The organism is Streptomyces sp. NPDC000878 (assembly GCF_053599695.1).
This window is the reverse complement of the sequence record NZ_JBSFMT010000017.1, coordinates 113,872-157,561: the sequence shown is the minus strand read 5'-3', so window position 1 is coordinate 157,561 and position 43,690 is coordinate 113,872. Positions and strand designations below refer to the sequence as shown.

The following is a 43,690-nucleotide window of genomic DNA, read 5'->3' as shown; positions in this document are numbered from 1 at the left end:
CCCGCCCGCACCCCGTCCAGCCCGTCCGGCGTTTGAGGACGAGGCCGTTCAGGCCGACAGCGGGGGTCTGGGGGCGCAGCCCCCAGGGATGGGACGGGTAGGGGCGGCGAGGGCGAGGAACTCACATGCGGGACACATTCCGCTCGTACACCAGCCGCAGCCCGATCAGCGTCAGCCACGGTTCGTGTTCGTCGATCACGGACGCCTCCCCCAGCACCATCGGCGCCAACCCACCCGTCGCGATCACCGTCACATCGTCCGGATCCTCCGCCAGCTCCTTCGCCATCCGGGTCACCACACCGTCCACCTGGCCCGCGAACCCGTAGATGATCCCCGCCTGCATCGCCTCGACCGTGTTCTTGCCGATCACGGCCCGGGGCCGCGCCACCTCGATCTTCCGAAGTTGCGCCCCCTTCACCCCCAGCGCCTCGACCGAGATCTCGATACCCGGCGCGATCACGCCACCCACGTACTCCCCGCGCGCGGACACCGCATCGAACGTGGTCGCCGTACCGAAGTCGACGACGATCGCGGGACCCCCGTACAGCTCGACCGCGGCGACCGAGTTGATGATGCGGTCGGCGCCGACCTCCTTGGGGTTGTCGGTGAGGATCGGTACGCCCGTCTTCACGCCGGGTTCGACCAGCACCGCCGGCACATCGCCGTAGTAGCGCCGCGTCACCTCGCGCAGCTCGTGCAGCACCGACGGCACGGTCGCGCAGATGGCGATGCCGTCGATGCCGTCGCCCAGCTCGTCGCCGAGGAGCGGGTGCATGCCCATGAGGCCCTGGAGGAGGACCGCGAGTTCGTCGGCGGTGCGGCGCGCGTCCGTGGAGATGCGCCAGTGCTCGACGATCTCGTCGCCGTCGAAGAGCCCGAGGACGGTGTGCGTGTTTCCCACGTCGATGGTCAGCAGCATGGCCGTGTACCTACTCCGCCGCTCGCAGGTCGAGACCGATGTCGAGGATCGGCGAGGAGTGGGTGAGGGCGCCGACCGCCAGGTAGTCGACGCCGGTGTCGGCGTATTCCTTGGCGTTCTTGAGGATCAGCCGGCCTGACACCTCCAGGATCGCGCGACCGTCCACGACCGCTACTGCCTCGTCGCACTCGCCGGGGGTGAAGTTGTCCAGGAGGATCAGGTCGGCGCCCGCGTCGACGATCTCGCGCAGTTGGTGCAGGGTGTCGACCTCGACCTCGATCGGTACGTCCGGGAAGGCGTCCCGTACGGCCTTGAAGGCCTGGGCGACGCCGCCGGCGGCGACCACGTGGTTGTCCTTGACGAGGGCCGCGTCCGACAGGGACATGCGGTGGTTGACGCCGCCGCCGCAGCGGACTGCGTACTTCTCCAGGGAGCGCAGGCCGGGAGTCGTCTTGCGGGTGTCGCGGACCTTGGCCTTGGTGCCCTCCAGAACGTCCGCCCACGCGCGCGTGGCGGTCGCGATGCCGGACAGCCGGCACAGAAGGTTCAGCGCGCTGCGCTCGGCGGTGAGCAGGTCGCGCGTGCGCGTGGTGACCGACAGGAGCTTCTGGCCTGCCTCCACGCGGTCGCCGTCCTCGACGTGCCGTTCGACCTCGAACTCGTCGGTGCAGACCACGGAGACGACCGCCTCGGCGATCCGCAGACCGGCTACGACGCCTCCCTCTCGGGCGGTGAAGTCGGCGGTGGCGCGGGCTTCCTCGGGGATGGTCGCGACGGTCGTCACGTCGACGCCGTGGTCCAGGTCCTCCTGGATGGCGACGTTGGCGATGTCCTCGACCTCCAGGGGGTCGAGGCCGGCGTCGGCGAGGAGGGCGGCGAGCGCGGGGTCGAGGCCGCACTCCAGGTAGACGTCGTCTGCCAGGTCGGGGTCGGCGCCGCAGGCGCAGCCGTCGCCGCAGCCGCCGCTCTGGGCGAGGGGAAGGTCGGGGGTGCTCACGTCTGTCACTGCTCCTGGGGACGGTGCTCCGGCTGATGCGGCCGGGTCGGGGGGAAGTCTGCGGTGTCGGTGGTGTGTACGGCCAGCGTCCGGTCCGGATTCAGCCGTACGACGATGTGGCGGTGCCAGGTCGTGTCGTCGCGCTCGGCATGGTCCTCGCGCCAGTGGCAGCCGCGGGTCTCCTCGCGCTGCCTGGCGGCGGTGACCAGGACGCGGGCCACGCACAGGAGGTTGGTGGCCTCCCAGGTGTCGACGCCGGGTTCGGCGGTCTTGCCGTTCTCGTCGAGGGCGTCGCGGGCGTCGGCGTGGAGCCGTTGGAGGGCCGTGGCGGCGGTGTCCAGGGAGGCGGCGGAGCGCAGTACGCCGGCGCCCTCGGTCATGATGCGCTGGATCGCGAAGCGGGCCTCGGGGGCGAGCAGCGGGTGCGCGGGCTTCTCGGGGTGCGGAACGGGGGCGGGCACGCGCGCGTGGAGGCCGTCTCCGCCGTGGGCCGCGGTGATGTCGGCGACGATGCGCTCGGCGTAGACCAGGCCCTCCAGGAGCGAGTTGGAGGCGAGCCGGTTGGCGCCGTGGACGCCGGTGCAGGCGACCTCGCCGCATGCGTACAGCCCGGGGACGGTCGTACGGCCCCGGGAGTCGGTGCGGACGCCGCCGGAGGCGTAGTGGGCAGCCGGGGCGACCGGGACGGGCTCGGTGACGGGGTCGATGCCGTGGGCGCGGCAGGAGGCGAGGATCGTCGGGAAGCGGTGCTCCCACATGTCGGCGCCGAAGTGCCGGGCGTCCAGGAACATGTGTTCGGCACCCTGTTCCAGCATCCGGCGCGTGATGCCCTTGGCGACGATGTCCCGGGGCGCGAGTTCGCCGAGTTCGTGCTGGCCGGTCATGAAGCGCACACCGTCGGCGTCGACGAGATGGGCGCCCTCGCCGCGTACCGCCTCGGAGACGAGCGGCTGCTGGCCCTCGGCGTCGGCGCCCAGGAAGAGCACCGTGGGGTGGAACTGGACGAACTCCAGGTCGCTGACCTCGGCGCCCGCGCGCAGGGCGAGGGCGACTCCGTCGCCCGTCGACACGGACGGGTTGGTGGTCGCCGAGAAGACCTGGCCCATGCCGCCGGTGGCGAGGACCACGGCGGGCGCGTGTACGGCCCCGACGCCGTCGTGCTGGCCCTCTCCCATGACGTGCAGGGTCACGCCCGCCGTACGGCCGTCGGCGTCCGTCAGGAGGTCCAGGACGAGCGCGTTCTCGACCGTACGCATGCCCCGTGCGCGGACGGCCTCGACGAGTGCGCGGGAGATCTCCGCGCCGGTCGCGTCGCCGCCCGCGTGCGCTATCCGGCGGCGGTGGTGGCCGCCCTCGCGGGTCAGCTCCAGTCCTCCTTCGGAGGACTCGTCGAAGTGGGCGCCGGTCTCGATGAGCCGTCGTACGGCGTCCGGTCCCTCCGTGACAAGGATCCGTACGGCCTCCTCGTCGCACAGGCCCACGCCGGCCACCAGGGTGTCGTCGAGGTGCTGTTCGGGGGTGTCGCCCTCTCCCAGGGCCGCCGCGATACCGCCCTGGGCCCAGCGGGTGGAGCCGTCGTCGAGGCGGGCCTTGGTGACGACGACCGTCTTGAGGCCGGCCGCGTCGCAGCGCAGGGCAGCGGTGAGTCCGGCGACGCCGGAGCCGACGACCACGACGTCCGCGGCGAGGGCCCAGCCGGGGGCGGGGGCGTGCAGCCGTATGCCGGTGGCAGTGCCGGCGCGGCTGCCGGCGGTGGGGCCTGTGGTGGTCACGAGGCGGCTCCGGGGGTTCCGAAAGTGAGAGGGATGTTGTCGATCAGCCGGGTCGTCCCGACCTTGGCTGCGACGGCGAGGACGGCTTCGCCCGTGAAGTCGTCCGGGATCTCGGTGAAGTCGGCGGGGTCGACCAGGGCGAGGTAGTCGAGCACCAATGGGGGCCGGAGGCGGGCCGCGTCGTCCAGGAGGAGGCGGGCGGCGGCGCGGACGGCGGCGGGACCGCCGCCGGGGACCTTCGCGACGGCGTGCGCGTCGGCGGCGGCCCGGGACTCGCCGATGGCGCTGAGGGCCTGGGCACGCGCGTGCGTGGCGGGCACTTCACGGGCCCGCGCGCGCAGCGCCTCCTGCGCGGCGTGCCGGTCGCTGCCCGCGAACAGGGCCTGGGAGAGGGCGAGCGCCGTACGCCGTTCCTCGGTGGAGAGGTAGCGGTTGCGGCTGGACAGGGCCAGGCCGTCGGCCTCGCGCGCGGTCGGTACGCCGACGATCCGCACGCCGAAGTTCAGGTCGCGGACCATCCGGCGGATCATCGCGAGCTGCTGGGCGTCCTTCTGCCCGAAGAAGGCCACGTCGGGCCGGGTGAGGTGGAGCAGCTTGCCGACGACGGTGAGCACGCCGTCGAAGTGCCCGGGGCGGGTGGCCCCTTCGAGCCGCTCCCCCATGGGGCCCGCGCTGATCCGCACCTGGGGCTGACCACCCGGGTAGACCTCGTCCACGGAGGGGGCGAACACGGCGTCCGCGCCCGCCTGTTCGGCGAGCCGGACGTCGGCTTCGAGGGTGCGCGGGTAGCGGTCGAGGTCCTCGCCCTGGCCGAACTGGAGGGGGTTCACGAAGACGGTGACGACCACGAAGCCCTTGGGGCCGACGTGTTCGCGGGCGGCCCGGACCAGGGTGGCGTGGCCCTCGTGGAGGGCGCCCATGGTCATGACGACGGCGTTGTGCCCGGGCACGCCGATGTGCGCGTGGGCGTCCGCCAGTTCGTCGGTGTCGGACAGCAGTCCCCAGAAGCGGCTCATCGGTCTCCCCCGTCGCTGTCGGTGCTCTCGGGGTTCGCGGGCGGGGTCGTGCCGCCCGCGAGCACCCCGAGGAGGTCCTCGGCCAGCTCCGGCTTCAGGAGGCCGTGGGCGAGGGCGCGGTCGGCGGTCGCGCGGGCCATCGCCAGATACCCGGGGACGCTCTGCGGGGAGTGCTTGCGCAACTCCGCCACGTGGGCCGCGACCGTACCGGCGTCCCCGCGCGCGACGGGCCCGGTGAGGGCCGCGTCCCCGGAGCGCAGCGCGTTGTCCAGGGCTGCGCCGAGGAGCGGGCCGAGCATCCGGTCGGGGGCGTCGACGCCGGCCGTGCGCAGCAGTTCCATGGACTCGGCGACCAGCGTGACCAGGTGGTTGGCGCCCAGGGCGAGAGCCGCGTGGTAGAGCGGGCGGCTCTCCTCGGCGATCCATTCGGGCTCGCCGCCCATCTCGATGACGAGGGCTTCGGCGGCCAGCCGCAGCTCGGGGCGCGCGGTGACCCCGAAGGAGCACCCGGCGAGCCTCTGGACGTCCACGGGAGTGCCGGTGAACGTCATGGCGGGGTGGATGGCCAGCGGCAGCGCACCGGCCCTCAGGGCGGGGTCCAGGACCTTCGCGCCGTACCGCCCGGAGGTGTGCACGAGCAGCTGTCCGGGCCGTACGGCGCCGGTCTCGGCGAGGCCCTCGACGAGGCCGGGCAGGGCGTCGTCCGGGACGGTCAGCAGGACCAGCTCGGCGCGCTCCATGACCTGGGCGGGCGACACGACGGGAACGTCCGGGAGCAGCTGGGCGGCCCTGCGGACGGAGGCGTCGGAGACCGCGGAGACGGCCACCGGACGGTGCCCGGCGAGTTGCAGGGACGCGGCCAGCGCGGGGCCCACGCGTCCGGCGCCGACCACGCCGACGGTGAGTCGCGCGGGGCGGTCCCTGGGGTCTGGCTGTTGGAATGTACTCACTCGACGACGGCCTTCCCGTTCCAGTCCGCTCGGGGTACCGGACGATGTACCGGACGTATTTCTCGTCATGTTAACGCGATCGGTCCGAGGGGCGTCCGGTTGTCCACAGGCTGTGGGTACGCGGGAGCCGTCCGCGCATGGCACCCGCGGAAATCCGGGTGACCCTTCCGACCCGCGCGCGGGATGATCCGGAGCATGAGCGACACGACGGAAGAGGGCGGGCGACCGGGCGACGAACCCGGCGGTGAGCACGGTGGTGAGCACGGTGGTGAGCACGGTGGGAAGGCCGAGCGGCGGCTGCGGCGCCGGGCCGCGCTCCGGAGCGCCGAACGTGTCCTGGCGCGCCCGGGGTTCCTGGGCACGATCGGGCAGCGGCTGGCGCTGCTCGACGCGGCGCGGGAGTCGTACGACCTGGACGAGCCGTCCGACATCTACGGCGGCGGGATCGTCGAGACCCTGGAGGAGCGGGTCGCCGGACTGCTCGGCAAGGAGGCCGCCGCCTTCTTCCCGACCGGCACGATGGCCCAGCAGGTGGCGCTGCGCTGCTGGGCGGGCCGCACCGGCAGCCCGACGGTGGCCCTGCACGCGCTCGCCCACCCCGAGTTGCACGAGCGGAACGCGTTCAGCACGGTCAGTGGACTGCGCCCGCTGCGGGTGACGGACGAGCCCAGGCTCCCGACGGCCGACGAGGTACGCGACTTCGACGAGCCCTTCGGGACGCTGATGCTGGAACTGCCCCTCAGGGACGCCGGTTTCGTGCTGCCGACCTGGGAGGAGCTGTCCGAGGTCGTGGCGGCGGCGCGGGAACGCGACGCGGTGGTGCACTTCGACGGGGCCCGCCTGTGGGAGTCCACCACCCACTTCGGCCGCCCCCTGGACGAGATCGCGGACCTCGCGGACAGCGTCTACGTGTCGCTCTACAAGTCCCTCGACGGCTACGGCGGCGCCGTCCTCGCCGGTCCCCGAACCCTCGTCGAGGAGGCGAAGGCCTGGCGGCACCGGTACGGCGGCGCGATCTTCCAGCAGTTCCCGACGGTCCTGTCGGCCCTCGTCGGCCTGGACCGCGAGCTGCCGCGGCTGCCGGAGTACGTGGCCCACGCGCGCGTGGTCGCCGCCGCGCTGCGCGAGGGCCTCGCGGCGGCCGGGGTGCCGTGGACGCGCGTACACCCAGAGGTGCCGCACACCAACGAGTTCCAGGTCTGGCTGCCGTACGACCACGAGGTCGCCGCGGAGGCCGCGGTCCGGCAGGGCGAGGAGACGGAGACCCTGCTCTTCGCCAACGAGTGGGGCCGGGGCGGCCCGGGGATCGCGGTCACCGAGGTGTTCGTCCGCGCCACCGGCCTGGAGTGGACGGCGGACGACGTGAAGGCGGCGGTGACGGAGTTCGTGGCACGGCTGTAAGCACATCGCCGGGGGCGTTGTCAGTGGTGGGGTGCACCATGGCTGCATGAGCGTGAGCATCGACGTGTGCGGGCTGGGGCGGGAGCAGATCGCCGTCGTGCCCTCGCCCCTGGCCGAACTCGGCATGGCGCTGCACGCCCTGACCGAGCCGGGGCACCACCCCCGGCTGCAGGGCTGGGCGACAGGGGTGACCGCCGGGCTCGACCCGCATCTGGCCGACCGGATGTGCGAGGCCGACTTCCTGTGGCGCTCCACGTTCTCGGACCTGTTCCTGCCGTTCGCGGGCCTGGGCGCGGGCACCCTCCCCGGCGGCACACTCGCCGCGGAACTCGACCAGCTGGACCGGCTGACGGACGAACAGTTCGTGGACGCCTGCCTGGAGTTCACCTGCGCGCTGCCGTACGACGAGCAGGGCGCCGGCGCGCTCGCCGACCCCCGGGCACGGCAGCGGGCCCTGGATCTGGCCGTCTCGCGCGGCCCCCTCCAGGTCCGGTTCACCAGACGCCTGCTGGACGACCCGCCCCGGATCCGCACCTGGCTGCGTCAGCTGCTGGCCGACTGCGACGAGGCGTTCTTCGCCGAGACCTGGTCCCGGCTGCACCCCCAGCTCACGGCGGACGCCCGCCACAAGACGGACCTCCTGCGCCACAAGGGCCTGCCGGAGGCGCTGGCGTCGGTGTCGTCCGCGGTCACGCTCGACGAGGCCGCGGGCCGGATCACCATCGACAAACTCGGCAACGGCCACACCACGGCGGCGGGCAGTCTCCTGCTCGTCCCGACGAGCCTGGGCTGGCCGCATCTGATGGTCCTGCACCGGTACGGCTGGCAGCCGGTCCTGCACTATCCGGCGGGCTCCCCCGAACTCGCCGCCCCGCCCTCGGTCGAGCAGCTCGGCCTGCGGCTGACCGCACTGTCCCACCCGGTGCGGATCCGGCTCTGCCGTCAGCTGGCCCGCAGCTCGTTCACGACCACCGAGCTGGCCCGGACGCACAACATGACGGCACCCGAGATATCCCGGCACCTCGCCGTCCTGCGCAAGGCGGGCCTGACCACCACCCGCCGCCGCGGCCGGTACGTCCTGCACCAGCTGGACGTGACGATGGTGGCCCGACTGGGCAGCGACTTCCTGGAGGGGATCCTCAGGTAGCCGCCGCACGCGCGGAGGCGATCAGCCGCCCCCACCCGCCCGCACAAGCCCCGTCTCATAAGCGAGGACGACCACCTGCACCCGGTCCCGCAGCCCCAGCTTGGTCAGGATGCGGCCCACGTGGGTCTTCACGGTCGCCTCCGACAGCACCAGCCGGGCCGCGATCTCGCCGTTGGACAGGCCCTGGGCGACCAGGATCATGACCTCGCGTTCGCGTCCGGTGAGCCGTTCCAGTTCCTTGTGCTGGGGCTGTGTGCCGGTGCCCGGCAGCAGGGGCGCGAAGCGGTCGAGGAGCCGCCGGGTCGTCGAGGGCGCCACGACGGCGTCGCCGCTGTGCACGGAGCGGATGGCGGTGAGGAGTTCACCGGGCGGCACGTCCTTGAGCATGAAGCCGGACGCGCCCGCCTTCAGCCCGGAGAAGGCGTACTCGTCGAGGTCGAAGGTGGTCAGGATCAGCACCTTGGGCGGGTTCTCGCCCTGGCAGATGCGCCGGGTCGTCTCCACCCCGTCGAGCTTCGGCATGCGTACGTCCATCAGCACCACGTCGACCTCGGTCTCCCGCAGCACCTGGAGGGCCTCGACACCGTCGCCCGCCTCGGCCACGACCTCCATGTCCGGCTGGGCATCAAGCACCATCCGGAACCCGGTGCGCAGCAGCACCTGGTCGTCGACGAGCATCACGCGGATGAGCATGGCGAGGTCCTCCGATAGATCGAACATGCACACCCATATCGAACGTGCACGTGTCAGTGAGCGGGTTTGAGCGGCAGCAGGGCGCTGATGCGAAATCCGCCGCCCGGGCGCGGGCCCGCGTCCAGGGTGCCGCCCACCATGCCGACGCGCTCGCGCATGCCGATCAGGCCGTGCCCCTGTCCGTCGGCGCCGCCCTCCTCGTACAGCTCGTGCGGGGCGCCCTTGCCGTCGTCCTCGACCAGCAGGCCGAGGCCGTCGTCGAAGTAGACCAGGCGCACGCTCGCTCCGGTGTTCGGACCGCCGTGCTTGCGGGTGTTGGTGAGCGCCTCCTGCACGATGCGGTACGCCGTCAGCTCCACTCCGCTGGGCAGCGGGCGCGGGGTGCCCTCGATCTTGAAGTCGACGGGGAGACCGGCGCCACGGCACTTCTCGACGAGGTCGTCGATCTGCTCGACGTCGGGCTGCGGAACGTACTCCCCGCCCTCCTTGTGCTCGCCGGTGCGCAGCACGCCGAGCAGCCGGCGCATCTCGGCGAGGGCCTGGCGGCCGGTGCCGGAGATGGTCTCCAGGGCCTTGCGCGCCTGGTCGGGGGCGGAGTCGAGGACGTAGGCGGCGCCGTCGGCCTGGACGACCATCACGGAGACGTTGTGCGCGACGACGTCGTGCAGCTCGCGGGCGATCCGGGCGCGCTCGGCGGCGACCGCGACCTTGGCCTGGGCCTCGCGCTCCTTCTCCAGGCGGGCGGCGCGCTCCTCCAGCTGGGCGAAGTAGGCGCGGCGGGTGCGCAACGAGTCGCCGAGCACCCAGGCGAGGGCGAACGGCACGGCCAGGAAGACCACCAGGGCGAGATTGCCCGCGGTGCCCGTCTCCTTCTCCGGCCAGCGCAGCTGGGCCAGCGGGGCCGCGCACAGACCGCCGATCAGCGCGAACCGCGAGGCCCAGCGGGGCCCGCTCGCCGCCACCGTGTAGACGATCACCAGCATGGCGAAGTTCGCGGGCAACGGCTCGACGTCCAGCGCCAGCTGCGCCGCCCCGACCACGGCTGCCAGCACGAGCATCCGCTCGGGCACGCGCCGGCGCAGGGCGATCACCAGGGACAGCGCGAGCGACACCAGGACGATCGCCGCCCGGGACTGAGTGCCCCCGGTCTCGCTCCCGACGGCTCCGCCCAGCGCGGAGATCCCGAACAGGCAGACGGCCCAGAAGCCGTCGACCCATGTCGGGTGTCTGCGAAGGAAGTCATAGACACGTTGCACGTAACCCAGAGTAGGGAAGCGTTCTGTGCGCGGGGGTCAACCGGAGGGTCGATCCGCAACGCCCCGGCGTACTCCCCAAGGTGGAGACCCCGTCCCCTGGGTGGCGGGGGTCCGCGCCCTAGCCTGACCCCGTGGCAGGAGAGACGGTGGACGCGACGGCGGGCGGAACAGCGGGCGAGTGGCACGGCTGGCGTGCGGCGACGCGGGAGGCGCTCTACGGCGAACAGGGTTTCTACCGGCGGCCCGAGGGCCCCGCGGGGCACTTCCGTACGTCCGTCCACGCGTCGCCGCTCTTCGCCGGTGCCGTGGCCCGGCTGCTGTGCCGGGTCGACGAGGCGCTGGGCCGGCCCGCGTCGCTCGGCTTCGTCGACATGGGCGCCGGCCGGGGCGAACTCGTCACCGGCGTCCTCAGGGCCCTGCCCCCGGAGGTGGCCGCCCGCGCGCGTGGGTACGCCGTCGAGCTGGCCGACCGCCCCGTGGACCTCGATCACCGCATCGAGTGGCTGACCGAGCCCCCCGGCGGCATCACCGGACTGCTGTTCGCGAACGAGTGGCTGGACAACGTCCCCGTGGAGGTCGCGGAGGTGGACCCGGCGGGCGTACCGCGCCTGGTTCTCGTACGACGGGACGGCACCGAGCGGCTCGGGGAGCCCCTCTCCGGGGCGGAGGCGGAGTGGCTGGCGCGGTGGTGGCCGCTGCCGCCGGAGCCGGGGGCGCGGGCCGAGATCGGGCTCCCCAGGGACACCGCCTGGGCCGCCGCCAGAGCCACCGTCGAGCGCGGCCTCGCCGTCGCCGTCGACTACGCGCACACATCCGCCACCCGGCCGCCCTTCGGGACGCTCACCGGCTTCCGGGCCGGCCGGGAGACCGCGCCCGTGCCGGACGGCTCGTGCGATCTGACCGCCCATGTGGCGCTGGACGCCTGCGCGGGGCCGGGAGCACGGCTGCTGACCCAGCGGACGGCCCTGCACGCCCTCGGAGTGACCGGCGGGCGCCCTCCCCTGTCCCTGGCGTCCACGGACCCCGCAGCGTACGTACGGGCCCTGGCGGGCGCCGGAGAGGCCGCCGAGCTGACGGCGACGGGCGGGCTCGGGGACTTCGGGTGGCTGCTGGGGCCGGCGGGCATCCCCGACCCGCTCCTCTGAGGACCCGGCACTGAGAAGCGGGCCCTACTTGTCGATGTCCCCGACCACGAAGAACAGCGACCCCAGGATCGCCACCATGTCCGCGACCAGCGTCCCGGGCAGCAGTTCCGTGAGCGCCTGGATGTTGTTGAAGGACGCCGAGCGCAGCTTCAGCCGGTACGGGGTCTTCTCGCCCTTGCTGACGAGGTAGTAGCCGTTGATGCCGAGGGGGTTCTCGGTCCACGCGTACGTGTGCCCCTCGGGCGCCTTCAGGACCTTCGGCAGCCGCTGGTTGATCGGTCCCGGCGGCAGCTCGGCGAGGTGGTCGAGGCAGGCGTCGGCCAGGTCGAGGGCGTTGTGCGTCTGCTCCAGGAGGCACTCGAAGCGGGCGAGACAGTCGCCCTCCTGCCGGGTGACCACCTTCAGGGTGTCCTGCAACTCCCCGTACGCCAGATACGGCTCGTCGCGACGCAGGTCGAAGTCCACGCCCGAGGCGCGCGCGATGGGCCCGCTCACGCCGTACGCGTGCACCGCCTCCGCCGAGAGCGCGCCCACACCGCGCGTGCGCCCCCGGAAGATCTCGTTGCCGAGCACCAGGTCGTCGAACCGGTCCATGCGCGAGCGCAGGGACGCGACGGAGGCACGCGCGCGGGTGGTCCAGCCCGCCGGGAGGTCCTCCTTGAGGCCGCCCACGCGGTTGAACATGTAGTGCATGCGCCCGCCGGAGACCTCCTCCATGACGTGCTGGAGTTCCTCGCGCTCCGTGAAGGCGTAGAAGATAGGGGTGATCCCGCCCAGCTCCAGCGGGTACGAGCCCAGGAACATCAGATGGTTGAGGACCCGGTTCAGCTCGGCGAGCAGTGTGCGCGTCCACACCGCGCGCGTGGGGACCTCCATGCCGAGCATCCGCTCCACGGCGAGGACCACGCCCAGCTCGTTGGAGAACGCCGACAGCCAGTCGTGCCGATTGGCCAGCATGATGATCTGACGGTAGTCACGCGCCTCGAAGAGCTTCTCCGCACCGCGGTGCATATAGCCGATCACCGGCTCCGCGTGCTGGATGCGCTCACCGTCGAGCACCAGCCGCAGCCGCAGCACGCCGTGCGTGGACGGGTGCTGAGGCCCGATGTTGAGCACCATGTCGGTGCTCTCCGCGGCGCCGCCGACACCGACCACGGTCTCCGTGGGACCCGTCGTGAGACTCATGGACACAGTCTGTCGTACGTACGCTTGCGGCATGGAGACCGGGAGCCCGGATACCGCGGGCGAAACGCGAGGCGAGCAGCACGGCGAGCCGGTGTGGACCGGGCTGCCCCGGGACCTGCTGCGGATGCGCCGGCTGCTGCTGGTGGTCTGGCTGGTGCCGCTGACGCTCGGCACGGGACTGCTGCTCGGCCTGCTCTGCGGCCCCGCCTGGGCGGCCTTCGCGCTGCTGCCGCTCGGCGTGCTGCTGTGGGGCTGGCCGATGCTGGGCCGCAACTGGGCCTCCTGGCGGTACGCCGAGCGCGCCGACGACCTGCTGATCAGCAGGGGTGTGCTGTGGCGCGAGGAGACGATCGTGCCGTACGGGCGGATGCAACTCGTCGAGGTGACCTCGGGGCCCGTCGCGCGGCACTTCGGGCTGGCCAGCGTGCAGCTGCACACGGCCGCCGCCGCGACCGACGCGCTCATCCCCGGCCTCGAACCGGCCGAGGCGGAACGCCTGCGGGACCGGCTCACCGAGCTGGGCGAGGCCCGATCGGCGGGGCTGTGACGACCCCCGGCACCGACACCGACGTCCCCATAGAGAACGGCAAACAGCCGGTCGTCGAGCAGCGGCTGCATCCCGTCACGCCACTTCGGCGCGCGTGGGCGCCGGTCGCCGTGCTCATCGGGTGGGCGGTGCACGACCCCGACCAGGCGCAGCGCCAGCTGACCCGGCTGGCGACCACGACCCTGCTGCTGGGCCTCGCCGTGTGTGTGCTCGGTGGCGCCCTGTACGGCTTTCTGACCTGGTGGTTCACCCACTTCGCGGTGACCGACACCGAACTGCGCATCCGTACCGGCCTGTTGTTCCGGCGCACCGCGCACATCCGGCTCGAACGCATCCAGGCCGTCGACATCACCCAGCCGCTGCTGGCCCGGGTCGCGGGCGTCGCCAAGCTCAAGCTGGACGTCGTAGGGACGGACAAGAAAGACGAGCTGGCCTACCTGGGCGAGGGGCACGCGCGTGCCCTGCGGGCCGAACTGCTCGCCCGCGCGGCCGGTTTCGCTCCCGAGCACGCGCACGAGGTCGGCGAGGCACCGGCCCGGCAGTTGCTGCACATCCCCGCGCGCGTGCTCGCCGTCTCCCTGGTGCTGACCGGCGCGACCTGGGGCTCGCTGGCCGCCGCACTGGTCGTACCGCCGTTCCTCTGGTTCGCCACCCACAGCCTGTGGACGGTGCTCGCGACCGGCGTACCCCTGCTCGGGGCGGCGGGCGCGAGCAGCGTGGGACGGTTCGTCGCCGAGTACGACTGGACGGTCGGCGAGTCCCCGGACGGGCTGCGCATCGACCACGGGCTGCTCGACCGTACGCACGAGACGGTGCCGCCGGGGCGGGTACAGACCGTACGGATCGTGGAGCCGCTGCTGTGGCGGCGGCGCGGGTGGGTCCGGGTGGAGCTGGACGTGGCGGGCTCGTCGAACTCGGTGCTGGTGCCGGTGGCGCCGCGCGAGATCGCGGAGGCGGTGATAGGCCGGGTGCTGCCCGGGGTGAAGGTGCCCGCGTCGCTGTCGCGTCCGCCGCACCGGGCGGGCTGGTGCCTGCCGTTCTGGTGGCGCGGCTACGGCATCGCCGTCACCGACAGCGTCTTCGTCTCCCGGCACGGGCTGCTGCGCCGCAGCCTGGCCCTGGTCCCGCACGCCAAGGTCCAGAGCGTACGGCTGGAGCAAGGGCCCTGGGCGCGCTTCAAGGGCCTCGCGGACGTCCATGTGGACACGGGGGCCAACAAGACCGTCACAGCCGGTCTACGGGACACCCAGGAGGCCGCGGAGCTGCTGCGGGGGCAGGCGGAGCGGTCCCGGACCGGACGGCGGGACGCGCGACCGGACCGGTGGATGGCGTAACGGGGCTCCCGCGCGCGTGTGGCGCGGGAGGGCGGCGGCCTGACCGGGCGTCAGCCGAGCGTCAGGAAACCGCGCTGCGCAGCCCCTGAAGGTCGATGTGCTCCGTCTCGTCGTGCGCCGTCAGGTCGATCACCTGACCGATGCCGACCCCGCGCGACTCCTCGTCCGCGGGCTTGAACTGCGCCTCGGACTCCGCCTTGTGCAGCGCGAGCGCCTCCTGCCCGACGACGTCGGCGAGATCCTCGTTCTGCACGGACTCCAGCGAGGCCGACGCCGTCTCCTTCTGCGTACCGAAGAAGTCGAAACCGCCCTCGACGGCGGGCCTGCGCAGGGGGGCGGTCGTCGGTACGACGGCCACCGCGGTCGGCACGGTGTAGTGCCCGGTGCCGCGCACGGGCTTGGCGGGCTTGGCCTCGGCGGGAGTTGCGGCGGCTCTCGTGTGTCCACGGGCCGCCTCGGACTTCCCCTTCGCCTCGTCCTCCTGCACGGCCTCCGCCTTGTCGACGGCGGGGCCGTCGGATGCCTCGGAGGAGGCCACTGCGACGTCAGCGGGTATCTCCGCGTCGGCCGGGGCCGGTTCGGCCTTCGTACGGGTCTCGCCGTCGAACCTGGCCAGCGCCGCCCGCGCCCGCAGGAAGAGCGAGGAACCCTCCGGGGAGAAGACCGCCGGGGTCTCCTCGTCGGCCTCGTCGTCCGTGTCGGCCGCTTCAGCCGCGTCAGCCGTGTCGCCCGAGGTCTGCGCGCCGACCGCGCCCAACGCCGCCGAGACGCCGGCCGCCGCCGCGTCCAGCGCGGCAGCGTCGGAGTCCAGCACCTCGGCCTCGTCAGCCTCGTCGACGTCGTCCGCCGAACCGCCGGACCCGGCCGGCAGCGCCCGCGCCGAACCCGTACCCGCAGCCGCCTTCACGTCCACGTCCACGTCGACATCGACGTCCGTGTCCGCGTCCGAGTCCTGGGCCGGTACCGCGGCCTCAAGCTCCAGCAGTCGCCGGCCCTCCAGCGCGCTGGCCCGCTCGGTCTCCGCCGTGGCGTACCGCCGCAGCAGCGCCGCGTGCTCGTTGCGCAGTCCCTGCAGCTCGGCCCGCTTCGCGCGCAGCTTCTGCTCCAGCTTGACGCGCAGCTCGCGGGACTCCTCCAGGTCGGTCTCCAACTCGGCGGCCCGCTCCTCGTGCCGCCAGTCGTCGCTCGCCCGCGCGCGCGTGAGGTCGGCGACCTGTTTGCCCGCCTCCATGTCCCAGCGGCGCATGACCGCAGCGCCCACGACCGTGATCGCCGCGGCGAACGCGGCGATCACCCGGAGGACGCCGGTATCCGTGAACACCCATGGCCCCAGGGCGCAGACGAGCGAGACGCCCGCGATCGCCGCTGGAGGCAGCAGCCGGTGCAGAGGTGGTGAATGGCGGTGACGTCCACGTGGCATGGCCAGAAACTTACCGCGCGTAGGCGAATCTTGGTGCCCCGCCCGGTAAAAACACAGTCGCCCCAGACCCTTCACAGGGCAGACGGCCCTTGGCATCGGACCTCTGTACGCCCCTTTCGCTCACGTCCGCGGCGTCAACGGTCCGTCAGCCGCTGACTCAGCCACTCCAGCGAGCCGGGGATCTCCCGCCGCCAGGTGTTGAAGTTGTGGCCGCCGCTCTCCAGGACGATCGTCGAGATCCGCGTCGGGGCCTTCGTCTTCACGAGGTCCACGAACCGCATCGTCGGGCCGTAGTTGGCCTCTCCGTGTCTGCTGGTGGTGACCAGCAGGGAGACGTCCGGCGGCGGCATGTGCCTGATGTACCACTCCAGGTCGGCGTGGCGCTTCAGCTTCCTGTCGCCCTGGAAGAGGTCTCCCGTGGTGGCGTCGATCGGCGCCTTGTAGGAGGGCGACAGCCCCACCGCGGCCGTGTACGCGCGCGGGTGGTGCATCGCGAGCTTCAGCGCGCAGTAGCCGCCCGTCGAGTCGCCGATGATGCCCCAGCTGCCGGGCCTCGACCCGACCCGGTAGTGGCCGGCGACGGCCATTGGCAGGTCCTGGGCGAAGAACGTCTCCGTCTGCGGCCCGTTCGGCACGTCCACGCACTCGGTGTCCCGGGGCGGCGCCACGGTCGGCCGCAGCATCACCAGGATCATCGGCTGCGCCCTGCCCTCACGCGCCAACCCGTGCGCCGTGTCCGGGTAGTTGAGCTTCGTGACCAGGGCCTGCGCGGTCCCTGGATAGCCGGTGAGCACGACCACGACCGGAAAGGTGCGCTTCGCGTACTGCGGCTGGAAGTACTCCGGTGGCAGATAGACGTACGCCGGAGAGGTGATCCCCGTCTTCTTGCCGACGACGCCGATCTTCTGGATCTGGCCGCCGACCCTGGGCAGATGACCGCCCGGCACACTCACCGACTGGGTGGACAGCACCTGGAAGCCGCCGTGCGCCCCGCCACTCTGGTCGACGACCACACCCTGGTCGGTCTCCTTGCCCAGGAGGTCGGCCCAGGAGGCGTAGAAGCCGAAGCTCTGGTTGACGGCCAGACCGACCGAGGCGAACACCGCGACCTGCGTGGCCAGCAGCAGTAGCGTCCGGCCGCCGACGGCCCGCCAGTTGCGGCGCGCCAGCCGGGGCCAGAACGCGATCGTGCCGATGAACAACAGGGCGGCGGCCAGGATCGCCAGCGCCAGCACTGTCCTGCTCGTGAGACCCATGACTGCTGTTGCCCGCTCTCTCCCCCGGCGCCGGCCGCTGCCCGCACGTTCCTTCACAGCGGCTTGCCCCGGACTTTGGGTGTCCTTTGAAACGGCTTTCCACTGGGGAGTGAACCTGTCCCCCCGAGACACCGTCCTAGAGGGCGCAATGTCGCCGGATGCCGGATTGGCTCCGGATTCCAGGTCTCTCGCAGAACTACGGGATGCGATGTCTGTCAGGACAGATGGTGAAATGTCGACCGGGGTTCCGGGACGATCAAGCCGAGTACGGCGCGTACTGCGCGGCCCGCGTCCCGAGGCCGTCCCCGCGTGGGTCGCCCGGGCCTGTGCGCTCGTGGGGCTGGTCGACATCGCCGCCGAGGTGTTCCCGCGCTTCCGGCACAGCCGGATGCACGCGATCGCGGAGGTGCTGCCCGGCGCGCTCGGCCCGTTCGCCGCCGCGCTCTCGCTCAGCACCGGCGTCCTCCTGCTGCTCCTCGCGCACGGCCTGCGTCGCCGCAAGCGCCGGGCCTGGCGCGCCGCCGTGGCCCTGCTGCCGGCCGGCGCCGTCGCCCAGTTCGCCTACCGGCACTCGATCGTCGGGCTCGTCATCTCCGTACTCCTGCTGGTGATGCTGCTGCGCCACCGCACCGAGTTCGAGGCCCTGCCCGACCCGCGCAGCCGCTGGCGCGCGCTCACCAACTTCGTGCTGATGAGCGCCGGTTCGCTCGCGCTCGGGCTGGTCATAGTGAGCGCCCACGGCGACCGCATGTACGGCGACCCGAGCCTCGCCGACCGCATCACCCACGTCCTGTACGGCCTGTTCGGCTTCGAGGGACCCGTCGACTACGACGGGCCCACCTCCTGGACCGTCGGCTACTCGCTCGGCGCCCTGGGCCTGCTGACCGCGATCACGACGATCTACTTCGCCTTCCGCCCCGAACACCCGGCCGCACACCTCACCCAGGAGGACGAGGACCGGCTGCGCGTCCTCCTCGACAAGCACGGCCGCCGCGACTCCCTCGGCCACTTCGCGCTGCGCCGCGACAAGGCGGTCGTCTTCTCCCCCAGCGGCAAGGCGGCGGTGACCTACCGCGTCGTCTCCGGTGTGATGCTGGCGAGCGGCGACCCGATCGGCGACGTCGAGGCCTGGCCGGGCGCCATCGAACGCTTCATGGACGAGGCCAAGGCCCACTCCTGGACCCCCGCGGTCATGGGCTGCTCGGAGACCGGGGGCGAGGTCTGGACCCGCGAGACCGGCCTCGACGCCCTCGAACTGGGCGACGAGGCGGTGGTGGACGTCGCGGATTTCTCCCTCTCCGGGCGCGCGATGCGCAACGTGCGCCAGATGGTCAAGCGCATCGAACGCGCGGGCTACGAAACCCGGGTACGGCGCATCCGTGACCTCGGGGAGAACGAGCTGGAGCGGATCAGGCTCGCCGCGGAGGACTGGCGCGGCACCGACACCGAGCGCGGCTTCTCCATGGCACTGGGCCGCATCGGCGACCCGGGAGACGGCGACTGCCTGATCGCCACCGCCCACAAGACCGACGAGCAGCCCGGCCCGTACGGCGATCTGAAGGCGATCCTGCACTTCGTGCCGTGGGGCACCGACGGCGTCTCCCTGGACCTGATGCGACGCGACCGCTCGGCCGACCCCGGCATGAACGAACTGCTCATCGTGGCCGCCCTGGAGGCCGCCCCCCGCCTCGGCGTCGCCCGCGTCTCGCTCAACTTCGCCATGTTCCGCTCGGCCCTGGCCCGCGGCGAGAAGATCGGCGCCGGCCCGGTACTGCGCGCCTGGCGCGGTCTCCTGGTGTTCCTGTCCCGCTGGTTCCAGATCGAGTCCCTGTACAAGTTCAACGCGAAGTTCCGCCCCCGCTGGGAACCCCGCTTCGTGGTCTACCGCGCCTCCGGCGACCTCCCCCGCATCGGCCTGGCCGCGATGCAGGCAGAGGGCTTCGTGACACTGGCCCTCCCCCGCCTCCTCCGCCGCCGCACGTCGGCCCGCCGCCCGTGCGCCCACGGGGCGGCGGAGAGAGGCACGGTGCGCGCGGCATAGCGCACCGCCACAGACAGGCCCGAGCGGCGCCCCCGCCCCCCTCCAGCCCAGGGGGCGCCGCTCGGGCCACGGCCCGACGAACCCTTTCCGACCGGATCGGGTCGCTTCGCGGCGGAGTAAAGGCCGCATTCCGGCCACGCCGAGGCCGCGTTCCGACGGAGCCGAGGCCGCGTGACGGCCCCGCGCCGAGGTTGTTCCTCAACCGGACCGAGGAGGCTCCCAGCCGAGCCAAGAGAGCATTCCGGCCGACCCGAGGCAGTTCCTCAACCGAGCCGAGAAGGCTCCCGGCGGAGCCAAGGCTGTTTCCCGACCGGTCCGAGGTTGCTTTCCGACCGAGCCGAGATGCATTTCGACCGAGCCGATCGACGGACCGAGACGGGTGGGTGGGTGGGAAACAAAGGCCCAAGCCACACCGCACCCGCACCGACAAGAACCGCCCCACCGCCGGGGGCCTACGCTGAACGCATGAACAACCACAGCGGACGTGGCCGCGTCGCCGGCCTCCCGGCCTGGGACCGCTGCGCGGTCATGGGCGTCGTGAACGTGACCCCGGACTCCTTCTCCGACGGTGGCCGCTGGTTCGACACGACCAACGCCGTCAAACACGGCCTCGACCTGGTCACCGAGGGCGCCGACCTGGTGGACGTCGGCGGCGAGTCCACCCGCCCCGGCGCCACCCGCGTCGACGAGGCCGAGGAACTCAAGCGCGTCGTCCCCGTGGTCCGCGGCCTCGCCGCCGAGGGCGTCACCGTCTCTGTCGACACCATGCGCGCCTCGGTCGCCGAGCAGGCGCTCGCGGCGGGCGCGGTCCTCGTGAACGACGTCAGCGGCGGCCTCGCGGACCCCGCGATGGTCCCGGTCGTCGCGAACGCGGGCGCCCCCTTCGTCGTCATGCACTGGCGCGGCTTCCTGGAGGGCGGCAACATCAAGGGCGTGTACGCGGACGTCGTCTCCGAGGTCGTCGACGAGCTGCACGCGCGCGTGGACGCCGTACTCGCCGGCGGTGTCGCCCCCGACCGGATCGTCGTGGACCCGGGTCTCGGCTTCTCCAAGGGCGCCGATCACGACCTGGCCCTCCTGGCCCACCTCGACCGCCTGCACGGCCTGGGCCACCCCCTCCTGGTCGCCGCGTCCCGCAAACGGTTCCTGGGCCGCGTACTGGCCGGCCCCGAGGGCGCCCCGCCGCCCGCGCGGGAGCGCGACGCCGCCACCGCCGCCGTCTCCGCGCTCGCCGCCCACCAGGGCGCCTGGGCGGTCCGCGTCCACGAGGTCCGCGCGACCGCCGACGCCGTACGGGTCGCCCGCGCGGTGGAGTGGGCCCGCGACACGGAAGCCGTCCGCAGCACAGAGGGAGCCCGGTGAGCGCGCCCCACACCGACGTCGAACAGGTCGAACTCGCCAACACCGCCTTCTACGAGGCGCTGGAACGGGGCGACTTCGACGAGGTGTCCTCGCTCTGGCTCACCCCCGCCGACCTGGGCGTCGACGAGGAGTACCACGACCCGGCGGAGACCGGCGTGGTCTCCTGCGTGCACCCCGGCTGGCCGGTGCTGACCGGACGCGGCGAGGTGCTCCGCTCGTACGCGCTGATCATGGCGAACACCGAGTACATCCAGTTCTTCCTGACCGACGTGCACGTCTCCGTGACCGGCGACACCGCCCTGGTGACCTGCACCGAGAACATCCTCAGCGGCGGCCCGGCCCCCGAGGACAGCGACGAGCTGGGTCCGCTGGTCGGCCAGCTCGTCGTCGCCACCAACCTGTTCCGCCGTACGCCCGTCGGCTGGAAGCTCTGGTCGCACCACGCCTCCCCGGTCCTCGCCGAGAACGACGAGGACGAGGCCGACGACACACCCTCCTGAGCCGAACGTGGCCGAAGCCGGCCGAACGTGGTTGGAATCACGAACACGGGGTAAGTGCGGCTACCAGCCCGTGAGCAGCCGTGTTCCCACGGGGAAACACCCGATGAACCCTCTGGACCAGCACGTGGACGGGCCCCTCACGGGGCGGGCACTGTCAGTGCCCGCGGGTAGATTCGGAAGTGGCCGCCGGGCCGGGAGCACCCCGGTCCGAAGCGGTCGCCAACGACGATTGCAGGAGTGATTCGCGTGGATCGTGTCGCGCTGCGCGGCCTGAGGGCCCGTGGACACCACGGTGTGTTCCCGCAGGAGCGGGAAGAGGGCCAGACCTTCGTCGTGGACCTCTCCCTCGGCCTGGACACCCGGCCGGCCGCGGCCGACGACGACCTGGCGAAGACCGTGCACTACGGCATCGTGGCGGAGGAGGTCGTGGCCGTCGTCGAGGGCGAGCCCGTCGATCTCATCGAGACGCTCGCCGAACGCATCGCGCAGGTCTGTCTGAAGCACCAGGGGGTCCAGGAGGTCGAGGTGTGCGTCCACAAACCGGACGCGCCGATCACGGTCCCCTTCGACGACGTGACCATCACCATCACCCGGAGCCGAGTATGACCGCCTCGTTCACCGAGAGTCACAGCGACCCGACCGTCCAGCCGGTGCCCGCCTCCGTCGTCCAGCAGGTCGACGCCGCCGACACCACCCTGCACAACCCGCAGCGCGCCGTGATCTCCCTGGGCTCGAACCTCGGCAACCGCCTGGAGACCCTCCAGGGGGCCATCGACGCCCTGGAGGACACCCCGGGCGTCCGCGTCAAAGCGGTCTCCCCCGTCTACGAGACGGAGCCGTGGGGCGTCCCGGCGGGCAGCCAGCCGTCGTACTTCAACGCGGTGGTCGTCCTGAAGACGACGCTCCCCCCGTCCTCGCTCCTGGAGCGCGCCCACGCCGTCGAGGAGGCCTTCCACCGCGTCCGCGAGGAACGCTGGGGCCCACGCACGATCGACGTCGACATCGTCGCGTACGCCGACGAGGTCTCCGACGACCCCACCCTCACCCTCCCCCACCCGCGCGCCCACGAGCGGGCGTTCGTCCTCGCCCCCTGGCACGACGTGGACCCCGAGGCCCAGCTGCCCGGCCGCGGCCCGGTGGCGGCCCTCCTGGAGACCGTCGCCCTGGACGGCGTCGCGCCCCGCGCCGACCTGGAACTCCAGCTGCCGGAATAGCCGTTAAGGTCATGATGGCCACAGGTCGGTGGTCCGGTCCGGGGAGCTGAAGGGGCACCGTGAGAGAGCTGCACGTCAAGATGCTGGCCGGCGTGTTCGCGGTCGCCGGAGTGCTCTCCTGGGCGGGCGCCCGGCTGTGGAACTCGGTGGGGACACTCCCCAGCGTCCCGCTGGCTGCCCCCGTCGTCCTCGCCCTGATCGCCGCGGTCCTGCTGGCCACGGCCCTCTCCCTCCGCGCCCGCCTCAAGGCCCAGCGCGACCGCCGCCCCGGCGCCAAGGGCGTCGACCCCCTGATGGCCGCCCGCGCGGTCGTCTTCGGCCAGGCCAGCGCCCTGGTGGCCGCCCTGGTCGCCGGCATGTACGGCGGCACGGGCGTCTTCCTCCTGGAGTCCCTGGACATCCCCGCCCGCCGCGACCAGGCCATCTACGCCGGCTTCTCGGTCCTCGCAGGCATCGCGGTAATAGCGGCAGCCTTCTTCCTGGAACGAGTCTGCAAACTCCCGGAGGACGACGACAACAACGCGGGCACGGCGCCCGCAGCGTAAACAGGCCTGCCAAGGAGCGCCCCACAGGGGCGCGGGGAACTGCGCGACAAGCCACGACGGCCCCGCAGTCGAAGTACTCAGCGAGCCATGATCAAGCTCATCGCCTCGTTACGGGTGGCCGGATCCCGCAACTGCCCCCGCACAGCCGAAGTGATCGTCTTCGCCCCCGGCTTCCGAACCCCCCGCATGGACATGCACATGTGCTCGCACTCGACGACGACGATCACCCCACGCGGCTCCAGAATCTCCATCAGGGAGTCGGCTACCTGCGTGGTGAGTCGTTCCTGCACCTGCGGTCGACGGGCGTAGACGTCCACCAGCCGGGCCAGCTTCGACAACCCGGTGATCTTCCCGTCCGTGGACGGGATGTAGCCGACGTGGGCAACTCCAACAAATGGCACCAGGTGATGCTCACAGGAGCTCAAGACCTCGATGTCCTTCACCAGCACCATCTCGTCGTGCCCCAGGTCGAACGTCGTCGTCAGCACGTCCTCGGGCCGCTGCCACAGCCCCGCGAATATCTCCCGGTACGCCCGCGCCACCCGCCCCGGCGTCTCCCTCAGGCCCTCGCGGTCCGGGTCCTCGCCCACCGCGATCAGCAGTTCGCGTACGGCGTTCTCCGCCCGCTTCTCGTCGAACACGCCAATCGTGCCTTCGCCGTCCAGCGTCACGGGATCGGTCATCTGGTGCCTCGTTCCTGTCCCTGTCACGCGTGTGGACCACGCGTCGCACGTGCGGACATACCGAAATGCCGCGTCCCCCAGGCTAGAACCTGAGGGACACGGCATCCATTCCGGGCCCACTGAGCGGGAGGGTGCAGGAGAGCCGGGATCAGCTCTCCGTGCGGTCCTCCGACACCGGTTCCGTCACGGGGACGGACTCGGTGGCTCCGGCCTTGGTGGTGATCGCCGGCGCCGAGCCGTTCGTCCCGTTCGTCAGCGACAGCTCCTTGGGGGAGAGCACCGGCGGGCGGGTGGACGGCGTACGGCGGGAGGAGCCGGTCCACGCGGGGCGGGCCGGGCGCTTGATGATGGGAGCGAAGACCTCGGCGATCTGCTCCTTGCTCAGCGTCTCCTTCTCCAGCAGTTCGAGCACCAGGGCGTCGAGGACGTCGCGGTTCTCGACCAGGATCTCCCAGGCCTCGTTGTGCGCGTTCTCGATGAGCTTCTTGACCTCTTCGTCGACGAGCGCGGCGACCTCTTCCGAGTAGTCGCGCGGGTGCGACATCTCCCGGCCCAGGAAGGGCTCGGTGTTGTCGCCGCCGAACTTGATCGCGCCGAGGCGCTCGGTCATGCCGTACTGCGTGACCATCGCGCGGGCCGTCGCCGTGGCCTTCTCGATGTCGTTCGCGGCGCCGGTGGTCGGGTCGTGGAAGACCAGCTCCTCCGCCGCGCGGCCACCCAGCATGTACGCCAGCTGGTCCAGCATCTCGTTGCGCGTGGTCGAGTACTTGTCCTCGTCCGGCAGGACCATCGTGTAGCCCAGAGCACGGCCTCGGGAGAGGATCGTGATCTTGTGGACCGGGTCGGAGTTCGGGGAGGCCGCCGCGACCAGGGCGTGGCCGCCCTCGTGGTACGCGGTGATCTTCTTTTCCTTCTCCGACATGATCCGGGTCCGCTTCTGCGGGCCCGCCACGACGCGGTCGATGGCCTCGTCGAGCGACGCGTTGTCGACCAGCTTCTTGTCGCTGCGGGCGGTGAGCAGCGCGGCCTCGTTGAGGACGTTGCTCAGGTCCGCGCCGGTGAAGCCCGGCGTGCGACGGGCGACCGCCGACAGATCGACGTCCGGCGCGACCGGCTTGCCCTTCTGGTGAACCTTGAGGATCTCCAGACGGCCCAGCATGTCCGGACGGTCGACCGCGATCTGGCGGTCGAAACGGCCGGGCCGCAGCAGCGCCGGGTCGAGGATGTCCGGACGGTTGGTGGCTGCGATGAGAATCACACCACCCTTGACGTCGAAGCCGTCCATCTCGACGAGCAGCTGGTTGAGCGTCTGCTCGCGCTCGTCGTGACCGCCGCCGAGGCCGGCGCCGCGATGGCGGCCGACCGCGTCGATCTCGTCGACGAAGACGATCGCCGGGGCGTTCGCCTTGGCCTGCTCGAAGAGGTCACGGACCCGGGAGGCACCGACACCGACGAACATCTCGACGAAGTCGGAACCCGAGATCGAGTAGAACGGAACGCCCGCCTCGCCCGCGACAGCACGCGCGAGCAGCGTCTTGCCCGTACCGGGAGGCCCGTAGAGGAGCACACCCTTGGGGATCTTGGCGCCGACGGCCTGGAACTTGGCCGGCTCCTGGAGGAACTCCTTGATCTCGTGCAGTTCCTCGACGGCCTCGTCCGCGCCCGCGACGTCCGCGAACGTCGTCTTCGGGGTGTCCTTGGTGATGAGCTTGGCCTTGGACTTCCCGAAGTTCATGACCCGGGAGCCGCCGCCCTGCATCTGGTTCATCAGGAACAGGAACACGACGACGATGAGGACGAAGGGGAGCAGCGACAGCAGAATGCCCACGAACGCGTTCTGCTTGGTCGGGGAGACCGTGTAGCCGTCCGGAATCTGCTTGTTCTGGTACTTGTCCTGGAGAGTGTTCGCCAGGTTGACGCCCTGGTCGCCGATGTAGCTCGCCTGGATCTTCGAGCTGCCCTCGACCTTTTGGCCGTCCTTGAGCTGGACCTTGATGACCTGCTCGTCACCGGTGGTGATCTTGGCCTGCTCGACCTTGTTGTCGTTGATCGCCTGGACGACCTGGCCTGTGTCCACCGTCTTGTAGCCGCCGGACGAGCCGACGACCTGCATCAACACGACCACGGCAAGGACGGCCAGCACGATCCACATGACCGGCCCACGGAAGTATCGCTTCACGTCCATCCATACGGAGCGGTGCCGCCCCGTCCCTCCTGCCATAGTGAGTTTGACAAAGACTGTTCTAAAGACTGCTCTTCGGACGGTACCCCAGCTTTGTCACCCGAAGGCGCACGGGCGAGCTGGCAATCACGTCCACGCAAGCTCCAACGGCGCGGAACCCGCCGGGGTTCCCGGACGTCCCGCAGGACTGGCCCTTTGGCTCAGCGACCGCCGGACCCGGCGCCGTGTCAGCCGCCGTAGACGTGAGGCGCGAGCGTACCGACGAACGGAAGGTTGCGGTACTTCTCCGCGTAGTCGAGGCCGTAGCCGATCACGAACTCGTTCGGGATGTCGAAGCCGACCCACTCCACGTCGATGGCGACCTTCGCGGCCTCCGGCTTGCGCAGCAGGGTGCAGATCTTCAGCGACTCGGGCTCGCGGGAGCCGAGGTTGGAGATCAGCCAGGACAGGGTCAGCCCGGAGTCGATGATGTCCTCGACGATGAGGACGTGCTTGCCCTTGATGTCGGTGTCGAGGTCCTTGAGGATCCGCACCACACCGGAGGACTGGGTGCCCGCGCCGTACGACGACACGGCCATCCAGTCCATGGTGAGGGGGGTGGACAGCGCCCGGGCCAGGTCGGCCATGACCATCACGGCGCCCTTGAGGACACCGACGATCAACAGGTCCTTGCCCGCGTACTCCGCGTCGATCTTCGCGGCCAGCTCGACGAGCTTCGCGTCGATCTCTTCCTTGGTGATGAGCACCGACTTGAGGTCGGCACCCATGTCTTTCGCGTCCACCCGCATCACTTTCGGTCGTCCCACCTGCTCCCGGCCCCTCTCGGAAGGGGGGTGGGATTCAGCCTTGCCGAATCACCAGTCTGCCACCCTGCCGCTGGGCGACGACCCGGCCGGGGAGATTGATGGCTCCCTGACCGCGCCAACCGGTGATCAGTCGGTCGACTTCCTCGATGTGGCGGGCGAACAGCGAACCGGCCGGAGCGCCCGCCTCGATGGCGGCGCTGCGCAGGATGCGGCGGCGTACGGCGGGCGGCAGGGCGTACAGCTTGGCGCACTCCAGCAGGCCCGCCGCGTCCCGTACGGAGGCCTCGGCCTGGCGGGCCCAGGTGTCGAGGGCGTCGGCGTCGTCGCGGGAGAGCTGGGCCGTACGGGCGAGGGCCTCGACGACACCCTTGCCGAGGGCTTTCTCCAGGGCGGGCAGGCCCTCGTGGCGCAGCCGGGACCGGGTGTACGCCGGGTCGGCGTTGTGCGGGTCGTCCCAGACCGGGAGGGACTGGACCATGCACGCCTTGCGGGCGGTCTGCCGGTCGAGCTGCAGGAAGGGGCGGCGGTAGCGGCCGGGGGCGCCCGGGCCGCCGGAGACCGCCGCCATTCCGGACAGGGAGCGGATGCCGGAGCCGCGGGCGAGGCCGAGGAGGACGGTTTCGGCCTGGTCGTCGCGGGTGTGGCCGAGGAGGACGGCGGTGGCGCCGTGGCGTTCGGCGGCGCCGTCCAGGGCGGCGTACCGGGCGTCGCGGGCGGCGGCCTCGGGGCCGCCCTCACGGCCGACGGTGACGGCGATCGACTCGACCGGGGCGAGACCGAGTTCGGTCAGGCGCAGGACGACCTCGTCGGCGCGGAGGTCGGAGCCGGGCTGCAGGCCGTGGTCGACGGTGACACCCCCGGCGCGCAGGCCGAGTTTGGGCGCTTCGAACGCGAGAGCGGAGGCGAGCGCCATGGAGTCGGCGCCGCCGGAGCACGCCACGAGGACGAGCGGGGAGGACTCGCCGGGGGTGGTGGGGCCGGGGAGGAGCGCGGCGTGCGGAGTGTGCGGGGTGTGGTGCCCGCTGAGGATGTCGTGGAGGGCGCGGCGAACCGCCAGGCGTATCGCCGCGACCGCAGGATGGGGACCCATGTCCGGTTCCCTTCATGAAGTTTTCGGGGGGTGAGCCGATTCCGGTCACTCAGAGTGTGTAGATGGTGACAGAAACGGGCCGTTCCCCGAGCATTGCACGCCTACCCATGCCCCACGGTCCCTCGGACGGGTGATTGAAGAGGCGTTCACCTGCCGTCGGCCGGATTCGTTCACCACGTACCCCAAGGGCTCACGATTCCGCCTTGCGGTGCACCCGCGCGACCCAGTCCGCCGGTTTGGCGATCTCCGTCTTCGTCGGGAGGGTGTTCGGGGAGGTCCAGACGCGGTTGAAGCCGTCCATCCCGACCTGGTCGACGACCGCGCGGACGAACCGTTCGCCGTCGCGGTACTGCCGGAGTTTGGCGTCCAGACCGAGCAGCTTGCGCAGCGCGAGGTCCAGGCGGGAGGCGCCCTTGGCCCGTCGTTGCTGGAATTTCTCCCGGATCTCGGCCACGGAGGGCACCACCGCGGGGCCCACTCCGTCCATCACGAAATCGGCGTGTCCCTCCAGAAGGGACATGACCGCGGTGAGGCGGCCGAGGATCTCCCGCTGGGCCGGCGTCTGCACCAGCTCCACCAGGGAACGCCCGCCGTCGTCCTCCTCGCCCTCCGGCCGGCCGCCCGCGAGGGACTGAGCGGCCTCCCTGATGCGCTCCAGGAAGGTCGAGGGGTCGACGTCGGTCTCCCCCAAGAACGACTGGATTTCGCCCTCCAGGTGGTCACGCAGCCAGGGCACGCCGGTGAACTGGGTGCGGTGCGTCTCCTCGTGCAGACACACCCAGAGCCTGAAGTCGTGGGGCTGTACGTCGAGTTCGCGCTCCACGTGCACGATGTTCGGCGCGACGAGGAGCAGCCGGCCGCCACCATTGGCGCCCGCCGGCAGTTCACGGGTGGCCGGGGCGAAGGTCTCGTACTGGCCCAGCACCCGCGACGACAGGAACGACAGCAGCATCCCCAGTTCGACGCCGGTCACCTTGCCGCCGACCGCGCCGAGCACGGCCCCGCCCGGTGAACTCCCGCGCCGCTCCTGCATCTTGTCGAGCAGCGGCCTGAGCACCTCACGGAACCCGGCGACGTTCGCCCGCACCCAGCCCGGGCGGTCGACGACGAGTACGGGGGTGTCGTGCACGGCGTCGGTCCCCATCCGGGTGAAGCCCCGGACGTGCTCCTCGGACGCCTTCGCATGCCTGCGCAGCTCCGCGACGATGGCCCGGGCCTCGTCACGGCTCACCTCGGGGCCCGGCCTCACCAGCCGGGTCGCGGTCGCCACCGCGAGATTCCAGTCGACCATCCCAGCAGATGCCGCACCACCGATGCTCGTCATGCGTCAACGGTACGGGAGCGGTCCCCTTGGGGGCAGGTTGCGAGGTTGGCATGGGTCGGGCCTTGTTGGGCTGGCACCCGGCGCCGCACGCTGTGCCCACCCGTTCCGCCCTGCGGAACGCCTGCCCACAGCGGTGCGGACCGGGTGCGGGAGCGCCCCTTAGGGGCGCGGGGAACTGCGCGACCAGCCACAACGCACCCGCAGACGAAGAACCGCCCGTCCAGCGGAGCTACCCGCAGCCGCAGGACGCCAGGGCCGTTGCTGTGCGGTCCAGGGCTGCCTGGGCCTCTGTCGGGCTGGTGGTGTTCGCTGCCAGGAAGGCGAAGGCGAGGAGGCGGCCGTCTCGGTCCACTACCGTGCCCGCGAGGGCGTTTACGCCGGTCAGCGTGCCCGTCTTGGCCCGTACGACACCTGCCGCGCCGTCCGTGTAGCGGGCGCTCAGGGTGCCCGTGAAGCCCGCCACCGGAAGGCCCGTGAGGGCCGCGCGGAGGTCGGGGCGGGACGGGTCGCCGGCCTTGGCGAGGAGGGCCGTGAGGAGGTCCGGGGTGAGGCGGTCGGCGCGGTTCAGGCCACTGCCGTCCGCGAAACGGGCGCCTGTCATCGGCAGGCCCAGCTTCCTCAGTTGAGCCTGGATCGCCTTGGCACCGCCCGCGAAGTCGGGGCGGACCTTCTTCGCCAGCGCCGTCTGGCGGGCCAGGGCCTCCGCGAGGTCGTTGTCGCTGTTGGTCAGCATGCGCTCGACCAGGGCCGAGAGCGGCGGCGAGGAGACCTTCGCGAGGGTGCTCGCGCGGCCCGTGGCCTTGGACGGGCCGGGGGACGAGGTCTTGATGCCGTGCTTCGCCAGCAGGGCCGCGAACGTGCGGGTCGCCGCAGCCGCCGGGTCGGTGACGCGCGGCGCCGGTCCGCTCGTCGTGTCGTCCGTGCGTGCCTCGTCGGCCATCAGGGCGCTGACCGGGGCGAGGTTGTCGTTGACCCCGATCGGGTGGAGTTCCTTGCCCGCGTACAGCGTGGTGTCGTACGACAGCGTCACCTGGCTTACGCCGCGCTTCTTCAGGGCGGCGGCCGTCGAGTCGGCCAGGGTGCGCAGGCTGGCCCAGCCCTCCGGGTCCGTACGGGCCGTCAGGGTGGGGTCGCCGCCGCCGACCAGGACGAGTTCGTTGGTGTCGGGCTCCAGGGCGGCCCGGGTGGTGAGGCGGTGGTCGGCGCCCATCGCGGAGAGCGCGGCGACGGCCGTGGCGATCTTCGTGGTGGACGCGGGGACGAGCGCCTGGCCGGCGCCCAGGCCGTACAGGCGCTTCCCGGTGGCCACGTCGACGACGGCGGCCGTACGGCGGGTGCCGAGCGCCGGGTTCTCCAGGAGCGGGCCCAGAACGGCCGCGAGGGCACTTCCCGCGGGGGCCGCCTTCAGGGTGCCGGTGGCGCTGCCGAGGCCGGTCAGCACGGAGGCGGCGCTCGGCGCGGGCGCGGGCGCCCCGGCCGACGTACCGGAGGTACCGGATGTATCGGACGTACCAGAATTACGACCGTGATCTGTGCCACCGGATCCCTCCTGTACGGCCGCCCAGTCCCGCTCCGCCGTACGCTGACCGGAGGAGTCCCAGGGGCCGGCGGCGGTCACCACGCCCGCGGTCAGCGCCAGTCCGGCGGTGGCGGCGCCCGCGGTGTACTGCCAGGTCCGCGGCAGGGTCGTCAGTGCCTTCAGGTTCTTCGGCCTCGGGAGACCGGCGAGCTTCGGTGCCACGGCCCGGGTGATCCGCGCGACCCGCGGTTTCACGGCGGCGGTGGCTCGTCCGGCTCGTTCGAGGTGCGGCCTGACCGTCGCCGTCGCTCGTTCGAGTTGTGGCTTCACGGCCGCTCCGGCCCGTCCGAGCTGCGGTTTCACCGTCGCCTTGGCCCGGGAGAGACGCGGTCGTACGGTTCGCGCCAGCCGCGCCACCCGCGGCCTCGCGGCCCGCCAAGGCCTCAGCTCTGGCACGAACACCAGCCCCTTTCGCGATCACACACCGGCGTGAGGGACACTTAACCACCAGAACTATGTGCTGATCATGGAGGAGCCACCGGTGGAGTTCGACGTCACGATCGAGATTCCGAAGGGTTCACGGAACAAGTACGAGGTGGACCACGAGACCGGTCGGATCCGTCTGGACCGTCGCCTCTTCACCTCGACCAGTTACCCGGCCGACTACGGCTTCGTCGAGAACACCCTCGGCGAGGACGGCGACCCGCTGGACGCGCTGGTCATCCTGGACGAGCCGACCTTCCCCGGGTGCCTCATCCAGTGCCGCACGATCGGCATGTTCCGGATGACGGACGAGGCCGGCGGCGACGACAAGCTGCTGTGCGTGCCCGCGCACGACCCGCGCGTGGAGCACCTCCGCGACATCCACCACGTGTCGGAGTTCGACCGTCTGGAGATCCAGCACTTCTTCGAGGTCTACAAGGACCTGGAGCCCGGCAAGTCCGTCGAGGGCGCCAACTGGGTGGGCCGCGCGGACGCCGAGGCCGAGATCGAGCGGTCGTACAAGCGCCTCAAGGAGCAGGGCGGCCACTGAGGCCCCACCTGCCCCGTCACGCTCAACGGGCCGCACGCGTGCGCGTGCGGCCCGTTCGTGTGTCTGTGCGCATACTGAGGCGTACTCAAAGGGCGTGTGCAAGGAGCGATACGGCGTGACGGACGAGGACCACAAGCCGCCGTCGGACGAGGCCACGGGCGTCTTCACGGTTCCCGTCGGGGGAACCGGCTCGGGCGACGGGGATTCGTCCACCACCTCCGAGTTCGCACTTCCCGTGGGGCTGGCCCCGCCGAAGCCCGTCGTCGGCGAGTCCGAGACCACCTCCGAGTTCGCCCTGCCGGACGGGCTCGACGTTCCGCAGCCGCCCGGGGGCGACAGCGAGGGCTCCGCCTTCAGCACCCCGCGTACGTACCGGGCGCCCGCGTTCACGCCGCCGAGCGGTATCCCTGTGGTGAGTCTCACCAAGGACGTGCCCTGGCAGGACCGGATGCGCACGATGCTGCGGATGCCGGTGGCCGAGCGGCCCGCGCCGGAGCGGGTGCCGAAGGCCGCCGAGGAGGGCGGGCCGGCCGTCCCGCGCGTGCTCGACCTGACGCTGCGCATCGGCGAACTGCTGCTCGCGGGCGGCGAGGGCGCCGAGGACGTGGAGGCGGCCATGTTCGCCGTCTGCCGGTCCTACGGCCTCGACCGCTGCGAGCCGACCGTCACCTTCACGCTGCTGTCGATCACGTACCAGCCCTCGCTCGTCGACGACCCCGTGACGGCGTCACGGACGGTCCGGCGCCGGGGCACCGACTACACGCGCCTGGCGGCCGTCTACCGGCTCGTGGACGACCTGAGCGACCCGGAGACCGCCCCGTCGCTGGAAGAGGCCTACGGGCGCCTCGCGGAGATCCGGCGCAACCGGCACCCGTATCCCGGCTGGGGGCTCACCGTGGCCGCCGGACTGCTCGCGGGCGCCGCGTCCGTGCTCGTCGGCGGCGACCTGGTCGTGTTCGTGGCGGCGGCGCTCGGCGCGATGCTGGGCGACCGGCTGGCGTGGCTGTGCGCGGGGCGCGGGCTGCCGGAGTTCTACCAGTTCACGGTGGCCGCGATGCCGCCGGCCGCGATGGGGGTCGCGCTGACGCTCGCGGACGTGGACGTGAAGGCGTCCGCGGTGATCACCGGCGGACTGTTCGCGCTGCTGCCCGGGCGGGCGCTGGTGGCCGGGGTGCAGGACGGGCTGACCGGGTTCTACATCACCGCGTCAGCCCGCCTGCTGGAGGTCATGTACTTCTTCGTGGGCATCGTCGTCGGGGTGCTGCTGATCCTGTACTTCGGCGTGGAACTGGGCGCCGAGCTGAACCCCGACGCGGCCCTGGGGACCGCGGAGCCGCTGTTGCAGATCGGCGCCTCCATGCTGCTGTCGCTGACCTTCGCGGTCATGCTCCAGCAGGAACGTTCCACCGTGCTGATCGTGACGCTCAACGGGGGTGTGGCGTGGAGCGTGTACGGCGCGATGCACGACACCGGGGACTTCTCGCCGGTGGCCTCGACCGCCGTCGCGGCGGGGCTGGTCGGGCTGTTCGGGCAGCTGCTGTCGCGGTACCGGTACGCGTCGGCGCTGCCGTACACCACCGCGGCGATCGGGCCCCTGTTGCCAGGGTCGGCCACGTATTTCGGGCTGTTGTCGATCGCGCAGAACGATATGGACGCGGGGTTGGTTTCGCTGTCCAAGGCGGCGGCGTTGGCCATGGCCATCGCTATCGGGGTGAATCTGGGGTCGGAGATCTCGCGGTTGTTCTTGCGAGTGCCGAGCGGTTCCGCCGGGGGGCGGCGGGCTGCTAAGCGGACGCGGGGGTTCTAGGGCCGGGTGCGTCCGCTTGGCGTGGGGCGCCTAGGAGCTCGGGGGTTCTGTGGTGTGGCGGGTGCGGCGCCGTTGTGGCTTGTCGCGCAGTTCCCCGCGCCCCTAGGTGGGGTGCCCGACCGTCAGTTTTGGGGGTAGCCGTTGTTCTGGTTCTGGTTGCCGTACGGGTATTGCTGCTGGGCCTGGTAGCCGTAGTCCTGGTTGTACGGGTACTGCTGGGCGTACTGCTGGGCATAGCCCTGGTCTTCGTCCTGCTGCTGGGCCGGGGGGATGCGGCGGAGTTGGGTCGTCTCGTCGTCCATCGGGGCCTGGTACTGCTGCTGTGCCGGCGGAGCCGGGGGCTGCTGGGGCGGGTTCTTCTTGGCCTTGCTGCGGGCTCGGGCGAACTCGATGATGATCGGGACGACCGAGATGAAGACGATCAGCAGCAGGATCGGTTCGATGTTCTTCTTCACGAACTCGATGTTGCCGAGCCAGGAACCGAGCAGGGTCACGCCCGCGCCCCACAGGACGCCGCCGATGACGTTGTAGGTCACGAAGGAGCGGTACTTCATGCCGCTGACACCGGCGATGATCGGCGTGAACGTGCGCACGATGGGCACGAAGCGGGCCAGGACCAGGGACTTCGGGCCGTACTTCTCGAAGAACTCGTGGGCCTTGGTGACGTTCTCCTGTTTGAAGAGCCGGGAGTCCGGGCGGCTGAAGAGCGACGGGCCGACCTTCTTGCCGAACATGTAGCCCGCCTGGTCGCCGAGGATCGCGGCGACGCAGATCAGGGCGACCGCCCCCCACAGGGGGAAGTCCAGCGTGCCCGCGGTGATCAGCAGGCCCGCCGTGAACAGCAGCGAGTCACCGGGCAGGAAGAAGCCGATGAGCAGGCCGGACTCGGCGAACACGATCAGGAGCAGGCCCCAGATGCCGAACTGGTCCAGCAGATAGTCCGGGTCCAGCCAGCTCGGTCCGAGGGCAAGCGTCGTCACTGTTCCGGGCTCCTGAGGCTTGGCAGAGATGAGCAGAGAATCGGGTGGGGCAAAGCTATCAACGCAAGGTGTCCCCTCCAGGTTCCAACAGCGTCCATGCGCCACTCCGGCGTGCGCTGTGCGGGAACTGGGGCCACCCTGTGAGGTTATGGGTATCGAAGAGTACGGCGGCGGCCAGGGGCCGGAGTCAGACGTGCTGGTCGTGACGACGAACGACATCCCCGGTTACCGGGTCGAGCGGGTCATCGGTGAGGTCTTCGGGCTGACCGTGCGGTCGCGGCATCTGGGCAGCCAGATCGGGGCCGGGCTGAAGTCGATGATCGGCGGTGAGCTGAAGGGGCTGACGAAAACTCTCGTCGAGACCCGTAATCAGGCCATGGAGCGGCTCGTCGAGCAGGCACGCGCGCGTGGCGCCAACGGCGTGCTGGCCTTCCGCTTCGACGTGACCGAGGCGGCGGACGTGGGTACGGAGGTGTGCGCGTACGGGACCGCGGTGGTCCTGGTCCGGGAGTGACCCCGGACCAGGGACCCAGTGGCCGTGCGGCCATCAGGGCGTCTTGACATCCTCGCCTGCGTGAACGCAGGCGATTCCGGTCAGCACCGCTACGCGCTGCTCCCTCGGGTTCCTGCTTCACCGACCCCTGCCACCCGAGGGTGGTCTGACAAGGTCTCCACAGGCTTGACGTCCCGCCAGTCCGGCGGTAGGTCCGCCAACCACGTTGCCGGACAAGGCGACTGTAGCGAAGGCGCCGCGCCCCTCAGTGCTCCGGCGGGAGCCTTCACCTCGGAGGGTGAGGAGGTGAACGCGCGATCGACAGCGCGCGGCGCTCGGCCTCCTCCGCGTGTGCCTCCGGGTCCTTGTCGCCGAAGACCTCGAACTTCTCTTCGGGTGTGAGGTTGATGCCCATTCTGCGTGCCTCCATGGCGTGCTCCACGGCCGCCGCCATCTTCTGGAGCCGTTCGATCCGGGCGGTCAGCAGCTCGTGCTGACGGCGCAACTGCGCGCGCGGGTCCGCCTTCGGGTCGTCCAGCAGGGCGGCGACCTCGTCGAGGGGGAAGCCGAGTTCCCGGTAGAACAGGATCTGCTGCAGCCGGTCGAGGTCGGCGTCGCTGTAGCGCCAGTGGCCCGCGTGGCTGCGCTCGCCCGGCACGAGCAGGCCGATCTCGTCGTAGTGGTGCAGGGTGCGCACCGTGACGCCGGCGAAACCGGCGACCTGTCCCACGGAGTGACTCACTTCCGCTCCCTTCTCGGTACGCACTCCACACTGCGTCCTCACCCGACGTGAGGTGCAAGCCTCGCGACCCGGTCCTACTGTCGTAGGCATGCCACTGCACCGTGGGGACAGCGAAGCATCCGACCACAAGGGCGACGGGCGCAGGCTCGCCGTCAACCCGTTCTACGGGGAGGCCAACCCGGTCGGCGGGATGACCGAGGCCCCGCCCACGCACCGGCTCCCGGACTCCCCGCTGCCGCCGACGACGGCGTACCAGCTCGTGCACGACGAACTGATGCTCGACGGCAACTCACGGCTCAACCTGGCCACCTTCGTCACCACCTGGATGGAGCCGCAGGCCGGCATCCTGATGGGCGAGTGCCAGGACAAGAACATGATCGACAAGGACGAGTACCCGCGCACCGCCGAGCTGGAGCGGCGCTGTGTGGCGATGCTCGCCGATCTGTGGAACGCGCCCGATCCGGCCGCCGCGGTGGGCTGTTCGACCACCGGTTCGAGTGAGGCGTGCATGCTCGCCGGGATGGCGCTGAAGCGGCGGTGGGCGGCGCGCAACGCCGACCGGTATCCGGGGCGGGACGTGCGGCCGAACCTCGTCATGGGCGTCAATGTGCAGGTCTGCTGGGACAAGTTCTGCAACTTCTGGGAGGTGGAGGCGCGCCAGGTGCCCATGGAGGGCGACCGGTTCCATCTCGATCCGCAGGCGGCGGCCGAGCTGTGCGACGAGAACACCATCGGGGTCGTCGGGATCCTCGGGTCGACCTTCGACGGGTCGTACGAGCCCGTCGCGGGGCTCTGCGAGGCCCTGGACGCCCTTCAGGAGCGGACCGGGCTGGATATCCCCGTGCACGTCGACGGGGCCTCAGGAGCCATGGTGGCGCCCTTCCTCGACGAGGACCTGGTGTGGGACTTCCGGCTGCCGCGCGTGGCGTCGATCAACACCTCGGGGCACAAGTACGGGCTGGTCTACCCGGGCGTCGGCTGGGCGCTGTGGCGGGACAAGGAGGCGCTCCCCGAGGAGCTGGTCTTCCGCGTCAACTATCTGGGCGGCGACATGCCGACGTTCGCGCTCAACTTCTCGCGCCCCGGGGCCCAGGTGGTCGCGCAGTACTACACGTTCCTGCGGCTGGGCCGCGACGGCTACCGGGCGGTGCAGCAGTCCACGCGCGATGTGGCGTGTGCGCTCGCCAAGCGGATCGAGGAGCTGGGCGACTTCCGGATGCTCACCCGGGGCGACGAGCTGCCCGTGTTCGCCTTCACGACCGGCGCGGACGTGACCGCGTACGACGTCTTCGACGTCTCCCGGCGGCTGCGGGAACGCGGCTGGCTGGTGCCCGCGTACACCTTCCCGGAGAACCGGCAGGACCTGTCCGTACTGCGGGTCGTGTGCCGCAACGGGTTCTCCGCGGACCTCGCCGAGCTGTTCGTGGAGGACCTGCAACGGCTGCTGCCGGAACTGCGCCGGCAGCCGCACCCGTCGACGCACGACAAGGACGCGGCCACCGGTTTCCATCACTAGGACCCCGCGTTACCGACTCAGGCGGCCGAACCTCCGTACCGCCAGTGGGAAGAAGACCGCCAGGAGGGCCAGGGGCCAGACGACGGCCGCCCAGAGGTGGCCCGGTTCGCCGCCGGGGTTGCCGAACAGGTCGCGTACCGCAGTGGCCGTCTGGGACATGGGGTTCCATTGGACGGCCGTGCCCAGCCAGCCCGGCATGGACTCCGGGGTGGCGAAGGCGTTGGACAGGAAGCCGACCGGCCAGACCAGGATCTGGACCGCCTGCACCAGCTCCGGCTTCCCGGCCACCATGGCCAGCTGGATGCCGATCCACAGCATGGCGAAGCGGAACAGCAGGAGCAGGCCCACTGCCCCCAGGAAGGCCGCCACGCCCCCGTGGGCGCGCCAGCCGATCGCGTACCCCACCACGAGCATCACGACGAGCCCCAGGGCCGACTGGAGCATGTCGGCGGCCGAACGCCCCACCAGAACCGCTCCGTTGGCCATGGGCATCGAGCGGAAGCGGTCGATCACGCCCTTGTTGAGATCCTGGGTGACGGCGAGCATCGTGCCCTCCAGGCCGAAGGCCATGGTGAGCACGAGCATGCCGGGGACCAGGTAGTCGACGTAGTCTCCGCTCACCTCCCGGCCGCCGCCGACCAGGTAGCCGAACATCAGCAGCAGCATCACCGGGAAGACCAGCCCGACCAGCACCTGGACCGGCTGCCGCGCCCAATGGGCGAGTTCGCGGCGGGTCATGGTCCAGCAGTCGCTCAACGCGCGCGTGCCCGGCCCGCCGATCACCTTGTACGTCTCGTACGTCGTCACGCGGCCTCCTTGGTCCGTTCGTCGCCGCCGGTGAGGTCCAGGAACACCTCGTCCAGCGTCGGGCGCCGCAGGGCGATGTCCTCGGCCTCGATCCCGGCCGCCTCCAGGGCCCGTACGACCCCGGAGAGCGCCGCCATGCGGTCGGTGACCGGGGCACTCAGCAGCCGCCGGTCGGGGTCCACGGAGACGCCGTCGGCGGGTACGGGCAACAGGGCGACGGCCGCGCCCAGTTGGCCCGCGTCGCGCAGGACGACGTCGATGCGGTCGCCGCCCGCGCGGGCCTTCAGCTCGTCCGGGGTGCCGTCGGCGACGACCCGGCCCCGGTCGACGACCGAGACGCGGTCGGCGAGCTGGTCGGCCTCCTCCAGGTACTGGGTGGTGAGCAGGACCGTCGTACCGCCGCCGACGAGGGAGCGGACCGCGGTCCACACCTCCGTCCGGCCGCGCGGGTCGAGGCCGGTCGTCGGTTCGTCCAGGAAGAGCACCTCCGGGTCGGTGATGAGGGAGGCGGCGAGGTCGAGGCGGCGGCGCATTCCGCCGCTGTAGTGCCGGACCGCCTTGCGGCCGGTGTCCGCGAGCCCGAAGCGGGCGAGGAGTTCACCGGCCCGCACGCGCGCGCGGCGGGCGCCCAGGTGGTAGAGACGGCCGAACATCTCCAGGTTCTGCCGGCCGCTCAGCTCCTCGTCGAGCGCCGCGTGCTGGCCGAGCAGGCCGATGCGGAAGCGGACCTGCCGGGCCTCGGTCAGCACGTCGTGGCCGGCTACCTCGACCCGGCCGCCGTCGGGCCGCAGCAGGGTGGACAGGATGCGGACCAAGGTCGTCTTGCCCGCACCGTTCGGCCCGAGCACGCCGTGCACCGTGCCGCGGGCGACCAGGAGGTCGAGTCCGGACAGTGCCTGGGTGTCGCCGTACTTCTTGTGTGCGCCTTCGACGGTGATCGCCGCGTCGGCCACAGAGCCCTCCTCGTTAGGCAAACCATGCTAGTCAAACTTGATTACCTTTCGAAGGTAACCCGCCCGGAATGATTGGTCAAACTTGATTAGCCAGCGTCCCCGGGGTGCTTCTCCCCCGTCGCGTACGGGTTCGCCTCGCCCTCGGCCAGGATGCCGACGAACGGTTCGCCCTCACCCGCGAAGGTGTACGCCCCGCCCTCGATCCGGGCGATCAGGCCCAGCGTCCACTCGGCCTCGGCGTCTGCCGTGTGGATCCAGAGGTTCATGATCTCGCCGATGTGGCCCAACTGTTCGGGGCCGTCCTCGGGGACGTAGTGCTCGGTGACGGAGGCCCGCCACGCGTCGATCCCCCGGATCCGCTCCTTCAGGAGCGCCACGGCCTCGGCGCGCGGCAGTTCGACGATGAACCCGATCGCCGCCGACTTGACGTCCATCTTCTGGTCGTACGAGGTCAGCGCCTCGCGCACCAGCCGGAAGCACTCCTCCGTGCCGGCCTCGGTGATCTCGTACTCCGTGCGGGGCGGGCCGCCGGCCGTGGAAGGCGCGATCTCGTGGGCGATCAGCAGGCCCTGCTTGGCCATCTGCTTGAGCGCGTGGTAGATCGAGCCGGGCTTGGCGTTGGACCACTCGTGCGCGCCCCAGTACTCCAGGTCGTTGCGCACCTGGTAGCCGTGGGCCCGCCCGTGCTGACGGACCGCGCCGAGCACGAGGAGACGGATCGCTGACATGGGGCCAGCGTAGGACCCTTGACGTCAGCCCCAGCTCGTGCCCTGCTCCTTGGCCACCAGCTCGAAGGCGGTGGCGCCGTCGAGGGACTCGCGGATGATGTCGGCGTGACCGGCGTGCCGGGCGGTCTCGCGGATCAGGTGCAGCGCCAGCCAGCGCATCGAGACCCGGCCCTCCGGCGGGAACCAGGGGTCCGGCGGCAGCGCGAAGGTGTCGTCGAGGCTCGGTACGGACCGCAGGAACGCCTCGGTCTCGGCGGCGACCTTCTCCCAGTACGCGAGCTGCGACGCGACCGTCTCCCCCTCGACGAGCACGAAACACTCGTGCCAGTTCGACTCGTCCCGCTTCACCGCCGGCGCCTCGCCCTTGGCCCGCGCGATCCAGCCCTGCTCGACCTCGGCGACATGCTTGAGCAGCCCGGAGAGGGACAGCTGGCTGGCACTCGGACGCGAGGCCGCCTGCTCCTCCGTCAGCCCCAGCAGAGCCCGCCGGATACCGCCACGCTGCTCCTCGATGAACGCGAGCAGTGCTCCGCGCTCGTCGCCGGGTGCCTCGGTGGGGACGTGAGTGACCATGGTCGGCCGCCTTTCATCGGGTCGTTCTGCCTGACACCGATGACGTTACGAGGGCTTTAGGACAAGTTCCGTCCTAAAGCCCTCGGGCAGCCACGAGGTTCTAGAACGGGAAGAAACTCCGCCCGTGCTGCACGGAGATCCACTTCTGGGTCGTGAACGCCTCCACCGTCGCCGCGCCGTTCAGGCGGCCGATGCCCGAGGACTTCTCGCCGCCGAAGGCGACCAGGGGCTCGTCGTGGACGGTGCCGTCGTTGACGTGGAACATGCCCGTGTCGATCTGCTTGGCGAAGGCGATGCCGCGTTCGACGTCGGCCGTGTGGACGGCGCCGCTGAGGCCGTACGGCGTGTTGTTGACCAGGCGGACCGCCTCCTCCTCGCCGTCGAAGGGGACGAGGAGGGCCACCGGGCCGAAGATCTCCTGCTGGAGGAGGGGCGAGTCGGCGGCGAGGTCGGTCAGGACCGAGGGCTCGACCAGGTTGTCCTTCGTCGTGCCGTGGAGCAGGGCCGTCGCGCCCGCCGCCACCGCCCGCTCGACCACGCCCGAGATCGCGTCCGCCTGGGACGAGTTGATCACCGGGCCGATGATCGTGGAAGGGTCGCTCGGGTCGCCCACCTTCAGGGACTTGACCTTGGTCACGAACTTCTCGGTGAACTCGTCGGCGATTCGTCGGTCCACCAGGACCCGGTTGGCGGCCATGCAGACCTGGCCCTGATGGACGTACCGGCTGAAGACCGCCGCGTCGACCGCGTAGTCGATGTCCGCGTCGTCCAGGACCACCAGGGCGCTGTTGCCGCCGAGTTCGAGGACCACGTTCTTGAAGAGGGGGGCGGCGACGGCGGCGACGTGGCGGCCGACCTTGTCCGAGCCGGTGAAGGAGATGACCTTCGGGACCGGGTGCTCTATGAACGCGTCGCCTATCTCGGCTATGTCGGTGATGACGACGTTGAGGAGGCCGGGCGGCAGGCCCGCGTCCTCGAAGATCTTCGCCACCAGGGAGCCGCCGACCACCGGGGTGTCCTGGTGCGGCTTGAGGACGACGCCGTTGCCGAGCGCGAGGGCCGGGGCGACCGACTTCAGGGAGAGCAGGAAGGGGAAGTTGAAGGGGCTGATCACGCCCACCACACCCACCGGGACGCGGTAGACGCGGTTCTCCTTGCCGTCGACCGGCGAGGGGATGATCTCTCCCTCGGGGGTCAGCGCCAGGCGGATCGACTCGCGCAGGAACTCCTTGGCGAGGTGCAGTTCGAACCCGGCCTTGAGGTGGGTGCCGCCGAGTTCGGCGATGATCGCCGCGGCGATCTCCTGCTCCCGGTCCTCGATGATGCGCAGGGCTCTCTCGAACACCGCGCGGCGGGCGTACGGGTTGACCGTGGCCCATTCCTTCTGGGCCGCGGCGGCGGCGCGGTACGCCTCGTCGACCTCGTCCACCGTGGCGATCGTGATGGAGGCGAGCTTCTCGCCGTCGTACGGGTTGAAGTCGATGATGTCCCAGGAGCCGGTGCCCGGGCGCCACTCACCACCGATGTACTGCTGCGCGAGGTCGGTGAAGTAGGACGCAGGTGCTGGCATGTGATCCCTCAATCCCTCAATCCCGTAAAACCCGTATCACTGTCTGATCGCACGTCATCGTACGTGTGTTCAGGGTGAGTTGGAGGGGAGTTGAAGGGTCGTCACATCACGAAGCCCCAAGAGCGAACACGGTCACGACAGTTGGAGCAGGCCCCGCAGCAAGTCCCGGCTCTCGTCCGGCCCGGGGCTGTCCTGCTGCAGTTCCTTCATCGCCTTCTCGTACTGGGTGACGTCCTCCGCCTTGTCCAGGTAGAGGGCGCTGGTGAGCTGCTCCAGGAAGATCACGTCGGACAGGTCCGACTCCGGGAAGCTCAGGATGGTGAACGCGCCGCTCTCGCCCGCGTGCCCGCCGAAGCCGAACGGCATGATCTGCAGCCGTACGTTGGGCCGCTCGGAGATGTCGATCAGGTGCTGGAGCTGGCCGCGCATCACCTCGCGGTCGCCGTACGGACGGCGCAGGGCCGCCTCGTCCAGGACGACGTGGAACTCCGCGCCGCCGTCGGAGAGGAGGTTCTTCTGCCGCTCCAGGCGCAGTGCGACACGGCGCTCGATGTCGGCGGGGCTCGCGCCCTTCATGCCGCGGCCGACGACCGCGTGCGCGTACGCCTCGGTCTGCAACAGCCCGTGCACGAACTGGACTTCATAGGCGCGGATCAGTGACGCCGCGCCCTCCAGGCCCACGTAGGTGGGGAACCAGCTCGGCAGGACGTCCGAGTAACTGTGCCACCAGCCCGCGACGTTGGCCTCCCTGGCGAGGGAGAGGAGCGCGTTGCGCTCGGCCTCGTCGCTCACGCCGTACAGCGTCAGCAGGTCCTCGACGTCCCGTGTCTTGAAGCTCACCCGGCCCAGCTCCATACGACTGATCTTCGATTCGGAGGCACGGATCGAGTAACCCGCTGCCTCTCGCGTGATCCCCCGTGCCTCACGCAGTCGCCTCAGGTGTGATCCGAGCAGCATGCGCCGCACCACCGATCCCGGCTCTCCCGCGCTCACGTTCGACAACCTCCCCAACCTCTCCAGGGGCCGCAGTCTGCCACTAAAACACTCCGAGCAGTACTCGTCCGGTTACTCAAATGGGAAGACGTCAGAGCGTACGCACAGGATGGGGCAAGGGGAAGACCGGCCAGAGGTGAAAAGTTGGCGGAAAAAATGACCAAGAAGCGGTACGGGAGGGTCCAATTGGGGCGCGTGCACGTGCATCTGCCCTTGCATCCGCCGTACGCATCGGAAACCATGGTCTCGCGCCACCGCTGCATCGCAAGGACTGCATCGCAACGACCGCGATCTCCCGGGAGTGCCTCGCATGGGGATGAATGGATCGACCATGCTCGAGCCGTTAAGGCAGGGGCTTCCGCCGCTGGATCCCTCGACCGTGTCCAACGCCGCGTCGTGCGCGCTGCCCGCCCGCTACGAAGCGGTGCGCGAGGCACGGCAGTTCAGTCGCAGAACACTCGCCCAGTGGGACATCGGCGACTGCCTCGACGACGTCTGTCTGGTCGTCTCCGAGCTGGTCACCAACGCCCTGCGGCACGCGGTACCCACGGACACCCCGCTCTCGCCGGCCCAGGAGCCGCCCGTACGGCTGCACCTGATGCGCTGGACCGAGCGGCTGGTGTGCGCGGTGCGCGATCCGAGCCGGGAGAGTCCGGTGGCGTACGACGCCGAGGAGTTCTCGGAGGACTTCTCGGCCGAGTCGGGGCGCGGGCTGTTCCTGGTCGACTCGTTCAGCGACAGCTGGGGCTGGCACCCGCTCTCGGGCACGCTGGGCGGCAAGGTCGTCTGGGCGCTGTTCCGGCTGCACTCGGCCGAGTGAGGCTCCGCGGCGTTTCTTCAGGCCTCGGTTCTACGCGCGTCACTGTGAGTTGATCAGCGGTTACGCCCCGCTTCGACCGGCTTCGGTGCCGGTACGGACGCGGGGCGGTCAGCTCGCGATCAGGTGGTCGAACTCGCCGTCCTTGATGCCGAGGAGCATCGCCTCGATCTCGGCGCGGGTGTAGACGAGCGCCGGACCGTCGGGGAAGCGGGAGTTGCGTACCGCCACCTCGCCGCCGGGCAGCCGGGCGAACTCGACGCAGGAGCCCTGCGAGTTGCTGTGCCGGCTCTTCTGCCAGGTGACGCCGTCCAGCCCGGCGGCGGCCATGCCGTTGTACACGGCGGACTCATCGGCTATGCCAACGTCGTACA

Annotated in this window: 40 protein-coding genes and 1 pseudogene (1 of these 41 cut by a window edge); 16 read left to right on the top strand and 25 right to left on the bottom strand. The window is 71.0% G+C overall.

Features of this window, described 5'->3' with window-relative positions; translation table 11 throughout:
* Nucleotides 1-121 precede the first annotated feature (121 nt).
* The 5 genes from ACWDR4_RS18205 to ACWDR4_RS18185 are packed head-to-tail and all read right to left on the bottom strand — an operon-like array spanning nucleotide 122 to nucleotide 5,654.
* A complete protein-coding gene (locus tag ACWDR4_RS18205; protein WP_450409590.1) occupies nucleotides 122-919 on the bottom strand; it encodes a type III pantothenate kinase in 798 nt (265 codons plus the stop codon).
* 10 nt (nucleotides 920-929) lie between these two features.
* Complete coding sequence (gene nadC / locus ACWDR4_RS18200; protein ID WP_450409588.1) at nucleotides 930-1,916, bottom strand: carboxylating nicotinate-nucleotide diphosphorylase; 987 nt, start codon at nucleotides 1,914-1,916, stop codon at nucleotides 930-932.
* A 5-nt stretch (nucleotides 1,917-1,921) separates the two neighbouring features.
* On the bottom strand, nucleotides 1,922-3,688 hold the full coding sequence (locus ACWDR4_RS18195) for an L-aspartate oxidase (protein ID WP_450409586.1): 1,767 nt from the start codon (nucleotides 3,686-3,688) through the stop codon (nucleotides 1,922-1,924).
* Complete coding sequence (gene panC / locus ACWDR4_RS18190) at nucleotides 3,685-4,704, bottom strand: pantoate--beta-alanine ligase (RefSeq protein ID WP_450409584.1); 1,020 nt, start codon at nucleotides 4,702-4,704, stop codon at nucleotides 3,685-3,687. Before panC ends, ACWDR4_RS18195 begins: the two co-directional genes overlap by 4 nt.
* Nucleotides 4,701-5,654 (bottom strand): Rossmann-like and DUF2520 domain-containing protein, encoded by a 954-nt coding sequence (locus ACWDR4_RS18185; protein WP_450409582.1) that lies wholly within the window; start codon nucleotides 5,652-5,654, stop codon nucleotides 4,701-4,703. The genes panC and ACWDR4_RS18185 overlap by 4 nt, the downstream gene beginning before the upstream one ends.
* Before the next feature lie 195 nt (nucleotides 5,655-5,849).
* Between ACWDR4_RS18185 and ACWDR4_RS18180 the strand changes: the two genes are divergently transcribed.
* Nucleotides 5,850-7,055, top strand: a complete 1,206-nt coding sequence (locus tag ACWDR4_RS18180) for a threonine aldolase family protein (RefSeq protein WP_450409581.1) — start codon at nucleotides 5,850-5,852, stop codon at nucleotides 7,053-7,055.
* Between the two features lie 46 nt (nucleotides 7,056-7,101).
* The gene (locus tag ACWDR4_RS18175; RefSeq protein WP_450409579.1) at nucleotides 7,102-8,202 is read left to right on the top strand and encodes a DUF5937 family protein; all 1,101 of its coding nucleotides are present in this window, start codon (nucleotides 7,102-7,104) and stop codon (nucleotides 8,200-8,202) included.
* 21 nt (nucleotides 8,203-8,223) lie between these two features.
* Here the strand turns inward: ACWDR4_RS18175 and ACWDR4_RS18170 are convergent, their stop codons facing one another.
* Nucleotides 8,224-8,895, bottom strand: a complete 672-nt coding sequence (locus ACWDR4_RS18170) for a response regulator (protein ID WP_450409604.1) — start codon at nucleotides 8,893-8,895, stop codon at nucleotides 8,224-8,226.
* A 53-nt stretch (nucleotides 8,896-8,948) separates the two neighbouring features.
* On the bottom strand, nucleotides 8,949-10,151 hold the full coding sequence (locus tag ACWDR4_RS18165) for a sensor histidine kinase (protein WP_450409577.1): 1,203 nt from the start codon (nucleotides 10,149-10,151) through the stop codon (nucleotides 8,949-8,951).
* Nucleotides 10,152-10,282: 131 nt separating this feature from the next.
* Here ACWDR4_RS18165 and ACWDR4_RS18160 point away from each other — a divergent pair, with 131 nt between their 5' ends.
* Entirely contained in the window at nucleotides 10,283-11,296 is a 1,014-nt protein-coding gene (locus ACWDR4_RS18160) for an SAM-dependent methyltransferase (protein ID WP_450409576.1), read from the top strand.
* A 24-nt stretch (nucleotides 11,297-11,320) separates the two neighbouring features.
* Here the strand turns inward: ACWDR4_RS18160 and ACWDR4_RS18155 are convergent, their stop codons facing one another.
* Nucleotides 11,321-12,481, bottom strand: coding sequence for an NADH-quinone oxidoreductase subunit D (locus tag ACWDR4_RS18155; RefSeq protein WP_450409574.1), 1,161 nt, complete (start codon nucleotides 12,479-12,481; stop codon nucleotides 11,321-11,323).
* Between the two features lie 31 nt (nucleotides 12,482-12,512).
* Between ACWDR4_RS18155 and ACWDR4_RS18150 the strand changes: the two genes are divergently transcribed.
* Both ACWDR4_RS18150 and ACWDR4_RS18145 read left to right on the top strand, forming a co-directional pair.
* On the top strand, nucleotides 12,513-13,028 hold the full coding sequence (locus ACWDR4_RS18150) for a PH domain-containing protein (RefSeq protein WP_450409572.1): 516 nt from the start codon (nucleotides 12,513-12,515) through the stop codon (nucleotides 13,026-13,028).
* On the top strand, nucleotides 13,025-14,362 hold the full coding sequence (locus tag ACWDR4_RS18145; RefSeq protein ID WP_450409570.1) for a PH domain-containing protein: 1,338 nt from the start codon (nucleotides 13,025-13,027) through the stop codon (nucleotides 14,360-14,362). The genes ACWDR4_RS18150 and ACWDR4_RS18145 overlap by 4 nt, the downstream gene beginning before the upstream one ends.
* Nucleotides 14,363-14,423: 61 nt before the next feature.
* Here the strand turns inward: ACWDR4_RS18145 and ACWDR4_RS18140 are convergent, their stop codons facing one another.
* Entirely contained in the window at nucleotides 14,424-15,782 is a 1,359-nt protein-coding gene (locus ACWDR4_RS18140) for a hypothetical protein (RefSeq protein WP_450409569.1), read from the bottom strand.
* A 134-nt stretch (nucleotides 15,783-15,916) separates the two neighbouring features.
* The gene (locus ACWDR4_RS18135; RefSeq protein ID WP_450409567.1) at nucleotides 15,917-17,038 is read right to left on the bottom strand and encodes an alpha/beta hydrolase; all 1,122 of its coding nucleotides are present in this window, start codon (nucleotides 17,036-17,038) and stop codon (nucleotides 15,917-15,919) included.
* Nucleotides 17,039-17,270: 232 nt separating this feature from the next.
* Between ACWDR4_RS18135 and ACWDR4_RS18130 the strand changes: the two genes are divergently transcribed.
* The 6 genes from ACWDR4_RS18130 to ACWDR4_RS18105 all read left to right on the top strand — a co-directional run bounded on the left by ACWDR4_RS18130 (nucleotide 17,271) and on the right by ACWDR4_RS18105 (nucleotide 22,700).
* Nucleotides 17,271-19,079 (top strand): phosphatidylglycerol lysyltransferase domain-containing protein, encoded by a 1,809-nt coding sequence (locus ACWDR4_RS18130; protein WP_450409565.1) that lies wholly within the window; start codon nucleotides 17,271-17,273, stop codon nucleotides 19,077-19,079.
* Between the two features lie 465 nt (nucleotides 19,080-19,544).
* Nucleotides 19,545-20,441: a dihydropteroate synthase gene (gene folP, locus ACWDR4_RS18125; protein WP_450409563.1), complete on the top strand. Its 897-nt coding sequence runs from the start codon at nucleotides 19,545-19,547 to the stop codon at nucleotides 20,439-20,441.
* Nucleotides 20,438-20,941 (top strand): nuclear transport factor 2 family protein, encoded by a 504-nt coding sequence (locus tag ACWDR4_RS18120; RefSeq protein WP_450409562.1) that lies wholly within the window; start codon nucleotides 20,438-20,440, stop codon nucleotides 20,939-20,941. The genes folP and ACWDR4_RS18120 overlap by 4 nt, the downstream gene beginning before the upstream one ends.
* A 246-nt stretch (nucleotides 20,942-21,187) precedes the next feature.
* A complete protein-coding gene (folB, locus tag ACWDR4_RS18115; RefSeq protein ID WP_189150548.1) occupies nucleotides 21,188-21,547 on the top strand; it encodes a dihydroneopterin aldolase in 360 nt (119 codons plus the stop codon).
* Nucleotides 21,544-22,155, top strand: coding sequence for a 2-amino-4-hydroxy-6-hydroxymethyldihydropteridine diphosphokinase (gene folK / locus ACWDR4_RS18110; protein WP_450409560.1), 612 nt, complete (start codon nucleotides 21,544-21,546; stop codon nucleotides 22,153-22,155). The genes folB and folK overlap by 4 nt, the downstream gene beginning before the upstream one ends.
* A gap of 80 nt (nucleotides 22,156-22,235) precedes the next feature.
* On the top strand, nucleotides 22,236-22,700 hold the full coding sequence (locus ACWDR4_RS18105; RefSeq protein ID WP_450409602.1) for a DUF3180 domain-containing protein: 465 nt from the start codon (nucleotides 22,236-22,238) through the stop codon (nucleotides 22,698-22,700).
* Between the two features lie 77 nt (nucleotides 22,701-22,777).
* On the opposite strand, the gene folE is transcribed toward ACWDR4_RS18105, so the two are convergent.
* The 6 genes from folE to dacB all read right to left on the bottom strand — a co-directional run bounded on the left by folE (nucleotide 22,778) and on the right by dacB (nucleotide 30,766).
* Entirely contained in the window at nucleotides 22,778-23,383 is a 606-nt protein-coding gene (gene folE, locus ACWDR4_RS18100; protein WP_450409559.1) for a GTP cyclohydrolase I FolE, read from the bottom strand.
* A 148-nt stretch (nucleotides 23,384-23,531) separates the two neighbouring features.
* Nucleotides 23,532-25,568, bottom strand: coding sequence for an ATP-dependent zinc metalloprotease FtsH (ftsH, locus tag ACWDR4_RS18095; RefSeq protein WP_450409557.1), 2,037 nt, complete (start codon nucleotides 25,566-25,568; stop codon nucleotides 23,532-23,534).
* Between the two features lie 224 nt (nucleotides 25,569-25,792).
* Nucleotides 25,793-26,353: a hypoxanthine phosphoribosyltransferase gene (gene hpt / locus ACWDR4_RS18090; RefSeq protein WP_044471976.1), complete on the bottom strand. Its 561-nt coding sequence runs from the start codon at nucleotides 26,351-26,353 to the stop codon at nucleotides 25,793-25,795.
* Between the two features lie 52 nt (nucleotides 26,354-26,405).
* Complete coding sequence (gene tilS / locus ACWDR4_RS18085) at nucleotides 26,406-27,461, bottom strand: tRNA lysidine(34) synthetase TilS (RefSeq protein WP_450409555.1); 1,056 nt, start codon at nucleotides 27,459-27,461, stop codon at nucleotides 26,406-26,408.
* A gap of 190 nt (nucleotides 27,462-27,651) precedes the next feature.
* Nucleotides 27,652-28,785: a zinc-dependent metalloprotease gene (locus tag ACWDR4_RS18080; protein ID WP_450409554.1), complete on the bottom strand. Its 1,134-nt coding sequence runs from the start codon at nucleotides 28,783-28,785 to the stop codon at nucleotides 27,652-27,654.
* Between the two features lie 229 nt (nucleotides 28,786-29,014).
* Nucleotides 29,015-30,766, bottom strand: a complete 1,752-nt coding sequence (gene dacB, locus ACWDR4_RS18075; RefSeq protein WP_450409552.1) for a D-alanyl-D-alanine carboxypeptidase/D-alanyl-D-alanine endopeptidase — start codon at nucleotides 30,764-30,766, stop codon at nucleotides 29,015-29,017.
* A gap of 79 nt (nucleotides 30,767-30,845) precedes the next feature.
* Between dacB and ACWDR4_RS18070 the strand changes: the two genes are divergently transcribed.
* On the top strand, nucleotides 30,846-31,337 hold the full coding sequence (locus ACWDR4_RS18070) for an inorganic diphosphatase (RefSeq protein WP_164412192.1): 492 nt from the start codon (nucleotides 30,846-30,848) through the stop codon (nucleotides 31,335-31,337).
* Nucleotides 31,338-31,452: 115 nt separating this feature from the next.
* Nucleotides 31,453-33,144 (top strand): threonine/serine ThrE exporter family protein, encoded by a 1,692-nt coding sequence (locus ACWDR4_RS18065; protein ID WP_450409550.1) that lies wholly within the window; start codon nucleotides 31,453-31,455, stop codon nucleotides 33,142-33,144.
* A gap of 122 nt (nucleotides 33,145-33,266) precedes the next feature.
* Here ACWDR4_RS18065 and ACWDR4_RS18060 read toward each other — a convergent pair whose 3' ends face one another.
* The gene (locus tag ACWDR4_RS18060; protein ID WP_450409549.1) at nucleotides 33,267-34,124 is read right to left on the bottom strand and encodes a DedA family protein; all 858 of its coding nucleotides are present in this window, start codon (nucleotides 34,122-34,124) and stop codon (nucleotides 33,267-33,269) included.
* Nucleotides 34,125-34,272: 148 nt separating this feature from the next.
* Between ACWDR4_RS18060 and ACWDR4_RS18055 the strand changes: the two genes are divergently transcribed.
* Nucleotides 34,273-34,638, top strand: a complete 366-nt coding sequence (locus tag ACWDR4_RS18055; protein WP_450409547.1) for a YbjQ family protein — start codon at nucleotides 34,273-34,275, stop codon at nucleotides 34,636-34,638.
* A gap of 307 nt (nucleotides 34,639-34,945) precedes the next feature.
* Here the strand turns inward: ACWDR4_RS18055 and ACWDR4_RS18050 are convergent.
* Nucleotides 34,946-35,359 (bottom strand): annotated as a pseudogene (locus ACWDR4_RS18050) (MerR family transcriptional regulator); the annotation flags it as partial.
* Nucleotides 35,360-35,447: 88 nt separating this feature from the next.
* On the opposite strand from ACWDR4_RS18050, the gene ACWDR4_RS18045 reads away from it, so the two are divergent.
* The gene (locus ACWDR4_RS18045; protein WP_450409546.1) at nucleotides 35,448-36,875 is read left to right on the top strand and encodes a glutamate decarboxylase; all 1,428 of its coding nucleotides are present in this window, start codon (nucleotides 35,448-35,450) and stop codon (nucleotides 36,873-36,875) included.
* 9 nt (nucleotides 36,876-36,884) lie between these two features.
* On the opposite strand, the gene ACWDR4_RS18040 is transcribed toward ACWDR4_RS18045, so the two are convergent.
* The 6 genes from ACWDR4_RS18040 to ACWDR4_RS18015 all read right to left on the bottom strand — a co-directional run bounded on the left by ACWDR4_RS18040 (nucleotide 36,885) and on the right by ACWDR4_RS18015 (nucleotide 42,463).
* On the bottom strand, nucleotides 36,885-37,613 hold the full coding sequence (locus ACWDR4_RS18040) for an ABC transporter permease (protein ID WP_450409600.1): 729 nt from the start codon (nucleotides 37,611-37,613) through the stop codon (nucleotides 36,885-36,887).
* 65 nt (nucleotides 37,614-37,678) lie between these two features.
* On the bottom strand, nucleotides 37,679-38,635 hold the full coding sequence (locus ACWDR4_RS18035; protein ID WP_450409544.1) for an ATP-binding cassette domain-containing protein: 957 nt from the start codon (nucleotides 38,633-38,635) through the stop codon (nucleotides 37,679-37,681).
* 86 nt (nucleotides 38,636-38,721) lie between these two features.
* The gene (locus tag ACWDR4_RS18030) at nucleotides 38,722-39,363 is read right to left on the bottom strand and encodes a PadR family transcriptional regulator (RefSeq protein ID WP_450409542.1); all 642 of its coding nucleotides are present in this window, start codon (nucleotides 39,361-39,363) and stop codon (nucleotides 38,722-38,724) included.
* Nucleotides 39,364-39,387: 24 nt separating this feature from the next.
* Nucleotides 39,388-39,936, bottom strand: coding sequence for a DinB family protein (locus ACWDR4_RS18025; RefSeq protein WP_450409540.1), 549 nt, complete (start codon nucleotides 39,934-39,936; stop codon nucleotides 39,388-39,390).
* A 100-nt stretch (nucleotides 39,937-40,036) separates the two neighbouring features.
* Nucleotides 40,037-41,506 (bottom strand): aldehyde dehydrogenase family protein, encoded by a 1,470-nt coding sequence (locus ACWDR4_RS18020; protein WP_450409538.1) that lies wholly within the window; start codon nucleotides 41,504-41,506, stop codon nucleotides 40,037-40,039.
* A gap of 132 nt (nucleotides 41,507-41,638) precedes the next feature.
* Entirely contained in the window at nucleotides 41,639-42,463 is an 825-nt protein-coding gene (locus ACWDR4_RS18015; RefSeq protein ID WP_450409599.1) for a helix-turn-helix domain-containing protein, read from the bottom strand.
* A 346-nt stretch (nucleotides 42,464-42,809) separates the two neighbouring features.
* Here ACWDR4_RS18015 and ACWDR4_RS18010 point away from each other — a divergent pair, with 346 nt between their 5' ends.
* Nucleotides 42,810-43,319 carry an ATP-binding protein gene (locus tag ACWDR4_RS18010; RefSeq protein WP_450409536.1) on the top strand — a complete coding sequence of 170 codons (510 nt, stop codon included), beginning with the start codon at nucleotides 42,810-42,812 and terminating at the stop codon, nucleotides 43,317-43,319.
* A 108-nt stretch (nucleotides 43,320-43,427) separates the two neighbouring features.
* Here ACWDR4_RS18010 and ACWDR4_RS18005 read toward each other — a convergent pair whose 3' ends face one another.
* On the bottom strand, nucleotides 43,428-43,690 hold the 3' portion of the coding sequence (locus ACWDR4_RS18005; RefSeq protein WP_450409534.1) for a DUF397 domain-containing protein. It continues 13 nt past the right edge of the window; only the last 263 of its 276 coding nucleotides appear in the window; its start codon lies off the right edge, out of view; the stop codon is at nucleotides 43,428-43,430.

What these genes read in the sequence shown, in the direction of transcription:
- ACWDR4_RS18025 (WP_450409540.1), bottom strand. Translation starts at nt 39,936, where the DNA reads ATGGTCACTCACGTCCCCACCGAGGCACCCGGCGACGAGCGCGGAGCA.
- ACWDR4_RS18105 (WP_450409602.1), top strand. Translation starts at nt 22,236, where the DNA reads ATGCTGGCCGGCGTGTTCGCGGTCGCCGGAGTGCTCTCCTGGGCGGGC.
- ACWDR4_RS18150 (WP_450409572.1), top strand. Translation starts at nt 12,513, where the DNA reads ATGGAGACCGGGAGCCCGGATACCGCGGGCGAAACGCGAGGCGAGCAG.
- folP (WP_450409563.1), top strand. Translation starts at nt 19,545, where the DNA reads ATGAACAACCACAGCGGACGTGGCCGCGTCGCCGGCCTCCCGGCCTGG.
- ACWDR4_RS18140 (WP_450409569.1), bottom strand. Translation starts at nt 15,782, where the DNA reads ATGCCACGTGGACGTCACCGCCATTCACCACCTCTGCACCGGCTGCTG.
- ACWDR4_RS18010 (WP_450409536.1), top strand. Translation starts at nt 42,810, where the DNA reads ATGGGGATGAATGGATCGACCATGCTCGAGCCGTTAAGGCAGGGGCTT.
- ACWDR4_RS18205 (WP_450409590.1), bottom strand. Translation starts at nt 919, where the DNA reads ATGCTGCTGACCATCGACGTGGGAAACACGCACACCGTCCTCGGGCTC.
- ACWDR4_RS18080 (WP_450409554.1), bottom strand. Translation starts at nt 28,785, where the DNA reads ATGACGAGCATCGGTGGTGCGGCATCTGCTGGGATGGTCGACTGGAAT.
- tilS (WP_450409555.1), bottom strand. Translation starts at nt 27,461, where the DNA reads ATGGGTCCCCATCCTGCGGTCGCGGCGATACGCCTGGCGGTTCGCCGC.
- ACWDR4_RS18020 (WP_450409538.1), bottom strand. Translation starts at nt 41,506, where the DNA reads ATGCCAGCACCTGCGTCCTACTTCACCGACCTCGCGCAGCAGTACATC.
- ACWDR4_RS18045 (WP_450409546.1), top strand. Translation starts at nt 35,448, where the DNA reads ATGCCACTGCACCGTGGGGACAGCGAAGCATCCGACCACAAGGGCGAC.
- ACWDR4_RS18040 (WP_450409600.1), bottom strand. Translation starts at nt 37,613, where the DNA reads ATGACCCGCCGCGAACTCGCCCATTGGGCGCGGCAGCCGGTCCAGGTG.
- ACWDR4_RS18015 (WP_450409599.1), bottom strand. Translation starts at nt 42,463, where the DNA reads ATGCTGCTCGGATCACACCTGAGGCGACTGCGTGAGGCACGGGGGATC.
- ACWDR4_RS18175 (WP_450409579.1), top strand. Translation starts at nt 7,102, where the DNA reads ATGAGCGTGAGCATCGACGTGTGCGGGCTGGGGCGGGAGCAGATCGCC.
- ACWDR4_RS18030 (WP_450409542.1), bottom strand. Translation starts at nt 39,363, where the DNA reads ATGTCAGCGATCCGTCTCCTCGTGCTCGGCGCGGTCCGTCAGCACGGG.
- folE (WP_450409559.1), bottom strand. Translation starts at nt 23,383, where the DNA reads ATGACCGATCCCGTGACGCTGGACGGCGAAGGCACGATTGGCGTGTTC.
- ACWDR4_RS18055 (WP_450409547.1), top strand. Translation starts at nt 34,273, where the DNA reads ATGGGTATCGAAGAGTACGGCGGCGGCCAGGGGCCGGAGTCAGACGTG.
- ACWDR4_RS18170 (WP_450409604.1), bottom strand. Translation starts at nt 8,895, where the DNA reads ATGCTCATCCGCGTGATGCTCGTCGACGACCAGGTGCTGCTGCGCACC.
- ACWDR4_RS18155 (WP_450409574.1), bottom strand. Translation starts at nt 12,481, where the DNA reads ATGAGTCTCACGACGGGTCCCACGGAGACCGTGGTCGGTGTCGGCGGC.
- panC (WP_450409584.1), bottom strand. Translation starts at nt 4,704, where the DNA reads ATGAGCCGCTTCTGGGGACTGCTGTCCGACACCGACGAACTGGCGGAC.
- ACWDR4_RS18135 (WP_450409567.1), bottom strand. Translation starts at nt 17,038, where the DNA reads ATGGGTCTCACGAGCAGGACAGTGCTGGCGCTGGCGATCCTGGCCGCC.
- hpt (WP_044471976.1), bottom strand. Translation starts at nt 26,353, where the DNA reads ATGCGGGTGGACGCGAAAGACATGGGTGCCGACCTCAAGTCGGTGCTC.
- ftsH (WP_450409557.1), bottom strand. Translation starts at nt 25,568, where the DNA reads ATGGACGTGAAGCGATACTTCCGTGGGCCGGTCATGTGGATCGTGCTG.
- folK (WP_450409560.1), top strand. Translation starts at nt 21,544, where the DNA reads ATGACCGCCTCGTTCACCGAGAGTCACAGCGACCCGACCGTCCAGCCG.
- ACWDR4_RS18180 (WP_450409581.1), top strand. Translation starts at nt 5,850, where the DNA reads ATGAGCGACACGACGGAAGAGGGCGGGCGACCGGGCGACGAACCCGGC.
- ACWDR4_RS18130 (WP_450409565.1), top strand. Translation starts at nt 17,271, where the DNA reads ATGTCGACCGGGGTTCCGGGACGATCAAGCCGAGTACGGCGCGTACTG.